Genomic DNA, 56,728 nt, shown 5'->3' with positions numbered 1-56,728 from the left:
GCGGGGCCGTAGAGGTCCACCGCCAGCAGGTCGATCTCCTGCCGCAGATTGGACGCCAGCAGCTTGGTCAGCGAGGTTTGCGGACCAGCCTTGCGGCCCTTGGCGATCTCCGAGATGATCTTCAGCTCGATCATCTCCAGCGCGTTGACCGAGAGACGGGCCTTCGCCACGCGGCGGCGCCAGTCGGTCTGGTCAGCGAGGATACCGCCCTTCCCATCGCTCTCGTCCTTCGCGGCGGCTTCGATCTGGTCGAGATCGTAGCCGAGCTTGGGCGCGTGGCAAGAACCACCGCGTTCATTTTCAAGCAGAAACTTCGCGATCGTCCAGCCATCACCCTCGCCGCCGACGAGGTTTTCGGCCGGGACCATGACGTCTTCAAGGAAGACCTGATTGACCTCGTGGTCGCCCGCATTGGTCAGGATCGGGCGCACCGAGACGCCGGGCGTGTCGAGGTCGATCAGCAGGAACGAGATGCCGGCCTGCTTCTTCACCTCGGTGTTGGTGCGGACCAGCGTGAACATGCGGTTGGCGTGGTGCGCGTGGGTGGTCCAGATCTTGGAACCGTTGACGCGGTAATGGTCGCCCTCTCGCACCGCGCGGGTCTTGAGGCTGGCGAGGTCTGACCCCGCGCCCGGCTCCGAAAAGCCCTGACACCAGTAGTCCTCGCCGGAGAGGATGCGCGGCAGAACCTCAGCCTTCTGCGCATCGGTGCCGAAGTTGTAGATCACCGGGGCGAGTAGCTTGAGGCCCAGCACCGTGAGATTGGGCGCGCCTGCGGCGGCGCATTCCTTTTCGAACAGGTAGCGCTGCAGCGGCGTCCAGCCGGTGCCGCCGTGTTCGGCGGGCCACTGGTAGCCCAGCCAGCCCTGCTTGTTCAGCACCGCGTTCCAGGCCTGCCCGATCTCCGGCTCTACGAAGACGGACGGGGTAGCCGCCGCGCCTGCCTTCACCTCGGCAGGCAGGTAGTCGCGCAGGAAGGTACGGACTTCGTCGCGAAAGGCAGCGTCTTGAGGGGAAAGTTCGATATCCATCAGCGTTCCAGAATGGTGACTGCAGAGACGCCCGGAGCGCCGTAGACATGGCTGTATGCCGTCTTCGGCGCATTCGGCACCTGACGGCCGCCGCCGTCTCCCCGCAGTTGCACGACGTTTTCGTAGACCTGGCGCAGACCCGATGCGCCGATCGGCTCGCCACAGGCGAGGCAGCCGCCATCCGTGTTGACCGGCAGCGCACCATTGATCTCGGTGCGGCCCTCGGCCAGCCACTGCTCCTGCTCGCCATCGGCGCAGAAGCCGTTCTCGGCCATGTGCATCAGCTCGGCGCCCGCTTCGGTGTCCTGAAGCTGGGCGACGTCGATGTCGCCCGGGCCGATCCCGGCGAGGCGATAGGCATCGGCCGAAGCGATGCGCGAGGCGGTGCCGCGCGGGCGGCTGTCATCCTCGACCACGTCCACGCTCGGCGCGAAGACTTCGAAACTGCTCGGCGGACGGGTGCGCATGGTCGCGGCCTTGAGCCGGATCAGCGGCTTGCCCAACTCGCGCGCCTTCTTCTCGCTCGCGAGGATCAGCGCCACGCCGCCCTCTGCGGGCGAGCAGAACATGTACTTGGTATAGGGATCGCTCACCAGCGGCGCTTCGAGGATTTCCTCCAGCGACACCGGCTGGCGACGCCAGGCATGCGGCGCGTGGACAGCGTTGCGGAATGCCTTTTCCGAAACCATGCCCAGCGTCTTCTGCGAAATGCCGAACAGGCTCATGTAGCGCATGATCTTGGCCGCAAAGAACTGCGTGGTGACCATCTGGCCGACTTCGCCGTACCAGTCCGGCAGGTTGTATTCGCTCGGCAGCGCGTTGAAGGCGCCACGCGGATGCTTGTCGAAACCGACCGCGAGGCCGAGATCGAACTCGCCCGACTTGATCGCCATCTGCGCCGAGAACAGCGCCGAACCGCCCGCCGCGCAGCCGTTGCGCACGTTGATGAACTGGACCCCGGTCAGGCCGAGGCGATCGACCATCGTGTCCGGGTTTCCGGCCGCATCCGAACTGCCATAGGCGAACTGGACCTGCGGCCATTCCACGCCCGCATCGGCCAGCGCCTCGCGCACGGCGTAGACACCTTGATCAACGCCCGAGAGGCCATCGGTCCGCCCGAAGCGGTGAATGCCGATGCCGACGATGCACACGTCGCCGCTCATGCTGCGCCTCCTGCGGGTACGTAGGCGGGGATATAGAGGCTGTCCAAGAGGTCCGGGTTCAGCGGCGACGGCGCGAAGCGCACCGGCATGCCAACCTTCACGTCCTCGAACGCGACATCGTTCAGCCGCGCCTCGACGATCACCTGCCCGGGCAGTTCGACATAAGCCACGACCCAGGGCGCGAACGCTTCGGGCCCGGCGTAAGGCGGGGTCTTCGGGCGGAAGCGCTGGACGGTGTAGGACCACAAGGTGCCTTCGCTCGACAACGGCACCGCCTCGAAAGTCGGCGACGCGGGGCACGGGAAGACGATCCGGCCGGTTTCCCGGTCCTTGCCGCCGATCAGACGCGGGGGCGTCTCTTCGGTGAACAGGCCATCGGCTATCGGTGTCATCATACTCCTAATCCTCTGGCCCAATCCTTGGCTCATCCAGCCCGTTGGTCAGGCCCGGCCATGGATTCGATTTAAGCGGGTCCTGCGCAGCATTGTGACTCACCAAAACGATAGGATAGCCATTGCGCTAGTTCGTGCGACTTCGAGAACGACTGGGACAACCCTGCGCCGGGAGAGACGGACTATGGCCAAGCAATGGGACTACATCATCGTCGGCGCAGGCAGCGCGGGCTGCGTCATGGCGGAGCGGCTAAGCGCCGACGGCCGCTCGCAAGTGCTGGTGCTGGAGGCGGGCGGCGAAAACGACAGCTTCTGGGTCACGCTGCCCAAGGGCGTCGCCAAGCTGGTCAAGAAGCCCGAGCACATGTGGGCCTACCACGTCGCCCAGCCCCGCGATCCCGGCGCCAATGACAAGGGCGCGGGCGAAGTCTGGATTCGCGGCAAGGGCCTTGGCGGCTCGTCCTCCATCAACGGCATGATCTGGAGCCGGGGCGAGCCCGCCGACTATGACGCCTGGGAGCGCGAGGCAGGTGCCACCGGCTGGAACGGCGCCAGCATGACCGAGGCGTTCAAGGAACTGGAAGACCACAAGGCAGGCCCCGGCCCCATGCGCGGCAGCGGCGGCCTCGTCCGGGTGGACCCGGCCTGCTACACGTATCCGCTGGCCGAACGCATGATCGAGGCGGGCGAATCGCAGGGCCTGCGCCGGGTGGACGATCTCAACGGCACCCCCGGCCCGCGCGTCGGCTACTACAGCCACAACATCCGCAACGGTAAGCGCGATTCCTCGGCGCGGACTTACCTGGCTGCGGCTCGCAAGCGGCCCAACGTCACCGTCGTCACCGGCGCGATGGCCGACCGCATCGTCTTCGACGGCACCCGCGCGGTGGGCCTCGATGCCACGGTGAACGGCAAGCCGCAGCGATTCGACTGCGCCGGAGAGATCGTCGTCAGCGCGGGCGCCATGGAAAGCCCCCTGCTGCTCCAGCGCTCCGGCATCGGCGATGCTGCAAGGCTTGCTGCGGCGGGCATTCCGCTGGTGGCACACTCACCCGATGTCGGCGAGAAGATGATCGAGCACCTCTCGCTCTCGATCCCCTTCCGGCTCGACCATGGCAAGGGCACCAACAAGAGCTTCTTCGGCATCGGCGCGGCCTTCGCCATGCTGCGTTACCTGCTGCGCGGCGACGGCGTGCTCGCGACCGGGCCTTTCGAGGTCGGCGCTTTCTGCAATGTTGCTCATCCGGATGGGCGCACCGATGCGCAGTTCTATCTCGGCGGTTACACCTTCAAGGTCGGCGACGACAAGGACCCCGTGCCGCTCGACAAGATCGACCCCAAGCCCGGCGTAACCATCTACGGCCAGCTCCTGCGCCTCACCAGCGAGAGCAGCGTGCGCGCAACCGGCCCTGGCTCCGGCGATGCACCTGAAATCCTGCACAACTTCCTGACGACCGAGCATGATCGCCAGTCCGTGATCGCCCTCGTCCGGGCCATGCGGAACTACGCCCACGCCGGGCCTCTGGCGAATATGGTCGGTGAAGAACTTGTCCCCGGCGCACAGGTTGAGAGCGACGAGGACATCCTCGCCATGTTCCGCCGCCTGTCTAGCTGCGGCCTCCATGCGATCCGCTCATGCCGGATGGGCGGTGATGCCGAGGCCGTCGTCGACCCCCGCCTCAGGGTGAACGGCGTTCAGGGCGTGCGGGTGGCCGATTGCTCGGTGATGCCATGGCACGTCACCGGCAATACGAACGCCCCCGCCATGGCTGTCGGCCTGCGCGGGGCGAAGTTGATGCTGGAGGATCGCTGACCCGTTGTAAGGTCAAAGGCGGCGACCAACGCACAAAGCGATGCGTCGCCCGATCCCTCGCGGCCTAGAAGCCTACCGAATTCAGTATCCAGGAGCGCAAGGGCGCGAAAAGCGCCGCGAAGGCGGCAAAAATGACCAGTAGCTTGAACAGCAATGCAGTATGCATCTTGCGTTCCATCGGCATCCCTCTCTTTATGTTGTAAGCCGAGTGTAACAAGAAAATCGGCTTGGGAAAGAGGGTAACGCAAAGCGTGCCGGCGATGCTTCGCCGGCACTTGCAAGCCACTGTTATTTCAAAATTTACGTCAGTTCTGGAGCGAGATATAACCTAGCTGAGCCGCCTTGAAGACGGTCTGGCTACGGTTGACCGCGTTCAGCTTGGTCGCCGCGTTATGGATGTGGAAGCGTACCGTCGCACGGCTGCGCGACATGATCATGCTGATTTCCAGATCCGTCTTGCCGATCGCCGCCCAGCGCAGGCACTCGACCTCGCGCTTGGAGAGGCGGGATTCGGGCGGCAGCGCCTGCGTCGAGCCCATGACCTGCACATACGTCGCGATGAACGTGCGCGCATAAAGACCCAGCGCATCCGAATAGCGCGCGAAGTCTTCCGAAAGATCGGTCTTGCCGCGATCGAGCGGGTTGAAGCTTACGGCCCCGATTTGGCCGAACGGCAGGTGGACCGGCACGCCGATCGCCGCGCGGGTCAGCGAGCGGGTTTCGAAATTGGCGATGTCGATGGAGGACAGGTAGGCGTTGCGCTCCAGCGTGCGGAAACCTTCCGCATTGGCCCAGAACGGCTGGCTTTCGAACCGGCACGCGGTGGTCAGCGGGCTGTCGAGGGCAATGCGCGAATTGCGCCACCAGACGCGGTCACCGTCTTCCCAACCGAAGACTTCGGTGGCGAGCAGGTTGCCATCGGCATCGACCGGCGTACGCTTGTCGGCAATGTCGTGCGCGGGCGCGGCCCGCATGCCGCATTCCATGGCGATGCGATGCAGGGCCTCGGCGGCGGGGCGGATGCCTTCCGGCGACGTCACGCGGACGGCGTCGATGTTTTCCTGTGACAGAAGTTGCATTGATGTCCTCTCGAGGCTCATTCTTAGCCCGCTGAATCCGGGGGCACAATCGCTTGAAGCGTGGAATTACCGCGTTTTTATGACTAGCCTTTTGCCCAGCGGTAACCGGAGCCCACCTGATGATAGAACCGCAGCTCAAGCGGGAACATCCCTGCGGGAGTGGACTGTGAATTTCGACCTCAGCGAAGACGAGGAAATGCTCAAGGCCCTGACCGAGCGCTTCGTTACCGACCATTACGATCATGACAGCCGCCGCGCCTTCCTGGCCCAGCCTAACGGTTTTTCCAACACCAATTGGGAACTGCTCGGCGAACTCGGGCTGATCGCGGCGCCCTTCCCCGAGGAAATGGGTGGGCTTGGCCTAGACGCCACGGGCATTGCGACGGTCTTCGAGGCGCTTGGGCGCGGCCTGGTGGTCGAACCCCTCGCCGAATCGGTGGTAATGGCGGGACGCCTATTCGCCGCGACCGCCCCGCAATCGCTTCAGGGCGAATGGCTCGACGGATTGCTGAGCGGCAGCAGGCGCCTCGCGCTGGGCCATGCCGAAGCGCGCGCGCGCGATGGCCTGAGTTGGGTGGAAACCACGGCGGCCGCCGAGGGCGACGGGTGGAAGCTGACGGGCGCCAAGCCCTACTGCGTCGCCGGAGGCGGGGCCGACGGTTATATCGTCTCGGCCCGGATTTCGGGCGAACCGGGCGATGCATCGGGAATCTCGCTGTTCCTCGTGCCCGCGGGAAGCCCCGGCGCCTCGACCCATGACTGGCACATGGCGGACGGCAGCGTCGCTTCGTCGCTGGAATTGAGCAGCGTCATCGTCTCTGCCGACCACAAGCTGAGCGACGACGGGCTTGCCGCCATCGCCGCCACCAGCGACCTAGCCGCCCTCGCCCGCAGCGCCGAAGCACTCGGGATCATGGAGCGAATCTTCGCGGAAACCATCGACTACCTGCGCACGCGCGACCAGTTCGGCGCCGCACTGGGCTCTTTCCAGGCGATCCAGCACCGCATGGTCGCCCAGTATGCCGCGATCGAACAGAGCCGCGCACTCCTCAACCTCGCACTCGTATCCTGGGGCAGTGACGAGTTCGCGAATGCCGTTCACGGCGCGCGGGCGTACATCGCCGACGCCTCGGTGACACTGGGGCACGAGATGATCCAGTTCCACGGCGGCATGGGCGTGACCGACGAACTAGCCATCGGCGGCGGGCACAAGCGCCTGCTGGTGCTGTCGCGCTGGCCGGAAGGGCCGCTGGCCGCGCTCGACCGCTATGCCGGGCTGCTGAACTGACCGTAACCACAACCTGACGAAAGGGGCGGCACCGGCAACGGCGTCGCCCCTTCTTTGTTCATGCCTTCATCCCACTGCGAGGCGGACGGGCTTTTCCATTTCCAGCCGGTTGCGGCCCTTCGCCCTGGCGACGAACAGCGCCATCTCGGCCCGTTCGAGCGTAGAATCGAGGCTGGTTCCGACGCGGGCGACGCTGGCGCTGGCAGTCATCGCGAAGCTGCCGTCGCCGATCGCCTGCTTGAGTTCGGCCAGCGTTGTCACCACGCGGCGGCAGATGCCTTCCGCCTCGGCCGCCGTGACGCGCGGCAGGATCACGGCGAAGCGCTCCGAACCGATCCGGGAAATGATGTCCTCGGTCCGCAGCAGTTCGCGCAGCAGATCGGCGAAGACGGTCAGGACCTCGTCACCCACGCTCTGGCCGTACTGCATGTTGATCGTGCGGAAGAAATCGATGCTGAACAGCGCAAGGCAACCCTCCATACGGGCATCGAGCATGTGTTCCAGCATCGAGATGAACGCGGTGCGGTTGGTGAGACCGGTCAGTGGATCGGTATAAGTCGCCGTGAACAGCCGTTCGCTGAGTGAGCGCAGTTCATCGACGTTGCGCATGACGCCAAGCACGCCGTACGGCGCGCCATCGTGACGCAGCAGTGCGCGAAGGCGAAGTTCGAACCAGCGCTTGCGATCGTCACGAGTCAGCGCGGGAAACTCTATCCAGTCCAAATCCTCGCCTGCCATCGCGCGGGCATGGGCCTTGGAAATCTGCTGCTTCGCCTCCGGCGCGACAAGGTCGAGGAGATGAGGGCCGACCAGCCCTCCCCCATCGATGCGCGCGGGATCGCGGTGCCCCAGTTCGGCGATGCCGGACGTCGCATGGACGATGAAGCCCTTGGGATCGGTCTTGAGGATCACGTCAGTCGAACTCTCGGCAAGCATCCCGTAGAGGACCGAGCTTTCCTGGAATGTGAAGTTCATGCCCATGCCGACTGCGTCCCGGTGCCTGCCTTGGCCTGTCCCTCAGCGGCCCGTGAGACCGCTTCGAATCCGACCATGGAGATTTGAGTAAAACACTACGCAGATAAAATTAACATCATTAACCATAGATATTTTATTAACCATCAATACAATTTAGTTTTGTTAACTAACTCAATTAATTCTGAGTATTTATTAAATCAACGTTTACCATCTAAAAAGGCAACAGGGAATACAAATTTCCCTGATAGCTAATTGGTTGCATCGATGCGCCAATATTGCACATGCCGCCGCGGATCGATTTTCCAGAAGAGACGATGGCCGCGTCAAAGCTCGATCATGATACGTACCTTGTCGGGCGTCGTTTCCACGGCCGCTGCGATCTGCTCCCGGCAACGGGAGATGAGATCGGTCAACCCGGGCACCGTTCGACTCGGTCGCAGTTCCGCCGCCTCGACGCCGAGCGCCTCGGCGATGGCGTCCAGCCGCTCCTCGATCGGACGGGCGCGGCCCTGCTCCCAAGCCCACACGGTTGGCTTGCTGACACCGAGGCGGTTGGCAAGTTCGCCTTGCGTCAGCCCCCGCAACTTGCGCAGGCGATGCAACCGCTCGCCAAGGCTTTCACCCCCGATCGCCCCCGGCCCTATCGGCGCCGGCGCGGCCCCGAGCCCAAGTTCGGTCTGCACGGCGCTGCGAAGCTGCGCCGCGCGCAAGGTGGCGCTGGGGATCGGCGAATCGAAGGCGCAGCCGTAGAGCTTGCCGCTCGCCCAGATGACACGCGCACGTGCGTGAGACGCCTCGGGCAGGTCGAGTTCGATGATCTCGCCGATCTCGAGGTCGAGCTTGCTTTCCAGCAGGACACCGGTTTCCGAGAAGTTGTGGAGCACGACCTGCGTGTGCTCGCCGGACTCCAGCGCCCCTTGCGTCTCCAGCAAGAGGCGGCGACGCTCCGCACGAGGGCGGCCGCTTGCTTCAGGCGCTTCAAAATGGGCCGCAATGGGCATCAGTCCACCTCCATGTGTGAGGCGAACGTCCACAAGTTAGGTTAAGATTCGGTTAGAGCCGGGACTAATGAAGCACCGAAGTCATGCGTAATTTTCTGTGAACTCCCTTGGAAACGCGGCAATCCGGCCAGCGTAAAGCTCCCCTTAGCCCCCTCAAAGCCATTATGGCTGGCATCCGGCGATCATCGCGCCCATTTGCGCCACACCATGACCGCGAATCCCTCCAAGATGCCCCGCGTGGGCAAGGTGTACCTTGTGGGTGCAGGCCCCGGCGATCCGGATCTGCTGACCCTACGTGCCGCACGCCTGCTGATGAGCGCATCGCTGGTGGTCCACGACGGTCTCGTCGATCCCGCGATCCTGGCGATGGCGCGGCCTACAGCAAAGCTGGTTTCGGTCGCCAAGGCCCGTTCGCGCCACACCATGAAGCAGGAGGATATCAACGCCCTGCTGGTGCGCGAGGCGCTGGCGGGGAACGACGTCGTGCGCCTCAAAGGCGGCGATCCCTTCGTGTTCGGACGCGGCGGCGAAGAGGCCGAGGCCTGCCACGCGTCGGGCGTCCCGGTCGAGGTCGTGCCCGGCATCTCCTCGGCGCTGGGCGCTTCGGCCGCTGCGCAGATCCCGCTCACTCACCGCGACCATGCCTCGATCGTCAGCTTCGTGGCGGGCCAGTGCAAGGGCCTATCCGAGCAGGACTGGTCCGGCCTTGCCGGCAAGGGCCGCACGCTGGTGATCTTCATGGGCATCGCCACGGCCGCGCAGATCTCCGAAAAGCTCATCGCCGATGGCCTCGCGCCCGACGTGCCCGTGGCAATTATCGAGAAGGCCACCCGCTCCGATATGCGTGTCCTGCGCTCTCCGCTGGCCGGTCTTGCGCATCTTGTCGAAAGTCAGAAGGTGCAAAGCCCCGCGCTTATCGTTATCGGCTCGGTCGCCGCCGACCATGACTCGGCGGACAACACCATTCGCGCCCTGGCGCTGGAGGCAATGCAGTGAAGATCCTGACGGGCAACGACCTGAAGAGCGGGGCCGTGGTCTGGTGGACCGGCCATGGCTGGTCGCTCGACGTGAACGACAGCGCCGATGTCGGCGACAACGGGGCTGCGATCATCGCACGGGAAGAAGGCGTGCAGAACGTTTTCGCGGCCTATGTCGTCGATGGCGAGAAGACCGATGAAGGCGTGCGCCCCGCGCACATCAAGGAGCGCATTCGCGCCTTTGGGCCGACCGTGCGCCTCGACCTGACGCTGAAGCCGTCCGACCCCGCCGCTTTGAACTGGGTGATCTGATGTACAAGTACGACGAATACGACCAGCAGATGGTCGATGTGCGGGTCGAGGAATTCCGCGACCAGGTGCGCCGCCGCGTCTCTGGGGAACTGACCGAGGACCAGTTCAAGCCGCTGCGCCTGCAGAACGGCCTGTACCTTCAGCTCCACGCCTACATGCTGCGCGTCGCGGTGCCCTACGGTACGCTGAGCGGCGCTCAGATGCACCTTCTGGGTGACATCGCGGACAAGTACGACCGCGGCTACGGCCACTTCACCACCCGCCAGAACATCCAGTACAACTGGATCAAGCTGGAAGAGACGCCCGACATCCTCGCCGAGCTGGCGAAGGTGGAAATGCACGCGATCCAGACCAGCGGCAACTGCATCCGCAACATCAGCTCGGACCAGTTCGCCGGTGCCGCCGCCGACGAGATCATCGATCCGCGTCCTTATGCGGAACTGCTGCGCCAGTGGTCCAGCTTCCACCCGGAATTCCTGGTACTGCCGCGCAAGTTCAAGATCTGCGTGATCGCCTCCGAGACCGACCGCGCGGCGATGCGCCTGCACGACATCGGCATCAAGATGGTGCGTAATGACGCCGGAGAGATCGGCGCGCAGTTCTATGCCGGTGGCGGCATGGGCCGCACCCCGATGATCGCGCCGCTGATCCGCGACTTCGTGCCGCTAGACCAGCTCATCACCTTCTCCGAAGCGTGCCTGCGCGTTTACAACCGCTACGGTCGCCGCGACAACAAGTACAAGGCGCGCATCAAGATCCTCGTCCACGAACTGGGCCGCGACGAATATGTCCGCCAGGTCGAGGAGGAGTTCGCGCACCTGCTGACCCAGCCGATCGAGCCGCCGCTCGCCGAACTGGAGCGGATCAAGGCACACTTCGTCGATCCCGCCTTCGAGACCGGCCTGTCCAACGATCTGGACCTCTCCGATCCCGACTTCCGCCTCTGGGTGGAGCGCAACACCACCGCGCACAAGGTTCCGGGCTACGTCATCGCGACGATCAGCCTCAAGCCTGTCGGCGGTATCCCCGGCGATGCCTCGGCCGACCAGATCCGCCTGATGGCGAAGCTGGGTACCGAGTATTCGTTCGATGAACTGCGCGTCACCCACGCCCAGAACATCGTGCTTCCGCACGTGAAGAAGGCCGACCTCTACACCGTCTGGCAGGCGCTCGACGAAGCGGGCCTCGCCACTGCCAACCTCGACACCGTGGGCGACATCATCGCCTGCCCCGGCCTCGACTACTGCAGCCTTGCCAACGCCCGTTCAATCCCGGTCGCGCAGAAGATTTCCGAGCGCTTCGGTTCGGCGCAGAAGCAGGCCGAGATCGGGGAGCTGAAGCTCAAGATTTCGGGCTGCATCAACGCCTGCGGCCACCATCACGCGGGCCACATCGGCATCCTCGGCGTCGACAAGAAGGGCCTGGAAAACTACCAGCTCCTGTTCGGCGGCAGCGAGGGCGCGGACACCTCGCTCGCCAAGATCATCGGCCCCGGCTTCACCGAGGACGGCGTGGTCGACGCGATCGAAAAGGCCACCGAAGTCTATCTCGCCAACAAGCAGGGCGAGGAGCGCTTCCTCGACACCTATCGCCGTATCGGCATGGACCCGTTCAAGGAGGCCATCTATGGTTGACGTCCAGTTCCGCTTCCGTGACGACGAGGCCGTCAACGACCCTGCCGTCACCGTGGATGCGTTCTCCGAACAGTCGAACGCCACCGCCGTGCGCATCGAGCCGGGCGAGGACGCCCGCGCGCTGCTGCCCTACCTCGACCGGATCGCGCTGGTGGAAGTCAACTTCCCGGCGTGGACCGACGGGCGCGGCTACTCCGCCGCCCGCATTCTGCGTGAAGCCGGTTATGCCGGCGAGCTGCGCGGCGTGGGCGATCTTGTGATCGACATGCTGCACCACATGCGCCGCTGCGGCTTCGATGCCTTCGCGCCCGACAAGGCGCTCAATACCACCGATGCGAAGAACGCCTTCGAGCGGTGGGACAACGTATACCAGGCCACCGCGATCGACGGCAGGCAGGCCATCTGGGCCAAGCGCCACCCGGCGTAAGCCCCGAAGGGCCAGAAGGGATATCCCTATGTTCCGTACCGAAGCTGAAAACGAAGACCGTATCAGGGACCGCATCGACACTTCCGCCCGGTTCACCGAGGCCGATGCGGTGCGTCTCAACCGCCTGTTCCGCGGCACCGACACGAGCGAGATGCTCGAGACGCTGCTGAAGGAGCGAATGGCGGGCGATGTGGGAATCGTTTCCAGCTTCGGCGCGGAAAGCGCGGTGCTGCTCCACCTCGTCGCGAGCGTGGACCCCAGCGTGCCGGTGCTGTTCCTCGAAACGGGCAAGCACTTCCCCGAGACGCTGGCCTATCGCGACACCCTGATCGCGCGCCTCGGCCTGACCAACCTGATCAACCTCGTCCCCGATGAGGCGGAAATCGCCAAGAAGGACGAGAACGGGTTGCGCTGGTCGTGGGACCCCGACGGCTGCTGCGAGATCCGCAAGGTCAAGCCGCTCGCCAAGGCGCTGGCGCATTACGATGCGTCTTTCACCGGCCGCAAGTCGTTCCAGAACTCGACCCGCTCGCACCTGCCGCGCTTCGAGATCGACACGACGGACGCACAGGGCCGCCTGAAGATCAACCCGCTGATCGACTGGTCGGCCGAGCGTCTCGCCTCCTACATCGCCGAGCATGAACTGCCCGCGCACCCGCTGGTGGCGGAAGGCTATCCCTCGATCGGCTGCATGCCCTGCACCAGCAAGGTCGCGCCGGGCGAAGACCCGCGCTCGGGTCGCTGGAAGGGCTGGGACAAGACCGAATGCGGCATCCATGTCCCCGGCAGCGAGGACAAGAGCGGCCCGGCCAGCGAACTGCCGCCGGGCTTCGATCCGGTGTTCTGAGGCGGCCGGGGTTGGCGTCGAAGCCCACCCCGTCCGGCTAGTTCGCTTCGCTCCCAAGCCTCCCGGCCCTCCCGCACACGGGAGGGCTGACGCGCCTTCCCCCTCCCGCTTGCGGGAGGGGCAGCGAGACTTGGGCCGAAGGCCTTAGTCGCAGCGGGGTGGGTAACAACGCCCCACCAACCGTCTCACCGCTGCTTCTTGGTGATCGCCGCGTTGAAATCGGGGTCTTTCTTCGCCACCCAGTCCACGAATTTGCGGATGTTCGGGTAAATCAACAGCGCGTCCACGTCCGTACCGAAGCGCTGGAGTTCGGAGTTCGTGAAGTTCGCGATGACCGTCTGCTGACAGATCGGATGCATCGGCACGACATCGCGCCCGCCGCGGCTCTTGGGCACCGGATGATGCCACACGATGGTCTCGCCCGTGGGCCGGCCGCAAAGCCAGCACGGCACGGCCTCGACCGGAGCTTCCTCCTCCTCCCGATGCAGGTCTTCGTAGGGTCCGTGCTTGGAATATTTGCGGGCCATGGCTCTGCCTGAATTGCCTGAAATCGCGAAGGCCACTACAGTGCCGGAGCGGTCCCGGCAAACGTCCGAATGCGGCCCCTGCAACTTGCGATGCAGCTTATTCACCGCGATGTTGCGGAATTTGCACCGCCAGGTAGCTAGCCTGACCGCGCCTTTGTTTCTATGTTGCAACGCAACATGACTCAGCCCCCTTCCGCCTCCACCCGCGCGACCCACCCCGCGCTCGTCATCCTTGCGCTTGCGATGGGTGCATTCGCCATCGGCACCACCGAGTTCGCGGCGATGAGCCTCGTACCCTTTTTCGCCCGCGATCTCGGCCTGACCGAGCCACAGGCCGGTCACGCGATCAGTGCCTATGCGCTGGGCGTAGTCGTCGGCGCACCGGTCATCGCCGTGCTCGCCGCCAAGATCGAGCGCCGCCGCCTGCTGATCGGCCTGATGGCGCTGTTCGCCATCGGCAATGGCATCTCGGCCATGGCCAAGACGTATGACTTGCTGCTGCTGTGCCGTTTCGTCAGCGGCCTGCCGCATGGCGCGTACTTTGGCATTGCCGCCCTCGTCGCCGCGTCGATGGTGCCCGCGAATAAGCGCGCGCAGTCGGTCGCCATGGTCATGTCGGGTCTGACGGTGGCAACGATCATCGGCGTACCCGCCGCCAACTGGCTGGGGCAGGCGATCGGCTGGCGCAGCGGCTTCGCGGTCGTTTCCGGTCTCGCGATCCTGACGATGGCGCTCGTCGCGCTCTACGCCCCGCACCAGCCCGCCGACGAGAGCGCGAGCCCCTTGCGCGAACTCGGCGCGCTTCGCCGTCCGCAAGTGCTGCTGACCCTGCTCACCGGCGCGATCGGCTTCGGCGGACTGTTCTGCGTCTACACTTACGTCGCCTCGACCATGATCGAGGTCACGCACGTTTCGGAAAAGCTCGTCCCCGCCGTACTGGCGATCTTCGGCGTCGGCATGACAGTGGGCAACCTGTTCTGGGCCTGGGTCGCCGACCGGGCGCAGACCAAGGCTGCCATCTGCGCCCTGCTGTTCAGCGCTGTGTCGCTTGCACTGTTCTCGCTGATGGCGGGCAATATCTGGACCCTGTGCATCGTAGTGCTGCTGATCGGCTTCAGCGGCGGGCTCGGCACGATCCTGCAGACGCGCCTGATGGACGTGGCGGGCGATGCGCAGGCGCTAGCGGCCGCCGCGCACCACAGCGCTTTCAATACGGCTAACGCCATTGGCCCGTGGCTGGGCGGCATGGCCATCTCGGCCGGTCTTGGACTGACCTCGACCGGCTGGATCGGCGCCTGCCTGGCGCTGGGCGGTCTTGCGGTATTCCTGGTCACCATCTCGCTGCACAAGCGCGAAACGCTGGAGCCCTGCCCCGCTTAACGGTCAGCCCCCCTGAAACTCAGGCCTCCAGCTTGCGCTCAAGATGCATGTGGACGGCATCCGCCGTGGTATCGAGTTCGGACACGAAGTAGTTCTCGACCGGGATGTCGTCCTCGAACAGCGCGGCGCCGTTACCCAGCGTGCGCGACATCATCCGCAGCCAGATTTCATCTGCATGGCCGGAACGTAGAGCGGCATTGACCGCACCGGCCTCTCCAACAACGAGAACCGCGCTGTCGCCCGCTGCATCCTGCGCGGCGGCGAAAGCTTCGGCATAAGTGGGGACGAAATGAAACTCCCCGAGCAAGGGAATTGCCAAGGGCGCATCAGTCACAACGAAGACTGGGGTTTTTCCTGAATAGGCATCCGCGATCCATCCGGTATCCTCGGACAGTTCGAAGGACCGGCGGCTCATGACCACCGCGCCGCAGACTTTGTCCAGTCTGCCGGACAAGCCAGAACCATGCAGTTCGGAGGTGCAAAACACGCTCCGTCCGCGAGCATCAGCCCAGAAGCCATCAAGGCTCGAGGCGGCATCGACGATCAGTCTGCCCATATGTCCTACTCCCGCCTGCATTGTAATCCAACGCGGTGTGGTCGCAACGAGACTAATCTCAGTCTTTGGTACAGGTTTCGCGGATTCCGGCGGATTGTTGCCCGTTTACGACAGCACGAGCCCCACCGCCGAAATGCGGCGGGGCATTACGTGTTTTCACAATAGTTTGCCGACCGAATCAGCCAATCATCATGAGGCTGGCGTTGCCTCCGGCAGCCGTGGTGTTGATGGAAGTGGATACTTCCTCCAGCAGCCACGCCCCGTTTGGTCCAGTGTCATGCCCGGTCCAGACGTGGACCGGCACGATCGGCCCCGGCAGTTTCGCCGCCGAGTCGCACGCCCCGCGCACCGCCTGAACGTCCCCTTCGACGAGGCACGCAGCGAAGAACTCGCCCGGATTGGCATGGAAGCGCGCGGCGATCTTCGCGGGCAGACCTTCAGGCAAGTCCATGCCTTCCACCGTCGCAGTGTTGCCTGTCGCCAGAACCGCCGCCATCTGGCCCAGCAGACCTTCGCGGGTGGCCGGTCGCAGGAGAATGCGGCCGCGCGGGTGGAGCGCATAGAGGTTACGCTCGCCGACCGGGCCGGGAAGCACGGCCTCGAAGCCCAGCGCCGAAGAGCGGCCGAGGTCACGCGCGCGACCGGCGGCAGAGGGCTCGCCATGCTTGTCCAGCCAGTCCGCAAAAACCGTCAGCAACATGGGCGCTTCTTCGGGTGGCGTCAGGACCTGCGGAGCCTGCCGGGTGAGCCTGCCTAGGTAGAGCGGCCCGCCCGCCTTCGGCCCGGTGCCGGAGAGACCGCACCCGCCGAAGGGCTGCACGCCGACGATGGCGCCGATGGTGTTGCGGTTGACGTAGAGGTTGCCCGCGCGGATCGCGCCGGTCACGCGCGCCATCGTCTCGTCGAGGCGCGTGTGGAGACCGAAGGTCAGGCCGTAGCCGGTCGCGTTGATGCTTTCGACCAGTTTGCCGAGATCATCGCGGCGGAAGCGCACGACGTGCAGGACCGGGCCGAAAACCTCGCACTCAAGCTGGTCGATCCCGGTGATCTCGATGATCGTAGGGGCTACGAAAGTGCCGTTTTCCGCGCCCTTCCCCAATGCAACCTGTTCGACGCGGCAGCCCTTGGCGCGCATCTTTTCCACGTGGCGTTCGATGTTGGCCTGGGCCTCGGCGGTGATGACCGGGCCGATGTCGATGGCGAGGCGGTCCGGGTTGCCCACCTTCAGTTCGGCCAACGCGCCCCGCAGCATCGCCAGTGTCCGGTCGGCAACGTCTTCCTGCAGACACAGCACCCGCAGTGCGGAGCAGCGCTGGCCCGCGCTGTCGAAGGCCGAGGCGATGACGTCGGCCACCACCTGCTCGGCCAGCGCGGAGCTGTCGACGATCATCGCATTCTGGCCGCCGGTCTCGGCAATCAGCGGAATTGGGCGGTTTTCCGGCGAAAGTCGGGTCGCCAACTGGCGCTGGATCAGGCGCGCGACTTCGGTGGAGCCGGTGAACATCACCGCCGCCGTCCCGGGTGCGGCGACCAGCGCGGCGCCGAGATCTCCGCCGCCCGGCATGAACTGCAGCGCGTCGGCGGGGACGCCCGCTTCGTGGAGGATGCGTACGGATTCCGCGGCGATCAGCGGGGTTTCCTCGGCCGGCTTGGCGAGGACCGGGTTGCCCGCGACCAGCGCCGCCGCGATCTGGCCGGTGAAAATGGCCAGCGGAAAGTTCCACGGCGAGATGCACACGGCGGCACCCAAAGGTGCCTTAACGGCACCTAAGGTATCCTTGGCCGCTTTGGCGTAGTACCGCAGGAAGTCGATCGCCTCGCGCACTTCGGCAATCGCATTGGGTGCGGATTTTCCCGCCTCGCGCATGGCCAGCCCCATGAGCACGGGCATGCGATCCTGCATCGCATCTGCCGCGCGTTCGAGCATGGCGGCGCGCTGATCGACCGGGACCATGCTCCAGTTCGAGGCGGCAGCGCGGGCGATCGCAGCGGCCGCCTCGCTGGGCGCGAGTTCGATCACGGTGCCGACCACGTCGCGATGGTCGGCCGGGTTGCGGACCGGACGGCCCTCTCCCTTCGCGCCTTCCGGTGCCGCGGTCCATTGCGCCGTTGCCGAAGCTGCCAGCGCCGTCGCCAGAGCTTCGAGGGCGATCTCATCGGTCAGGTCGATGCCGTCGGAGTTGCGGCGGTCCGGATAGAGGCCGCAAGGCGCGGCAATCAGATCATGGCGCGCACCGGGGCGAGGCATGGCGCGCACGACTTCGACCGGGTCCGCGACCATGGATTCCACCGGCACCGCAGGATCGGCGATGCGGTTGACGAACGAGGAGTTCGCGCCGTTCTCCAGCAGGCGCCGCACGAGGTAGGCGAGCAGCGTCTCATGCGTGCCGACCGGCGCGTAGATGCGGCAGGGGCGGTTCAGCTTGTCGGCCCCGACGACCTGCGAATAGAGCGGCTCGCCCATGCCGTGGAGGCACTGGAATTCGTACTGGCCGACAGCGAAGTCCGGGCCTGCGAGCCGATAGATCGTCGCCAGCGACTGCGCGTTGTGCGTTGCAAACTGCGGAAACACCGCGTCGGGCGCGGCGAGCAGCTTGCGGGCACAGGCGACGTAGGACACGTCGGTATGGACCTTGCGGGTATAGACCGGGAAGTCGGCAAGGCCGTCCACTTGCGCGCGCTTGATCTCGGCGTCCCAGTAGGCGCCCTTGACCAGCCGCACCATGATCCGGCGACCGGCGCGGCGGGCAAGATCGACGATCCAGTCGATCACGAAGGGGCAGCGCTTGCCATAAGCCTGAATCACGAAGCCCAGGCCGTCCCAGCCCGCCAGCTCCGGATCGAGCGCAAGGCTTTCCAGCAGGTCGAGCGAGAGTTCGAGGCGGTCGGCTTCCTCGGCATCGATGTTGAAGCCGATGTCGTAGCTCTTGGCCATCAGCGCCAGCGCCTTCACGTCGGGCAGCAGTTCGCCCATCACGCGTGCCGCCTGCGCGCGGGCATAGCGCGGATGCAGCGCCGAGAGCTTGATCGAGATGCCGGGGCCCTCGTAGATGCCCTTGCCCGCAGACGCCTTGCCGATGGCATGGATCGCGTTCTCGTAGTCGGCATAGTAGCGACGTGCATCGGCGGCGGTCGTGGCCGCCTCGCCCAGCATGTCGTAGCTGTAGCGGAAGCCCTTCGCTTCCAGTTCCCTCGCGCGCTTGACCGCTTCGTCGATCGTTTCGCCGGTGACGAACTGCTCGCCCATCATGCGCATGGCAAGGTCCACGCCGCGCCGGATCACCGGCTCGCCCGCGCGCGCGACGAGGCGGGTCAGCGCCGCGCCGAGGCCCTTGTCGTCCACCGAGCCGACCAGCTTGCCGGTCACCACCAGTCCCCATGTGGCCGCGTTGACGAACAGCGACTTGCCGCCGCCGAGGTGCCCGCTCCAGTCGCCGTCGGCGATCTTGTCGCGGATGAGCGCGTCGCGGGTGGCGTGGTCGGGAATGCGCAGCAGCGCTTCGGCAAGGCACATCAGCGCCACGCCCTCCTGGCTGGAGAGCGCATATTCCTGCACCAGTCCCTCGACCCCGGTGCCCTTGTGATTGGCACGCAGCGTGGTGACGAGCGCGGTGGCCGTCTCGCGCACCTTGGCCTTCAGGTCCGCATCCAGCGTCGCGGCGCCCAGCAGCGGGGCAAGGCACTCGGCCTCATCCCGGCGGCGCGCATCGGCGATGGCGCGGCGCAGCGGGGTCATCGGGCGAACAGCAGGAGCGAACTGGCCAAAAGGCGAGAGGGCGGGCGTGGTCATGCAAGCGATGCTAGCCGATTCGCGCTTGTCGTTCTGCCTTTTCAACGGCACGGAAATATCCGGTTTGACTTTTTTGACTCCCCATTGAAGGCATATCGCATGGCAAAGAGCTCTCAACCGGTCGAACTGGACGAACTGGACCGCAAGATCATCGCGGTCCTGCGCTCCGATGGCCGGATCACCGTGACCGACCTTGCCAAGGCGGTCGGCATGTCGAAAACTCCGTGCCAGGTACGCTTGCGGCGGCTGACGGAAAGCGGCGTGATCCGGGGGTTTCGCGCGGTGGTCGATCCCGCCAGCCTCGGGCTCGATCACGTCGCCTTCGCCGAAGTGAAGCTGTCCGACACCCGCGAAAGCGCGCTGACCGAGTTCAACCGCGCCGTGCGACGCATTCCCGAAGTGGAGGAATGCCACATGATCGCCAGCAGCTTCGACTACCTGCTCAAGGTGCGCACGGCCGACATCCGCCGCTACCGGGTGGTGCTGGGGGAAAAGATCTCCAGCCTGCCGCACGTCGCCAGCACGTCCACGTTCGTGGCGATGGAGACGGTGAAGGATGCCAGCAGCTGATCGTTATGGCGGTGTGAACGCCGGATGGAACGCCTTGGCGATGACCTGCAACGCCGCCCTGTCGCGCGCCCGGCCGCCGGGCTAGCACCTTGCGCAAACAGACCCCGCCGAGGAGAGAGCATGACCACCGGAACCGTCGTCATCACCGGAGCCGCAGGCGGCATGGGCCGTCCCGCGGCGCAGCGCTTCGCCGCGCAGGGCCGCCCGCTCCTGCTGTGCGACCTCGACCCTGTGAGGCTGGAGGCGCTGGCCGAGGAACTGCGCCCCGCCGCCGGGAAAGTGGACATTCTCGCCGCCGACATCGCCGCCGGGGACTTTCCCGCGCGGATCGTCGCCGCGCTGGGCGGCGCCCCGATCTCGGCGCTGGTCCACACTGCCGGGCTCTCGCCGACAATGAGCGACGGGCCGCGCATCTTCGCGGTCAACTACGACGCCACCGAGCGACTGGTTGCGGGGCTGCTGCCGCACTTCGAGGTGGGGGGCTGCGCGGTGCTGATCTCCTCGGTCTCCGCTTACATGCTGGGCGACCCGGCGCTGTTGGACGCGATCCGCGCGTTCGTGACCACCGGCGAGCGCAGCGGCATCGCCGGTTACATGGACCATCCGGGCATGGCCTATGCGATCTCCAAGCGCGCCGTGATCGGCATCGTCGAGCGCGACGCCCCCGCCTTCGGCGCGAAGGGCCTGCGCATCGCCTCGATCGCACCGGGCTTCATCGCCACACCCATGGGCAATGCCGAGGCGGAGGCGAACGAACAGCTCCGCGCCATGATCGGCATGGTCCCGCAGCAGCGCATGGGTCAGGGCGACGAAATCGCCTCTGTCGCGGAATTCCTGTGCTCGCCCGCCGCGTCCTACGTCAGCGGCGTGGACATTCGCGTGGATGGGGGGATCATCGGCCTGCTCAATACCAGGGGCAACGCGCAGTGACGGGAGGCTGGGAGCGACATTGCCACGACCGTCGCGTACCTCAAGGACCGGCAGGACGTGGAAGCCGAAGGAAGAGGGGTTGCGGTGGTAGAGCCCACCCCCAGCCCCTCCCGCGAGCGGGAGGGGAGCGAGACTTGGCAGCTTGCTGCCTAGTCGCAACGGGGTGGGCCTAGCCCTTCACCCGAAATCCGTCTCCCGCTCCACGACCGTGGCGATGCGGAAGGAGGCGCGGTCGAACAGGTTCTTCTCGTCCTCGACGATGTCGTCCGGCATCAGGCTGGTGGTGATGTAGGCCAGCGTCGCGCGGTAGATGGCCTCATCCGCGAACCACAGTTCGGTGATCACGTCCGGGCCATCGATGAACGCGCCGGTTTCCGGATGCGGCTGCGGATCGACGTAACGGCGGATATAGCGTGTCACCCCGCGAGAATATTTCGCGGCCAGCGGCGCATGGCGCGTCTCGTAATAGTCGCGGAATGCCTCGACCGAAATGTCCGGCCGACGCTTCATGAACAGCAGGATCTTGTGCATCCGGGTCCGATAGCACGGCCCTTGACCCGGCGCGCGCCGCCCCCGCGATCACTCCTTGTCGAGGTACTTCACTTCGAGGAACCGTCCGCGCGTGGCCAGCGCATCGACGTCATTGCGGGACAAATCCTCGCTCATCGCCTCGATCTGGTCGGCGATCACGCACAGGCCGTCGACCAGCTGCTCAGACGGAGAGGTGCCGCCAGAGCCGGTCTTCCCACGTAGCTGCGCGGGGATGCGGGTGTAGCTGTTGACCATCTCAGGCAAGTGCTCGGTCAGCAGCTTGCGAACCTCGCGCGCCGCGGGACCGCGTTCGTCGAGCATCGCCAGCTGCGGGGCCAGCTGTTCGAGGCGCACGCCGATCATGTCCACCGCATCGACGGCGGCGGTCGGCAGCGCCTTGCGCTTGCCTTCCAGCCATAGCTCGGTGGAACCCGCCAGTTCCGGCAGGCTGGCGGCGTTCAAATCCTCGACATGCGTGCGCGGGGTGGCCGGGAAGATCGACAGCACCACGAAGACCGCCACTCCCAGCAGGAACGTCAGCAGCCCGGCGGTGAACGACACCCCGCCCAGCACCAGGGCCGCGACCAGCCCGGCGATGTAGATGCCCGCCATCGCCAGGAATGCCCGGCGCAACCGGCGCATGCGAAAGCGCCACTGCTCCTTGCGCGCGTTGTAGATGCGCGCGGCCCGCTGGCGCCGCGCGGCGCGCACGATGTCCTGCGATACGCGCTGCGAGGTCTTGGCTGGAAGCTGAGCCATCGTCGGTTAGTCCAGAGCCTCCAGCAAAGTCTTCGCGGCGGCATCGTCGCCCGCCGCCAGACCTTCGGACTGCCCTTGCGCGCGGGCGATGTAGGCCTTGGACTTGCTGATCTCGCCCTCCAGCGAGGTCACCGTCTGCTTCATCGAATCGAGCGCCTTCAGCTTGAAAGTGTCGATCGAATCCATCGTGTCGTAGATGTTCTGGAAGGCGCGGCTGAGCGTCTCCAAGGGAATCGTCGAGTTCGCCGCCTGCTCGTGGATGCGCGCGGTGTTGTCCTTGAGCATCTGGCCGGTGCCGTCGATGATGTTCGCGGTCGTCGTGTTGAGCGCGGTGATCTGGTCGAGCACCAGCTTCTGGTTCGCCATCGCCTGCGCCACCGTCACCGCCGTGCGCAGCGCGCCGACCGTGGTGGTCGAAGCGCGGTCCACGCCCTTCACCAGTTCGACGTTGTTCTTCTTCACCAGATCCAGCGCCAGATAGCCCTGCACCGAGACGGCCATCTGCGTCATCAGGTCCTGCGTACGCTGGCGCACGTAGAACAGAGCCGATTCGCGCACCGCCTTCGCCTTGGCCGGGTCGGTGTGGTCGAGGTCGTTGGCCTTGTCCTCCAGCGCCTGGTCCAGCGTGCGCGCCATGTAGATCATCTGTTCGAGCTTGCCCATGGCGGCCCACAGGTTCTGGCGCTCGACGTCGATGGCGGCGTTGTCCATCAGCAGTTCGTCCTTGCCGCCCTGCAGGCGGGCGAGGATCGCGCTGATATGACCCTGCGCGCTCTGGTAGCCGTCGAAGTAGTTCTTCAGCTTGTTGCCGAAGGGGATCACCCCGAAGATCTTGCGCGGCTCCAGCAGCTTGCCCTTGCGGCTGGGGTCGAGGTCCTCGACCGTGCGGCGCAGTTCGGCAAGATCGGCACCCACGCCCGCATCCTTGTCCATCGCCCGCACCGGGCGATCGAGGAAGCGGTTGGAATGGCTGGAGGCGTCGGAAATTTCCTTGCGCCCCATGTTGGTGATCTGGTCCACCTTGCGCCCGAAATCGGGCGAGGCGGCGTCCTGCGAGACGAGGTCGTCGACGAACTCGTCCACGCGCACCTGCAGCTTGGACTTCGCCTCGTCCCCGATGGCCACGAGACCCGCCGCACGCTCAGGCGCGACGGTCGGCACCGGATCGGGGGGAGTGAGCTTGAGTTCGCCAGCAGTTTCAGTGGCCGTAGCCATGTGTAGTCCTCGTGAAAAACCCGGTTGTCCGCGAACCTATGTGCGCTCAGGCCTGTCTGCAAGGATAACCGGGGTTCAGCCTTCGACGAACCGCTTACCGGGATCGACCATGAGCATGGAATCCTCGCGCGCCACCACCGCGAGCCGCAGCCCCGCCGCCTGCGCCCGGCGTACCGCGAGGTCGGTAGGCGCCGAGATCGTCACCAGCAGCGGACACCCGGCCCGCACGGTCTTCTCGACCAGTTCGTAGGAACAGCGCGAGGTCATGACGATGAATCCGTGCGCCGGATCGATCGCGGCACGGGCGAGCGCGCCCACCAGTTTGTCCAGCGCATTGTGCCGCCCGACATCCTCGCGCAGCGCCAGCACTTCGCCCGCCTCGCTGCAAAACGCCGCGGCGTGCGTGGCGCGGGTCCGCTTGCCCAGCACCTGACCCTCGCGCATGGCGTCGAGACCGCGCCGGATCGCCTGCGGGCTCGCTTCGGAAGTCCGGGCCAGCGGCAGCAGCGGGCGCAGTGCGGCTTCCACCCCCTCGATCCCGCATATACCGCAGGAACTGTCGCCCACCCGCCGCCGCGCGCGTTCGAGGATGGGCCCAAGCCGCTCGGGCGGCAGGTTCACCCGCGCGACATAACCGCTGCCCCATTCGGCCTCGTCGGTCGCATGAACGGCGACTTCCCCGACCTCGCCAGCCAGCGCCAGCCCCTCGGCCATCAGGAAGCCGGTGACGAAATCCTCCAGCGCCAGCGGGGTCGCCATCATCACCGCATAGGCAATACCGTTGGTTTCGATCGCCACGGGCGCCTCGACGGGAATGGATAAGTCGAAGGCGTCACCCGGCGCGTTGCCATAAGTGCTGCGGCGCACGGCGCTGGAGGTGGAGCCAGGAGTGTGCATGAGGAGGCATTCCCTTCGTCATCCCGGACTTGATCCGGGACCGCTGGCCGTGAACGACCCACGTGGCGGCGAGGCGCATCACACAATGTCGCTTCTAAAGACCGCCGCCGGTCCCGGATCAAGTCCGGGACGACGAAAACTCGCCCTTTCCCCTTAGGGAAAGCGTATGAATACGATTGCATAGAATGCGTGCAGTCAGCGCCGATTACTCCCGGTTTTCGTATCCAATCGAGCCCATCATATCGCCGCTCCGTTACGCCCCGGCGATGCCTGCGCCACGCAGTTGCCCACAGGCTGGGGCGAATTGGCTTGCGACCATCACGCGGATTCCTCTAATGGGCGCGCCTCGTACGGCTCCGGCGCGTTTCCCGGGTCGCCGCCGTACGCGCACGAGACGCGCCGAAACACAGGGGGGAAGAAGGCCAGTCTCGAAGGCCCTTTTTCCGCAGGATTGGTACGAAATCGAATGAGTTGGCTCGACAAAGTCCGAAATTCCATATCGAGCCTCGCCAAGCGCGATACGCCCGACGAACTCTGGATGAAGTGCGCCAGCTGCGGCGAGATGCTCTTCATCAAGGAATTTGAGGCCAATCTTTCGGTCTGCCCGAAGTGCGAGCACCATGGCCGCATCGGCGCCAAGGCCCGCTTCGACCTGCTGCTGGACACCGGCTATACCGTCCTGCCGACCCCCAAGGTTCCCGAGAACCCTCTGAATTTCCGCGATACCAAGAAGTATCCCGACCGCCTCAAGGCCGCCCGCGCCGCCAACCCCTACCCCGATGCGCTGACCAACGCCTTCGGTGCCGTCAACGGCGCCAAGGCCGTGCTGGGCGTGCAGGACTTCAAATTCATGGGCGGCTCGATGGGCATGGCCGTGGGCGAAGCCTTCGTCGCCGGTGCCGAGAAGGCGATCGCCGAAAACTGCGCCTACGTCATCGTCACCGCAGCGGGCGGCGCGCGCATGCAAGAGGGCATCCTGTCCCTCATGCAGATGCCCAAGACCACCGTGGCCACCCGCCGCCTTGCCGCCGCGGGCCTGCCCTATATCGTCGTCCTGACCGATCCGACCACCGGCGGCGTCACCGCCAGCTACGCCATGCTCGGCGATGTGCAGATCGCCGAACCCGGCGCGCTCATCGGCTTTGCCGGCCAGCGCGTGATCCAGGACACGATCCGAGAAAAACTCCCCGACGGCTTCCAGCGCGCCGAGTACCTCCATGCCCACGGCATGGTCGACATGGTGGTCCACCGCAAGGACCTGAAAGACACACTGGCAACGCTGCTCGGTTATCTTGCACGAAAGGAAGTCGCGTGAATATCGATAGCGCCCTGGTACGCGAGCTCGCAGAGCTGCTGGCCGACACCGGCCTGACCGAGATCGAGGTCGAGGACGGCGATCGCAAGATCCGCGTCTCGCGCCAGATGGTCCAGCAGATGGCCGCCAGCCTGCCGCCGATGGGCTATGCTCCGGCGCCTGCCGCTGCCGCCGCGCCGGTTGCCGCCGCCGCAGAGGCCGCGCCCGTCGCTGCCGCCGCGCCGGTCGATGCCGTGAAGTCGCCGATGGTCGGCACCGTCTACCTCGCCGCAGAGCCGGGCGCGCCCGACTTCATCTCGGTCGGCAAGACCGTGAAGCAGGGCGACGTGCTCCTCATCGTCGAGGCCATGAAGGTCATGAACCAGATCGTCGCGCCCAAGGCGGGCACCGTCACCGCGATCCTCGTCGACAACCAGCAGCCGGTCGAATACGACCAGCCGCTCGTCGTGATCGGCTGAGAGCGGGACTGACATGGCCATCAAGCGCCTCCTGATTGCCAACCGCGGCGAAATCGCGCTGCGCATCCACCGTGCCGCGCACGAGATGGGCATCGAGACCGTCGCGGTCCACTCCACCGCCGACGCCGACGCGATGCACGTGCGCCTGGCAGACCACGCGGTCTGCATCGGTCCGCCCGCCGCCAAGGACAGCTACCTCAACGTCGCGGCCATCATCTCGGCCGCCGAGATCACGCAGGCCGACGCGGTGCATCCCGGCTACGGCTTCCTCTCCGAGAACGCCCGCTTCGCCGAGATCGTCGAGGCGCACGGCCTGAAGTGGGTCGGCCCCAAGCCCGAGCACATACGCACGATGGGCGACAAGGTCGAGGCCAAGCGCACCGCCGGTGCCCTCGGCCTGCCGCTGGTCCCCGGTTCGGACGGCGCGATCGAGGACTTCGACGAGGCACGCGCGCTGGCCGAGACGATCGGCTACCCGGTCATCATCAAGGCCGCTTCGGGCGGCGGTGGTCGCGGCATGAAGGTCGTGAACTCGGCCGACGAGCTTGAGAGCCAGATGGGCCAGGCCCGTTCGGAGGCCAAGGCGGCCTTCGGCGACGCCACGGTCTACATGGAAAAGTACCTCGGCAACCCCCGCCATATCGAATTCCAGGTGTTCGGCGACGGCAACGGCGAAGCGGTGCACCTCGGCGAGCGCGACTGCTCGCTGCAGCGCCGCCACCAGAAGGTGCTCGAAGAGGCCCCCTCGCCCGTCATCACGCCGGAAGAGCGCGACCGCATGGGCGGCATCGTCTCGAAGGCGATGGCCGACATGGCCTATCGCGGCGCGGGCACGATCGAGTTCCTCTGGGAAAACGGCGAGTTCTACTTCATCGAGATGAACACCCGCCTGCAGGTGGAGCATCCGGTGACCGAGGCCATCACCGGCGTCGATCTGGTGCGCGAACAGATCCGCATCGCCGACGGCCAGCCGCTGTCGTTCAAGCAACACGAGATCGAGTTCAAGGGCCACGCCATCGAGTGCCGCATCAACGCGGAAGACCCGTGGAACTTCACACCCTCGCCGGGTCAGGTCACGGGCTACCACGCGGCAGGCGGCATGAACGTGCGCGTCGATTCCGGGCTCTACGCCGGCTATCGCATCCCGCCGTACTACGATTCGATGATCGGCAAGCTGATCGTCTCCGGCCGCAGCCGCAACGGCGCGATCATGCGCCTGAAGCGTGCGCTGGGCGAGATGGTGATCGACGGTGTGAAGACCTCGATTCCCTTGCATCAGGCACTGCTGGAGGACCCCGAGTTCAACTCAGGCGACTACACGATCAAGTGGCTGGAAGACTGGCTGGCGAAACGCGCCGCCGACTGAACCCTTCGCTCGTCATTGCGAGCGAAGCGAAGCAATCCAGGGCAGCTTAGGCGGCTCTGGATTGCCGCGGGGCTATCGCCCCTCGCAATGACGAATGTAGGGTAATGGCCGGCTTCAAGACCAAGCCGAGCGTATTTGAGAGACTGACATGATTTCGTTCTTCGATTTTGAAAAGCCGATCGCCGAGCTGGAAGCGCGCATCGCCGAACTGCGCGCCACCGCCGACGGCAGCGACCTCGACATCGAGAGCGAGATCGACAAGCTCGCCAAGAAAAGCTCCGGCATGCTGGAGGCGACTTACGCCAAGCTGACCCCCTGGCAGAAGACGCAAGTGGCGCGCCATCCGCAGCGCCCGCACTTCGTCGATTACCTGCGCCTGATCTTCACCGATTTCGTCGCGCTGGGCGGTGACCGCCTCTACGGTGAAGACGCCGCGATCATCGGCGGCCTCGCCACGCTGGACGGCCGCAAGGTCATGGTCATCGGCCACGAAAAGGGCCACGACACGACCACCCGCATCAAGCACAACTTCGGCATGGCCAAGCCCGAAGGCTACCGCAAGGCGATCCGCCTGATGGAGATGGCCAGCAAGTTCGGCCTGCCGGTCGTCACGCTGGTCGATACCGCAGGCGCCTTCCCCGGCGTCGAGGCCGAGGAACGCGGCCAGGCCGAAGCCATCGCCCGCTCGACCGAGGCTTGCCTTGCCCTCGGCGTGCCGATGGTGGCGGTGATCGTAGGCGAAGGCGGCTCGGGCGGCGCGGTGGCGATCGCCGCCGCCAACACCGTGCTGATGCTGGAGCACTCGGTCTACTCGGTGATCTCGCCCGAGGGTGCGTCCTCGATCCTGTGGCGCACGCCCGACAAGGCTGCGGATGCGGCGACCGCGATGAAGGTGACGGCGCAGGACCTGCTGGGCCTCAAGGTCATCGACGGCATCGTCCCCGAACCCACCGGCGGCGCTCACCGCGACCCCGCCGCGACGGCACGCGCGCTGGCCGATGCGGTCGGCCGCGAACTCGATGCGCTGAGCCGCCGTTCGAGCGCTGAGCTAGTCCGCCAGCGCGAAGACCGCTTCCTGGCGATCGGTTCGCTCTGATCATCCGTTGTCCCGGACTTGATCCGGGACCGCTGGCCGTGAACGGCACGGCTGTTGGCTTGGGCTGCGGGGGCTTCGACAAGCTCAGGGTGAGCGGAGGTAGCGCAGTATCTCAATCCCGCTCAGGCTGAGCTTGTCGAAGCCCCCCGCGTGTCCCCGAACGCCCCCGCTCCAATTTCTCGCACGCCATGTCCGATTAATGCTGTTGGACCGCAACACCCCCAACCGATAACCCGTCCGCCCAACAGGACCCGTTTCGGCGGGACAGGGCGTGCCGGAAACCCGCGAAAACGCGGGCCCGGCCATGGGGTCGGAAACATCGATGAGCCTTCTCGGGCGACACAACCTCGGCAGGACGACGCTCGCGCTCAGCGCACTCGTCACCGCCGCCACCGTCTACGCCGCAACTCAGGACGCCGCGCCAGACCAGACACCCGGCTTCGCCGCGATGACCCCGCAGCAGGCCGCGAACTTCGTCGAGCCGATGCTGGGCGAATACTGCTCACGCTGCCACAACGACATCGACAACATCGCCGACCTCTCGGTGGAAGACCTGCGCGCCGACGACATCCGCACCGGCAAACACGCCGACGAATGGGAGAAAATCCTGCGCCGCGTCGCCGCCGGAGAAATGCCGCCCCACGGCAAGACGCAGCCCTCGGCGCAGATGCGCGCCGCCTTCGTGAACTGGCTCGACACCTCTCGCGCGGGCTACCTCGCCGCCAATCCCGATCCCGGCCGCCCGGCGCTGCGCCGCCTCAACCGCATGGAATACGCCAATGCGGTGCGCGACCTGCTTGCGCTCGACGTCGATTTCAGCCGCGAACTGCCTGCCGACAACTCCGGCTTCGGCTTCGACAACATCGCCGATGTGCTCTCCGTCTCGCCCACGCTGATGGAACGCTACGTCGCGGTGGCAGGCAAGGTCGGCCGCATGGCCACCGGCCTCACCTCAAGACGCGAGGTGGTGACGACATGGCAGGTGCCCAAGGACGGGTCGGTCCAGAACTCGGGCGTGCCGGCGTATAACGAGCGCGCGGGCGCGATGCTGCCGCTGGCCTCGCGCGGCGGCTATGCCCAGCGCTACTATGCCCGTTACGACGGCCAGTACGACGTTTCGGCCTGGCTCAACGCCAACACCAACAACGAAACCGACCGTCTGGCCGAGGACAAAGTCACCGCCCGCGTGCCGATGCAGGCGGGCTCGCACCTCGTGGCGCTGTCGTTCCGCCGCACCATCGCCCCGTCCGAGGCGGTGCAGGTGCTGCGCAACGATACGGACAAGGTGCCGCTGCCCCTCGACAAGCCGAAGATGCTCCCCCTCGACGTGTGGGTGGACGGCAAGCTGGCCAAGACGCTGAGCGTACCCAGCTACCGCATGCACCAGCGCTATTCGCAGCAGAACTTCCCGCGCGACGTGCTGCAGGTCGATGTGGCGGGGCCGTTCGATGCCGCAGACGTGCCCGACACCGCAAGCCGCCGCGCCGTGTTCCTCTGCCGCCCGAAGAAGGCCAGCGAGGAAGATGCCTGCGCGACGAAGATCATCACCACCCTCGCCCGCCGCGCCTGGCGCCGCCCGGTCGCCGGCTTCGACGTCGCTCCTCTGCTGCGCATCTACGCCGAGGAGCGCAAGGCATCGGACTTCGAGCACGGCATCGAGGCGGCGCTGGAAGCCGTGCTGGTCTCGCCTGAATTCCTCTTCGTGGTGGAGCGCGATCCGCAAGGCGCGATGCCCGGGAGCGTCAACCGCGTCTCCGACCTCGAACTGGCGACGCGCCTGTCGCTGTTCCTGTGGAGTTCGATCCCCGATGATCGGCTTCTGACCATCGCCGAGCAGGGTAAGCTCAGCCAGCCCGCCGTACTGAACGCCGAGATCGCCCGCATGCTCGCCGATCCGCGCGCGAAGGCGCTGACGACGAACTTCGCCGGGCAATGGCTCTACTTGCGCAACCTCGACCAGCAGCGCCCCGACACCGAGGTGTTCCCGAAGTTCGACGTACGCCTCAAGTCAGCCATGGCGACCGAGACGGAGATGTTCTTCGCCGACGTGCTGCGAAGCGACCGCCCGGTGCTGGACTTCATCAGCGCCGACTACACCTTCCTCAACCAACGCCTTGCCGAGCACTATGGTATCCCCGGCGTCTCCGGCCCCGCGTTCCGCCGCGTGGCGCTGCGTCCCGAATGGCATCGTGGCGGGTTGCTGGGGCAGGCCAGCGTGCTGACCGTTACCTCCTACGGAAACCACACCAGCGTGGTGAAACGCGGCAAGTGGATCCTGGAGAACATGCTCGCCGCCGCGCCGCCCCCGCCGCCCCCGGACGTGCCCGCGCTCAAGACCAGCCACGACGGCCGCCTGCTCACCGCGCGCCAGCAACTCGAACTGCACCGCGCCAACCCGACTTGCGCCGCCTGCCACGTGAAGATGGATCCGATGGGCTTCTCCCTCGAGAATTTCGATGCGGTCGGCCAGTGGCGGACGGTGGATGCGGGCCAGCCGATCGACACGATCGCGACGATGCCCGACGGGTTCAAATTCGACGGTCTCACCGGGCTCCAGCAGGTTCTCATGGACCGCAAGGACGAGTTCACCCGCGCCTTCACCGAACGGCTGATGACCTATGCGGTGGCGCGCGGGCTTTCGGCCAACGACATGCCCACGGTGCGCGCGATCGCCTCTGCGGCGGCGGCGGACCAGTACCGCATCCAGACCATCGTGCGCGGGATCGCGCAAAGCCCCGCCTTCGCCCTGCGCCGCGTGCCGCAGCCGTTCAAGGCGGCCTATGGCCAGACCCCGCGCCTGCCCCTTCGACAAGCTCAGGGTGAGCGGGGTTGGGGTTATGTCTCTGGCAAAAGCGCTCTCAATTCCGCTCAGGCTGAGCTTGTCGAAGCCCCGTCGGCAAGGCCCGCCGCCCTGTCTCTGATCGCCATTCCCCGGAAGGCCCTGAAATGAGAGTGATCCGCCCCGCCCTCTCGCGCCGCACCGTGCTGCGCGGTGCCGGTGCCGCCATGGCGCTGCCCTTCCTCGAAGCCATGATGCCGAGCGCCAAGGCCGCCGACTTGTCCTCGCGGCCCAAGCGGCTTCAGGTATTCTACTCACCCAACGGCATGACGATGCCGGACTTCCTGCCCACCGCGACAGGGGCCGATTACGTCCTGCCCTCCTCACTCCAGCCCCTCGCGCCTCACCGCGAGCAGATCGCCGTCATCAGCGGCCTCGGCCATCCGCAGGCCGCTGCCATGGGCGACCGACCGGCAGGCCACGGACGCTCGTGCCCCGCTTTCCTCACCGGGGCGCACGCCAAGCAGACCGAAGGGCCGGACATCCGCGCGGGCGTGTCGATGGACCAGGTCTTCGCGCAGCATCTGGGCGATGCCACCCCGCTCGCCTCGCTGGAGCTGGGGATCGACACCGCCAGCCTGCTCGGATCGTGCGACATCAACTATTCGTGCGCCTATACCAACGGCATCTCGTGGCTCACCCCCACGGTGCCGCTGCCGGTCGAGGCGAACCCGCGCGCCGTGTTCGAGCGGCTGTTCGGCGATGGCGACACCGATGAAGCGGGCCGCCTCGCCCAGTTGCGGCGCCAGTCCTCGATCCTCGACTTCGTGATGGACGACACCCGCCGCCTCTCGGGCCAGCTGGGCATGGAGGACAAGCGCAAGCTCGACGAATACCTCGACGCCACCCGCGCCATCGAGAAGCGCATCCAGCGCAGCGCCGCTTCGCCCGCCACCACGCAGGCCGCCAACCTGCAGCAACCCGCAGGCATTCCCGACGACTTCGCCGAGCACGTCAAGCTGATGATCGACCTGCAGGTGCTCGCCATGCAGGCCGACGTAACCCGCGTCGGCACGTTCATGATCGGGCGCGAACTGTCGAACCGCACCTATCCGGAGATCGGGGTGCCGGATTCGCACCACATGCTCAGCCACCACGGCAACAACCCGGACAAGATGGCGCAGTTGGCGAAGATCAACCGCTATCACATGGAATTCTTCGCCTATTACCTCCAGAAGATGAAGGACACGCGCGATGGCGAGGCCTCGCTGCTGGACCGCACGCTGGTGATCCGGGGCTCGGCCTTCGGCGATTCCAACGAGCACGACTACATGGACCTGCCGGTGATCGTCGCGGGCGGGCTGGTGAAGGGCGGGCGCCACAGCCGGGTCGAGAAGGGCACCACCATGTCCAACCTGATGCTGGCGGGCCTGCAGACGCTGGGCGTGCCCGCCGCGAAGTTCGGCGACAGTACGGCGCCCTTGCGGGAACTGACCGATGCGTGAGCCTCCTCGTCGTCCCGAACTTGCTCCGGGACCGCCGGCCGTGAACGGCCCACGCCCCGGCAAGGCGCATCACGCGACGCCGCGCCTAAAGATCGCCACCGGTCCCGGAGCAAGTCCGGGACGGCGAGCATTGACCGCCCTGGCTTGCCTTATCGCCACGCCCGCGCAGGCCGATACCTTGGCCGATGCCCTCGCCACCGCCGATCCGATCACCGTCGAGGGCGCGCTGAAGGCGGGTGCGGATGCGAACGCGCCGTTGCTCTATGGCGAAAGCCCGCTCGCGCACGCCATCGAGACGCAGGATCCCGCGCTCGTCGCCGTCCTGCTGAAGCATGGCGCGAAGCCGAATGTCATCGATGCCGAAGGCCTCACTCCCCTCTCCCTCGCCTGTGAGCGCGGCAGCACGGCCATTGTCGTGCAACTGCTCGACGCTCGCGCCGATGTACGCAAGCCCGGGCCTGACGGCGTCACCCCGCTCGCGGTCTGCGCGCGCTACTCGGGCGCAGAGACCGTCACGCAGATGCTGGCGAAGGGCGCGAAGGCCGACAGCCTCGATGCGCGCGGACAGACGCCGCTGATGTGGGCCGCCTCCGCCGGGAACCTCGGCGCGATCGCCGCGCTTCTCAAGGCGGGAGCGAAGGTGAACCGGGCCACCGGGGAAGGCTTCACTCCGTTGTTCTTCGCCATCACCAGCGGCTCGGGCGAGGCGACCCGCGCCCTGCTCGATGCCGGAGCCGATACAACCCATCGCGGGCCGGAGAACACCAGCGCCCTGCAACTGGCGCTCTACCAGAAGAACTGGCGCGCCGCCGAAATGCTGGCGCCGCTGGACTTCGACCTCGCCGAGCGCGACCGCAACGGCGAACAGCCGCTCCACGTCGCGGCGAAGGGCGGCGACACGGCGCTGATCGACCTGCTGCTGGCGAAAGGCGCGGATGTGAACGGCCTCACCGGCCCTTCGCGGATCAAGTGGGTGACGGAGGCGAACTTCGGCATGCCGCCCGCCCCCGTACCGCCCACACCGCCCCTGCTGCTGGCCGCGCAGGCCGGGCAGGTCAAGGCGATGAAGCGTCTTGTCGCAGGCGGAGCGAACCGCACTTTCGTCGCCGAGAACGGCGTCAACGTCGTCCTCGCCGCCGCTTCGGGCCACAGTGCGGCGGCGCTGGAGGAGGCGCTGGCATTGGCCCCCAATGCCAATGTCGCCGACGCGAAAGGCACCACGCCGCTGCACCTGGTAATCGGTGGCGGCATGCACGACCAACTCGGCGCGATGCTCAAGGTGCTGGCCGCGCACGGCGCGAAACCTACCCTCGCCAATGCGCGCGGCACAACGCCCGCGCAGATGGCCGAAGGCGGACTTGCGACGGTAAAAGCGGTCTACGATCAAGTCTTTGGCCAAACGGCCGCGCCTGTGTTAGCCACCAATCGTCCTTGAATCCCAACAAACCGATCAGGATCGAAAAACCATGACGCTTTCCAACAAGCTCTCGCTTGCCGTACTCGGCGTGTCCGCCGCCGTTCTGACGGTGAGCGCGACCGTCGCCATCGCCGCCTCGCCCGCCGAGACCGCCATCGCCACCCGCCACGCCAACTTCAAGAAGATGGGTGGCGCCATGAAGGTCCTCAAGGACCAGCTCGCCAGCGGCTCGATCGACAAGGTCCAGGCCGTCGCCGCCGCCAAGACGCTGGCTGCCACCGGCCGCGCGCAGGTTGGCCTGTTCCCTAACGGCTCGGGCCCGTCTTCCGGGGTGAAGACCGAAGCCCTGCCCGCGATCTGGACCAACCGCGCCGCCTTCGACGGCGCCATGAAGACCTATATCGCCCAAGCCGACAAGCTGGTCGCCGTCGCGGGCACCGGCAATGCCGCGGCCATCGGCGCGCAGTTCAAGGCCGTCGGCGGCGCCTGCGGCTCGTGCCACAAGCAGTTCCGCGCCGACGACTGAGGATACGCATGACCCGCTCCACTACCCCCGTCTGGGACCCGACCATCCGCCTGTTCCACTGGCTGCTGGTCGCGCTCATCGCCTTTTCGTGGTGGAGCGGGGAACAGCATGACCTCGAACGCCATCGCCTGTCGGGCTATGGCATCCTCGCGCTGCTGGTGTTCCGCGTCTACTGGGGATTCTTCGGCCCCCGTACCGCGCGGTTCTCCAGCTTCGTACGCGGGCCGGGTGCGGTCGCGGCCTATTTCAAGGGCCTTGGCCACCGGACCGCGAGCCATGCCGACGGGCACAATCCGCTTGGCGGGTGGAGCGTGGTCGCCATGCTGCTGGCCGTCGGCGCGATGGTGACGGCGGGGCTGTTCGCCAGCGACATCGACATGCTCTACGACGGGCCGCTGGCGACGTACGTGTCGTTCGACCAGTCCTCGGCCGCGTCGGACCTGCATTCGACGATCTTCAACGTGATCCTTGCGCTGGTGGCGCTGCACGTGGTGGCGGTGGTGTTCTACCTTGCGTGGAAGCGCCAGAACCTCGTGCGGCCGATGGTGACCGGCAAGCGCCCGGTTGCTGCGGGAGAAGACGTGACGGACCTGCGCTGGTCGCCGGTCAAGGCGCTGATCGGCATCGTCATCGCCGTGGCCTTCGCATGGGTAGTCTCGACCGGCTTCCAGTTCGGCAACGCGCCCGCCTATTGAGAACTCCCACCCCAATGAATTACATCGTCGTCATCCCCGCGAAGGCGGGGACCCATCTGATGTCCTGGCAACGGGCACCGTCAGGAGATGGGTTCCCGCCTTCGCGGGAATGACGACGAAAGTTTCAATACAGGATTGATCGCGCCTCAGGGCGTCGCGTCCTTATAGCGGTCCCAGTTGCCGAGCAGTTCGTCGACCACCTTCGAGCCCACGGTGTAGAGGTTCTCCACAGCCGCCTCGAGCCCCGCATAGCCCTCGTTTTCGCGCAGCAGGTAGGTCGCCGCATCGACGCCCGGCGGCGGCATCGTGAAGTTGGAACCGGCGCGCACCACCAGCACGCGGTCACGGTCGGCGCGGCCCACGGCGTCGAGGTAAGTCATCGCCTGCATGACGCCGGTGTCCTCCATCGCCGAAGTCACGAACTCGCCCTGCCCGCCGCTCCAGTAGCGAACCCAGTCGTTGGCCCAGTCGGTCAGCTTCTCACCGTGCCAGAAGGTCATGGCGGAGAGCGTATCGCCCTCAAGGACGAAGGGCGCTTCCTGCGCGTGCGGGTAATCGACGAACTTCGCGCGTTCCGCGGCGATCGCCGGAGAGTCGGGAAGCTCGATGTTCTTCGTCAGCTCATAAGCCCACTTCTCGAGGCTGGGATTGACCTGGAACATCTCGCCGCCGGACGGATCGGGCTTCGTGGTCTTGTCGTTCGGCCCCTTGGTGTGACGGGCAAAGTAGCCGGTCTTCCAGTCGGCCGGGATTTCGCGTGCGTCGATCTCGTGCGCGAGGTCACCATCGACGACGTAGCGCGCCCAGGCGACCGAGCCGATCGAAGCATCCTCGGGGTCGATTCCCGCGATGCCCGCGACGAGCCAGTAGGCCTGGCTCAGATCGAAACGCGGATCGAGGCCGAGCGCCATCGTCGCCGCCGTCGAGCGCGCGGTGCCGATCCCGGTCACCATGCCGAGCACCTGCGTCTCGGGATTGTAGTAGAGGTCGTGGAACGACTGCGGGAAGGGAATACGCTGGGTCAGGCCGCGGCGCGCCTTCCACAGCTGGAACTCGCCCGCGACGTCGCCCTCGTCCTTGCCGATCTCGAAGAGCGAGACGATCACCACCTTGACCGGCAGCGGATGGTCGCAAGGCGCGCCGGGATCGCAGTCGGCGACGGCGGAAGTCGTGGGTGGCGATGCCGTGGCATCGGCGGCGAACGCCGGGGTGGCCGCAGCGAGCACGGCGCCCGCCATGAGAGTCGCGAGCGTCTGGGAGCGCATGGGTAACCTTTCGATTCAAACCGCAAGAAGGGAGCGCCGGCGATCGCCGACGCTCCCTCTCGGGGGATCAGAACTTGTACGTCAACGAGGCCTGGAAGCTGCGCGGCAGCTCCGGCAGGACGATCGTGGAGCCGAACAGTTCGGTAAAGTTGGCACGGAAGTACTTCTTGTCGGTGACGTTCTTCACGACCAGACGGGCGAGCCACGGGCCGGTCTCGTACGAGATGGCCGCGTCGATCTTGGTGTAAGCGGGCAGCTTCACCGCCTGCGACTGGCCCGAGTAGACCGAGTCCACCTTCACCCCGCTGGCGCTCAGCGCGAGGCCGTTGTCGAAGGCATACGTCGCTGTCAGCGAGTAGAGGTTGGTCGGGATACCGGCACGGCGCGAGTCGCTCTTGCTGGTGATCGGCACGAGGCCGATCGGCTGGCCGCCGAGGTAGAGCGACGGATCGCTGACGTTGACCAGATCCTCGATGCCGAAGAAGCTGAACAGCGTGCCATTGGTCAGCGCGGTCAGGTTGTAGACCTTGGTGCGCGTGTAGCCACCGGTGATCAGCAGGTGCTTGTCCACCGACCAGCGGAACTCGGCTTCGAGGCCCTTGGTCTCGACCGACTGGTTCACCGTGACCGACTGGATGTTGTAGTCGGTGCGCTTCTGCTTGTAGATCGACACCGCCGCATAGAGGCGATCGTCGAGCCAGCTTCCCTTCAGGCCGCCTTCGTAGAGCTTGGAGGCCGAAACGAAGGTCTGTCCGGCGATGTCGCCCGGATAGAGTTCAGCGCCCTGCCCGGCGATCACGGTCGACTGGCGCGCGATCGTGGCATAGGGGATCAGGCCGTAGGGCAGCTTGTAGTTGGCGCTGGCCGACCACGACCATGCGCCCTTGTTACCGCTGGCGCTGTCGGGAATGCCGTCCGCCCGATTGGATGCGACCTGCGCCGCTTCCATCTTGCCGATGTTGTAGGCCGACTTCGCCTTGAGGTAGTCGTAACGGGCACCCACCGTCACATCGAGACCGAAACTGAAGTCGAAGTCCGCAAGCGCGGCGATCGAGTAATCGGTGTAGTGGCCGGTGACATAGTTGGTGTAATCGCAGTCGCACTCGGTCGAGAGCAGGCGATCCGACGCCGGGGTGTAGCCGACGGTCAGGTCGACGCGGTGGAAGTATTCGTAGTTGAAATCGTCACCGTGCTTGAAATTGGTGTAGCGGATCGACGGCGATACCTGGAACGCGAATTTGCCGATGTCGTTCTCGAACTTGTCCGAGATGACGACCTTGTTCTCGATCGCGTAGGAATCGTGGAACTGCGAGAAGCCGTAGGAATTCTCGTTGATGTTGTCGTACGAGTCGAAGAAGAACTGGTTCTTGATCTCGAGATCGCCGGCACCCTTCCAGATCAGGTCGGCGTAAAGCGTACTGCCCTTGTTATCGAGGCGATCGTTCTTCCCGGTCAGCGTCTTGCGGCGGCTGAGCTTGGCGGTGCCCACGTTGGTCAGGTTGAGCGCGCTGTTCGGCGAGCTAGTAAAGCATGCGTCCGTGATCGACGATGCAAACACCCCGCCACCGCAGGCGAAGCCGCCGAAGATCGACATGCCGCCGGGAACCGCCGCGTTGATCTCGCCCTGCGAAATCTGGCCGTCGCCGTTGGTGTCGAGCGGCTTTGCCGAGCCGGTAATGTACGTGCCGTTGTCGACGAGGTCCTGCGTCAGGCGGTTCCAGCCGCCGTTCTGCTGGCCCTTGTAGTTCTGGTACATGCCGCCGAATTCGAGGCGCAGGTTGGGCGTCAGGTCGGTGTCGAACGAACCCTGCAGGATCGTCTGACGGGTCGACATGTTGTCGTAGTAGCTGCCCGAATCCTCGACTTCCGCGAACAGGCTGTAGCCGAATTCCTGCGTGCCGATCTTGCCGGGGCCGCGCATTTCGGCCTTGATATCGGCCTTGCGCCAGCTGCCGCCGGTCATGGTGACTTCACCCTCGGGGCTGGCGAGGTAGGAACCGCCCTGAACGCGCGCCGACTTCGGCACGAAGTTCATGTAGCCGCCGGTCTTCGACGGACCGTAGATCGGCGAGGCCGGGCCGCGCACGATGTCGATGCGCTCGGAGGCGCCGATCGGGGTTGGATAGTTGCCGGGGTTGTCGAGACGGCGCATGCCGCGGAAGTAGATTTCGCCCGGAGTACCGCGAATGTCGAGCGCGCCGCCGACGCCGAAGAACGAGTTGGTGAACGTGCCCGGCGACTGCGCGACGAGGTCGTAGATGTCGGTAATGCCGAAGCGTTCCATCTGCTCGGCGCTGATGGTGGAGACCGAACGCGGCGTCTCGGTCACGGTCTTGTCGAAGCCGAAGACGGTGCCGACACCCTCGATCGGCAGAGCGCCGAGCGAACCGGTGACGACGATGTCCTTGCCGTCCTCGGTGGTTTCATCGGCGGCCGCCTGAGCCAAAGCCGGTGTCGTCAGCGCAGTGCAACAAAGCAGCGCGCTCGCGGCCAATACCGTCTTGCGCGCAGTGAAACGGATCATATCCCTCATGGTATGCCCCCTTGATACGGCGGGAACGGTCCTTGCCGCCCGCCGCGTGCTGTTGTGTCCCTCCTCTCCCGCACTTCTCTGTGCAGTTCCCTGTTTACGGTGCGCCGTTGCTTTGACGGCAAGCATCCGCGATCGCGGCGGGGAATTCAGTCCCCCGCCGCTCCCTGTCTGGCCTTGAACCGGTCGAGCGAGCGCTCGAACCGGTCGAAGTTCATTTCCAGCCGTGCCTGCAGCGTGGCCTTCTCGTTCTTTGCGAGAAATGCCTTGCAGGACCCGGCCGTGAAATCCGTCGCGCACGGCGCCACCACTGCTCCGTAGCGGCGGTCCGCCCACAGGCTCGCGCCCGGTGCGAAGGAATATTCCAGGCTGTTGCGCGCCAGTTCCTTGAGGTCGGTGTAGTGCAGCCCCTGTTGCTGCACCGCGCGGACATGCTCGTTGGTCATGTCGGAACGCAGCACGCCCTCGTCGTCGGTGGAGAGCATCACCGGCACGCCCATCGAGCGGTAGAGGTGCAGCGGATGGACGCCGCCCTCCACGCCCAAGATTACAGCGTTGCTGGTGAGATTGATCTCCACCCCGATCCCGTCCCGCGCCATGCGGGCGAGGGTTTCGGGGGCGTTGACTTCATAGGCAATGTCGACGCCGTGGCCGATGCGCTTGGCACCCGAGGCGACGGCCTTGCCGATATGGTCCTCGAGATCCTTGGGCGGCACCAGACCGAGCGCGAGTTCGCCCGCGTGCATGGTGACGTTGACCTTGGGATACTTCGCTTCGAGGAAGCGGAACATCGCCATGTGCAGGTCGTAGTCGCGCAAGGCGACCGGATCGTCCTCGGGCATGACGATGTTGACGCCGACGAAGCGCGGGTCCTTGTCCGCCAGCACGAAGCCCGCGAGCATCGAGCGCCACACGACCTGCGGCGGCAACCCGCGCATGGCCGAGTAGATGTAGTGCATCGCCACGCCGCAGCCCGGATCGGCCGCCTTCGTGCCGCAGCCGAGGCGCTTCTTCGCGAAGGCTTCCTCCTCGTCCACTTCCGCGATAGCCGGCGCGACCAGCGCCTGAGCCGCCGGAAGGTCGCGCTTGTAGGCGGCGGCAATACCATCGACGCCCAGCGGAGCATCGGGCGCGGACAGCATGAATGGCGTCGTGCTGTCCGGATTGTGCATCAGTTCGACGTAGACGAGGTTGTTGCGGCCCGCGCTGGCGAAAGCGTCGGCCAGCCAGCGCGCGTCCTCTCCGTCCGCCGCAGGACCGAACTTGCGGAAGCTGGAGAAGAACTGGTTGTGGCCGGAGACCAGAGCCGGGCCGATGCCCTTCTGGAAGCCCCGCGTAGAGATCGCGTCGATCAGCTTCGCGTAAGTGAACGGGTCCTTCTCGGCCATCGGACCGATCTGGAGTTCGGCGGGACACGGCCCCGGCACGATGCGGGTGATCCCGGCGTCCGCGCACATGCCCTTGGCGGCGGCGACCTTGAGGAAGTCCTCCGCATAGACCGAACCGCCGAGGTGGTTGTGCAGATCGCCGCCCTTGGGCATCGCCTGCAGGAACACGCGCAGCCGCCCGGCATTGCCCGCCATTTCGTCGAGCATGGCAGACGCCGCCGCCTCGTCCGCATGCGCGGCCGGAGCCGCGAGCGGCAAGGCCAGCGTCGTCAGCAGGGTGGAAACGAGGCGCCTCACGGTACGGGGGCCTCCGGTACGGCGTTCTCGTATTTGTCCCAGTGCTTGAGCAGTTCGTGCACGACCGGCGCGCCGACGAGGTAATTCGCCTCGAACGCGGCCTTCTGGCCCGCGCCTTCGTTGGCGACGCTCTCAACCGCCGAGATGCCCGGAGGCGGCATCGAAGGGTTGGAGCCCGTGCGCAGCACCATGACACGGTTCGCATCGACCAGACCGTTCTTGGCCGCGATCAGGATCGAGCCCTGCTGGATCTGGCTTTCCATGTTGGTCATGGCGAAGCGGCCCTTGCCGCCGGTCCACAGTTTGACCCAATCGCGCGCCCACTGCGTGCGGCTCGGACCATGCCAGTAGCGCAGGCCGCCCAAGGTCTCGCCCATCAGCACGAACGGCGGCTTCTGCGCATTGGGCCAGCCCTTCCAGCGCGCGCGGTCGGCCTTAAGCTCCGGCGAATCGGGGATTTTCACGTCCTTGCTGAGACCATAGGCCCAGTAAGCGAGCCCCTGATTCAGCTCGGCCGACATCGACAGCTTGCGGGTGTCCGTGAAGCCGGCGAAGTCCTGGGTGGCTCCGGGCAGAGTGTTCGGCTTGTCGGCGCCGATCGCGAACAAGCCATAAGGCCAGTCCTTCGGTACTTCGCGGTCGTCGAACTCGCGCAGCTTGTCGCCGTCGACCACCCAGCGCGACCACGCTGCGCTGCCGACCGAGGCCAGCTGCGGATCGACGCCGGAGATGCCGGTGAACAGCCAGTACGTCTTCGTGAAATCGAAGCGCGGGTCCATCAGCAGCGCGGTCAGCTGGTCGGACACGCTGCCGATCATCGTGTCCGGGCTGCCCCAGACCATGCCATAAAGCCCGTCAGCATTGCGGCGCAGCGGGTGGAGCGTGCCCTTGACCGGGATCACCTCGTCGAGATGCTCGCGCTCGGCCCAGGCCTGGAATTCACCTGGGGCATCGCCCTTGTCCTCGCCCGGCTCGAACGTGGCGACGACGATGACCTTCACCGGAATCGGCGTGACCTTGGGAATTTCCGGCAAGGCAGGCTCCGCCGCTGCCGCAGCGACGGGCGCAAGCAGGCCCGCTGCTGCGGCAAGCGCCAGCGCACGCAAGGAAGCCCTCAAGGGGCGGCCGGATCGATAAGCAATCATTGTAACTAGAACCCCGAGAACGGGGGGCGCACCCGCGCAGGTTCGGTGGATTCACCCGGCACCGGCGCGCCCCCTTACCAAAAGTGCGGCTCCGGCGACCGACGATCCCCCTGTAGGGAGAGGATCGGGAAATCGCGTTCGTCGGATCGCACCTTCCGGTATTGCTAGCGGTGGTACGGCACAGGAGATAGTGCTAGCAAACGCAATGAATCCCACGGTCCGTTGCAAAAATTAGAGCAGGTCTAAAGTCGCCATGCCCGCCTTTTCCCGTTTTCTGCGCTATTTCATGGTCGTCGGCCGCCACGGTTCGATCCGCAAGGCCGCCGACGAACTCAATGTCTCGGCCTCCGCCATCGCCCGCCAGATCCTCAACGTCGAGGCGGAGATCGGCACACCCCTGTTCGAGCGTCTGCCCACCGGCCTGCGCCTGACGGCGGCGGGAGAGATCATGATGGCGGCGGGCAACCGCTGGCAGAAGAACATGCAGGACATCCGCGCGCAGATAGAGGACTTGCGCGGGCTCAAACGCGGTCACGTGGACTTCGCCATCATCGACGCGCTGGCCAAGGGCTACATTCCCTCGGTCGTCCGCTCGGTGCAGGAACGGTATCCGGGCATTACCGTCGGCGTGAAGGTTCAGGCCAACGACGAGGTGCGCAAAGCCGTCGCCAGCGGCGAGGTCGATTTCGGCATCCTGTTCGAACCGCACAGCTACCGCGACCTGACGGTACGCGCCTTCGTGGAAGTGGTTCTGGGCTTCATCACGCTGCCGGGGCACCCGCTGGGCGAACTGTCCGAGGCCCGCTTCTCCGCCGCCATCGGCGAGCCGCTGATCGTCCCGGCCGAAGTTCTGGCGATCAGCCAGCAGATCGCCGTCCTCGAAGGCACGACAGGCATGGACATGAGCCGGATCGCGACCTCCGACAACATCCAGATGATCGCCTCGCTGGTGCAGGCCGGGGCGGGCGTGGGTATCCTGTCCTCCCTCGACGTGATCACCGAAGTGCAAGCGGGCCAGGTGTCCTTCACCCGCATCTCCGACGCGCTGCTGCGGCCGATGACGCTGGCGCTCTGTACCAACTCCGCGCGCACCCCTTCCTATGCGGCCAGTCTCGTTCTGTCGGAGATCGAGAACGGGTTCGCGGGCCTCAGCTATGTGGAATCGATGCTCTCGACGGAAGAGAACGACGCATGATGCTGCTCACCCGGTTGCCCTTGCGCCATAGTGTCCCTATCGGCACACCTTTCCCGACATCGCCGGACAGGATTCGCTCCGCATGAGCCAGACCGAAGAACCGCAACTGCATTACCTCGAATACTACGAGGACTTCCTCGCCAAAGTCCGCGTGCTCTCGCGCAAGATCCGCGAAGGCGAATGGCAGCCCGAATTCATCATCGGCGTCGGCCGCGGCGGCCTCGTGCCGGCGGTCTACATCTCGCACCAGCTCGAAGTGCCGATGCTGTCGATCGACCACTCGGCCAAGGTTCCCGGCTTTGCCGACGAACTGCTCGGCAAGGTCGCAGGGATGACCGCCGAGGGCAAGCGCCTGCTCTTCGTCGACGACATCAACGACAGCGGCGGCACCATCGAGTACATCCGCAATCTGCTGGGCGACAACGGCTGCGATGCCGAAAACCTGCGCTTCGCGGTGCTGATCAACAACACCCGTTCCAAGGCCGTGGCCGAACTCTACGTCGACGCCATCGACCGTGACGAGGACAAGCGCTGGTTCGTGTTCCCGTGGGAATCGGTCGGCACCAAGGACGCCATCGTCGAGGAAGCGCGCTCGGTCCCCGAGAGGCTTGGCTGATCATGCGGATCTGCGTCTATCTCGGCTCCTCTGCGGGCGTTAATCCCCTGTATCGCGAAGCTGCGCACCAGTTCGGTACGCTGCTGGCCAAGCGCGGCATCGGCCTCGTCTACGGCGGCGGCATGGTCGGCCTGATGGGCGTGGTCGCGGACGCGGCCTGCGCGGCGGGCGGCGAAGTCATCGGCGTCATCCCCGAGGCCCTTCGCGCGCGCGAGCACGACCACCAGGGCATCACCGAGCTTCACGTCGTCAAGACCATGCACGAGCGCAAGGCGATGATGGCCAACCTCTCGGACGGTTTCGTCACCCTGCCCGGCGGCATCGGCACGTTCGAGGAAATGTTCGAGGCGTGGTGCTGGACGCAGCTCGGCTATCACAACAAGCCGGTGGGCCTGCTTGACGTGAACGGGTTCTACTCGGGGCTGGGCCAGTTCATCGACAACGTGGTGGAGGAAGGCTTCCTCCAGCCGCGCCACCGCGCGATGCTGATCGTCGAGAAGGACCCCGAGGCGATGATCGATCGGATCGTCAACTTCGTCCCGCCCGAAAACGAGCACTGGCTCGGCGCTCAGGACGTTTAGAGCCCGATTTACAACAACCCGGACAGGTCATCCCATATCGGATTGACCTGTTCTATCAATTCCAGTTTCCACTCTCGCCGCCAGGCCTTCAGCTGCTTTTCGCGCGCGATGGCCTCCTGAATGGAGCCATGCGGCTCGACCAGCACCAGCCGGTCGATACCGTAGCGCTGGCAAAAACGCGATCCGCGCCCTTCGTAATGCTGGTGCATCCGAACATGAATGTCGTTAGTGACGCCGACATAGAGCACGCCGAAGGGCCGGTTCGCCATGATGTAGCTGAAGCCGCCTTTTTCCATAGCGCGAAGCATGGCCAGGCTGGCGAGTGAGGATCAACCCGGTGGCGAAAGTTTAATCCTCGTCGTCCCGGACTTGATCCGGGACCGCTGGCCATCAACAGCCCACTTCGCTGCACGCGCTGCAAGCTCTCACCTAAAGACAGCCACCGGTCCCGGATCAAGTCCGGGACGACGGCAGGTTACCCTGCGGCGTAAGCCTCCAGCCGCTCGACATGCCGTGCGACCATCTCCTGCGGCAGGAAAGAGCCGGTGAAGCTGTTGCGCGCCAGCGTCACCAGGTCATCGCGCGAAAGCCCCCTCGCCTCGGCGACGGCCCGGTAGTTGTCCGCCACGTAGCCGCCGAAATAAGCCGGATCGTCGGAATTCACCGTAGCCTTCAAGCCCTCCGCCAGCATCCGGTCCAGCGGGTGATCGGCAAGGTCCTTCACCACGCAGAGCTTGAGGTTCGACAGCGGGCAGACCGTCAGCGTCATTCCCTCGGCTGCGAGGCGCGCAACCAGCGCTTCGTCCTCCAGCGCGCGGTTGCCGTGGTCGATGCGGTCGACGCCAAGCAGGTCCAGCGCCTCGTGGACGTAGGCGGGCGGGCCTTCCTCCCCGGCATGGGCGGTGATCTTCAGGCCCTTTTCGCGCGCCGCCGCGAAGACGCGGGCGAACTTGGCGGGCGGGTGGCCGACTTCCGAACTGTCGAGCCCCACCGCCGTGATCCTGCCCAGCCAGGGCTCGGCCATCTTCAGAGTGGCGAAGGCGGCCTCTTCCGGCAAATGGCGCAGGAACGAGAGAATAAGCTGCGACGTCAGGCCGAATTCGGCCTCGGCCGCCGCCATTGCCGACAACAGGCCCTCGATCACTTCGGCAAAGGGAATGCCGCGATCGGTGTGGGTCTGCGGATCGAACATGATCTCCGCATGGACAACGCCGTCCGCCGCAGCGCGCGTGAAGTACGCCATCGCGAGGTCATGGAAATCCGCGCGGGTGCGCAACACGTCGGCGCCCGCGTAATAGATGTCGAGAAAATCCTGCAGGTTCGAGAAGTCGTAGGCGGCGCGCACCTCCTCCACCGAGGCGTAAGGAATGGCGACATTGTTGCGCTGCGCCAGCGCGAACATCAGTTCGGGCTCGAGGCTGCCTTCGATGTGGAGGTGCAATTCGGCCTTGGGAAGGCCGGCGATGAACTGGGCAAGATCGGTCATGGTGTCCTTTTGTACGCGCATTCGCCCAGCAGGTAAGTACGGGAAATGGCGCGCTCGTCGCCGAGGATCTGGAGTGCGAAGAGCCGCGTGGCAAGGTCCGCGCCTTCTGTCCGTCGCTCCATCAGCGGCGTGGCGGCGCTGTCGAGCACGACGAAGTCGGCTTCCTGCCCCACTTCCAGCGCCCCCACGCGGTCGGCGATGTGCAGCAGCGAGGCGCTTCCCGCCGTGGCGAGATAGAGCGCGCGGAACGGATCGAGCCGGTCCTCGCGGGCCAGCGCGGCCTGGTAGGCGAGCCCGGCGGTGCGCAGCATCGAGAACGACGTGCCCGCCCCGACGTCGGTGCCCAGGCCCAGCCGCAGCGCGTGCCGGTCCGCCTGTCCGAAGTTGAAGTGTCCGGACCCAAGGAACAGGTTGGACGAAGGACAGACTGCCACGCCCGCGCCGCTCTCGTGCAGGCGCGTGCAGGCCCGGTCGGACAAGTGGATGCCGTGCGCGAAGACCGAGCGCGGCGTGACCAGTCCGAAGCGGTCGTAAGCATCGAGGTAGTCGGCGCTGTCCGGGAACCGCGCGGCGACGGCGGCGACTTCGTGGACGTTCTCCGACAAGTGCGTGTGCATCAGCACGTCGGGATGCTTGGCCAGAAGCGCGCCTGCGTCGGCCAGTTGCGCATCGCTGGAGGCGAGCGCGAAACGCGGGGTCACCGCGTAGCCCAGTCTGCCCCGCCCGCGCCAGCGCCGGATCAGCGCCTCGGTTTCGGCCCGTCCCGAAGCGACGGTATCCTGCAGGCCTTCGGGGCCGAGGTCCATCAGCACCTTGCCGGAAACGATGCGCATTCGCCGCTCCAGCGCGGCCTCGAACAGGGCATCGACCGACTGTTCGTGGACGGTGGGATAGACCAGCGCGCTGGTGGTTCCGTTGCGCAGCAGTTCGTCGAGGAAGAACGCCGCCACGGCATCGGCGTGGGCCTTGTCCGCGAACGCCTTTTCCGCCGGGAAGATGTGCTTGTCGAGCCAGTCGAGAAGCTGTTCCCCGTAGGAGGCGATGCGGTCGGTCTGGGGGTAATGGACGTGCGCGTCGATGAAGCCGGGCACGACGAGGCCGGGCAGCATTTCGACATCGGGATACTTGTCCGCGAGGTCCGGGTAAGCGCCGCGCGCGATGACCACGCCATCCTCGACGACGAGCAGGCCGTCGGGTTCATGGCGCACGGCATCGGGCGCGTCATGCGGGACCGAGAGCAGTTCGGCGCGATAAGCGCGGATCATGCCCGCGTCGTCCCGGACGTGATCCGGGACCGCTGGCCGTGAACAGCCCACTTTTCGGCCTGGCGCCTTGCCGATGCTTCGCGCTCAAGGACTACCACCGGTCCCGGATCACGTCCGGGACGACGATCGATATTCATCATTTTCCTCTCAATTGCAGCAGCTGCGCGCAGACCGCGATGGCGATCACGTCCGGCTCCTTGCCGGAGACGCCGGGCACGCCGATCGGCGCGGTGAGGCGGTCCAGTGCCTCCGGTGAAATGCCGTCCGCCGCCAGTCGCGACCGGAAACGGGAGATCTTGGTGGATGAGCCGATGAGGCCGACGAACGCCGCCAACTCGGCACGCCCCAGCGCCGCCAGCGTCAGGTGATAGTCCAGCGGATGGTCGTGCGTCAGGATCAGCATGGCCGCGTCGGCTGGAGCCTCGGCGACGCAGTGCGCGATGTCTTCCTCGGCCACCAGCGTCACACCGTCGATATGCGCCTGCTCGGGCCGGGTGTCGAACCACGCGAGTTGCAGCGGCAACCCGGTCATGTGACGAGCGATGGCCTGCCCGACATGGCCCGCACCGAACAGATAGACCGGGCGCGGCCGCTCGCCGACCGGCTCGACGATGCGGGCGCCGACCTCGGGCCTATCGCCGCGCGCGGATTGGCGGGTCGCGGTCTCGCGCTCGAACACGCGGCGGTCCAATGCATCTTGCGCAAAGCGGGTCGCCAGCATCCGGCCGGGCTCGGCATCATGCAGCCAGTCGAGCGCCCCGGTGTCGAGATGTTCTACCAGTACCCGCACCCGGCCACCGCAACATTGCCCCAACAGCGGGCCGAGCGGATAGTCCTGCACCCGCCACGAACCCGGCGCATGATCGAGGATCGCGCGCGCCTGCTCGACCGCGCGGTATTCCAGCTGGCCGCCGCCGATAGTCCCTTCCTGCCCCTGCGCAGTAACGAGCATCCGCGTACCCGCCCCGCGCGGAGCAGAGCCCTCACTGGCGAGCACGGACACCATCGCGGTCGGGACCGTCCGGTCCAGCCGCCGCAGCCAGCCGATCCACTGCGTCATGCCGAAAACGCCGCGATCGCCTTGAGGATACGCTCAGGCGTACAGGGCGCATCGAGCTGCGGCAACGCGCGCTTGCCGGGCACCGTCGCGGCAACGGCGCGGTTCAGCGCCGAGAAAACCGAGATCGCCAGCATGAACGGCGGCTCGCCCACCGCCTTGGAGCGGTTGATGGTCGGCTCGACGTTCTCGCCATCCCACAAGGTCACGGTGAAATGCGCGGGCCGGTCGGAGGCGGTGGGGATCTTGTACGTCGCGGGGCTGTGCGTCAGCAAGCGCCCCTTGGCATCCCACACGAGTTCCTCGGTCGTCAGCCAGCCCTGCCCCTGGATGAAGCCGCCCTCGATCTGGCCCTTGTCGATCACCGGGTTCAGCGAGCGGCCGACGTCGTGGATGATGTCGACGGCCAGCACCTTATGCTCGCCGGTCAGGGTATCGATCACGACCTCGCTCACTGCCGCGCCATAGGCGAAATAATAGAACGGACGCCCCCTGAAGACCGAGCGGTCGTATTCGATCCCCGGCGTCGCATAGTAGCCGGTCGAGGACAGCGACACGCGCCCGATATGCGCCTTGCGCGCGACTTGCGCGAAATCCAGCGTCTCCGCGCCGACGATCACGCCGCCGGGGGTGAAGTGCACCTCGCTTTCCTCCAAGCTGTAAGTGCGGGCGAGAAAATCCGTCAGCCGGTCGCGGATCGTCATCGCCGCGTTGTGTGCCGCCATGCCGTTGAGGTCCGCGCCGGAACTCGCCGCCGTGGCCGAGGTGTTGGGCACCTTGTCGGTGCGGGTCGCGGTGATGCGGATGATCTCCATCGGCACCGCGAAGACGTCCGCCACCACGCGCGCGACCTTGGTGTAGAGCCCCTGCCCCATCTCGGTGCCGCCGTGGTTCACCTGAATCGAACCGTCGGCATAGACGTGGATCAGCGCGCCGGCCTGATTGAGATGGGTCGTGGTGAAGCTGATGCCGAACTTCACCGGCGTCAGCGCGATGCCCTTCTTGAGCACGGGATTGGCGGCATTGAAAGCCTCGATCGCCTTCGCTCGCTCATCGTAGCGCGAAGTCGTTCGCAGCCGGGCGATGATCTGCGGGGCGACGTTGTCGGCGACGGTCATCGCGTAAGGGGTCGTCTCGCGCCCCGGACCGTAGAGGTTCAGCACCCGCACATCGAGCGGGTCGCGGCCCAGCGCCATCGCCACGTCGTCGATCACGCGCTCGATCGCCAGCATGCCCTGCGGCCCACCGAAGCCGCGGAAGGCGGTTGCCGAGACGGTGTTGGTCTTGAGGCGCTCCGAAATGACCTCGACGTCGGGAAGGAAGTAGCAGTTGTCCGAATGGAACATCGCGCGGTCGTTGATCGCCGGGGACAAGTCCACCGTCGCCCCGCACGCCGAGGCGAGGTGCAGCGACAGCCCCAGCAAGCGGCCCGCGTCGTCGAAGCCGACCTCGTAGGCGACATCGAAGGGATGGCGCTTGCCGGTCATGACCATGTCGTCGTCGCGATCGACGCGGAACTTGGCGGGGCGACCGGTCTTGCTGGCGACGAGCGCGGCGGCGGCGGCGAACAGCGCGGCCTGCGTCTCCTTGCCGCCGAACGCACCGCCCATGCGCCGCACCTCCACCGTCACGTCGGCGGACGATACGTGCAACATGTGCGCGACGAGGTGCTGGACCTCGCTCGGGTGCTGGGTGGAGCACAGGACGTGGACCTGCCCGTCCTCGCCCGGTGTCGCGACGGAGACTTGGCCCTCAAGGTAGAAATGGTCCTGTCCGCCCATGGCGAAGCGGCCCGAGAGGCGGTGAGGCGCGGCGTCCAGCGCGGCAGGAGCATCGCCCCGGGCCATGCGCTGCGCGGGCTCGATGTGCGATCCGGCAGCCTGCGCCTCGGCGACCGTGAGCGCGGCTGGGAGCGGTTCGTACGCGATGCGGCCGAGACGCGCGGCGATGCGGGCCGCGCGCTGGCTGGTCGCGGCCACGAGGAACACCGCCTGTCCGTGGGTGATGACTTCCCCATCGGCGAGCAACCGGTCGTCGCCAGCGACCGGGCTGACGTCGTTCGCGCCGGGAATGTCGGCGGCAGTATAGACCGCGACGACGCCGGGAGACGCGCGCACCTCGGACAAGTCCATCGAGACGATCCGCGCGCGCGCCTCGCTCGACTGGCCGAAGGCGAGGTGCAGCATGTCCGCAGGTTCGGTCAGATCGTCCGCATAGCGCGCCTCGCCCGCGACATGGAGCCGCGCGCTGTCGTGCGGGTGCGAGGGCTTGGGCAGCACCTTCCAGGCGGGATCGCGCTCAGCCATCGACAGCCTCCAGCACGGAAGTCGCGACACCCTGAGAGCGCAGCCAGAGACGGCGCAGCAAGTTCGCAGCGGCCTCGACGCGGTAGGCGGAAGAGCCGCGCACGTCGGTCAGCGGTTCGAAGTCCGCTTTCAGCGCTTCGGCAGCGGCGGTGAACGTGGCTTCGGCAAAAGGCTGGCCGATCAGCGCGGCCTCGCACGTGCCGGCCCGCTTTGGAGTCGCCGCCATGCCGCCGAACGCGGCGCGCGCCTCTTCGATCACGCCGTCCTCTACACGCAGCGCGAAGGCGCCGCAGACCGCCGAGATGTCGCTGTCGAACCGGCGCGAGAGCTTGGAAATCAGGATCACCGCATCCGCCGGAGGGCGCGGGATACGCACGGATTCGACGAACTCGCCAGGCTGCCGATCCTGCTTGCCGTAAGCGAGGAAGTAGTCCTCCAGCGCCATCGTCCGCCGCCCCGCCATGCTGCGCAGCGTAAGTTCGGCACCAAGCGCAATGAGCGCCGGAGGGCCATCGCCGATCGGCGAACCGTTGGCGATATTGCCCCCTATGGTCCCCGCGTTGCGTACCTGAAGCCCCCCGATGCGGCGCACGAGTTCGCCGAGGTCCGGGTGCAATCGAGCCATCGCCGCATGCGCATCGGCGTAACGCACGCCCGCACCGAGGGTCAGCGCATCGTCGCTTTCTTCGATCGCCGCGAGTTCGGCGATGCCGCCGAGGAAGATCACGGTGCCCAGATCGCGCAGGCCCTTGGTTACCCACAGGCCCACGTCGGTAGCCCCGGCCACCAAACGCGCGTCGGGATGTTCGGCCAGCAATACAGCGAGTTCATCGCAGGTGCGCGGCGCGAACCAGCGGCGGCCCCGCCACTCGCCCGAAGCGCTGCCCTCCAGCGCCTTGAGCGCGGCGATCACCCTCGTATCGTCCTGCTCGCAAGATCCGGCACCTTCCCCCGCCTCGATGATCGGACCATAGCCGGTGCAGCGGCACAAGTTGCCCGCGATCACTTCCTCTACCGGCAGATCGCAGCCGCGCGCGCCGATGGTGCGGCCGTGCAGCGACATGACGAAGCCCGGCGTGCAGAAGCCGCACTGCGAACTCCCGTTGCAGGCCATCGTCTCCTGCAAGGCATTGAGCGTGCCGGTATCGTTCTTGAGGCTTTCGACGGTCATAACCGCCTTGCCGTCCAGCATCGGCAGGAACTGGATGCAGGAATTGACCGCGCGCCATGCCACGCCCTCGCCTTCCAGCGCGCCGACCAGCACCGTGCAGGCGCCGCAGTCACCCTCGGCGCAGCCTTCCTTGGTCCCGGTGCGTCGCATCGTGTAGCGCAGGTGATCGAGCACCGTCGCGGTCGGATCGACCGCGTCCAGTTCGACCACTTCGCCATCAAGAAGGAAGCGCACCGGCACGTCAGCTGCCCCGGTAGGTGGAGTAGCCGAAAGGCGAGACCAGCAGCGGTACGTGGTAATGCGCATCGGGGTCGGCAATGCCGAAATCGATCGAGACATGGTCGAGGAACGGCGGCTCGGGCAGCTTGATCCCCTTGCCCCGGAAATAGGCGGCCACCGCGAAAGTCAGGCGATACGTGCCGGTCGGCAGCGCCGGGAGACCCGGGCAGCGGCCGTCGGCATTGGTCTCGCCGGTGAACAGGATCGTGCCCGACCCGGTTTCGAGACACAGGGAAATCCCCGTCGCGGGAGCGCCGTGTGTCGTATCGAGGACGTGCGTGGACAGACTGCTCATGCGACCGTCTCCTCCTCACGCGGCCACTGGCCGAGGAATTCGTGCTCGTCATAGTCGAGAAAGTCGGCCACCAGAGCCTCCCGGTCGTCGAGGAAGAGTTGGTCGGCCACGCCCTTGACCAGCCGGGGCAGCGCATTGTGCAGGCCCGACAGTGCCGAGGCGGAGAGCCCCAGGCTCACCAGCGCCGAATAGTTGAACGCGAACAATCCGTGCAGCGGCGCGCCGTCCACTCCATCGCGCGGCAGGAATTCGAAAGCGGTGCCGAGATAGGGGTGAGCATCGATGAGCGCATTGGGCTTGCCCGGAGGCGTCACGCGATCGGACCAGCGGGCGATGAGGTCGGCCACGTCCGCCAGTTCTGGACGCAGGCCGGGATCGCTGAGGAGGCCGGTGGAGACGACGACGAAGTCGAAGTCGTGATGCCCGTGCGGCGTCGTGACGCGCACCAACCCGTCATGTTCCTTCACGTCCAGCCAAGGCGCGCCGAGGTGCAGGGCAAAGCCGGGCCATGCCGCCGCACGCTCGAAGGTGTCGTTCGTCGGCGGCTGGTTGTGACCGAGGAAAGCGTCCATTGCCGCGTATTTGGTCTGATCGTCCAGCGCCGGGTAGCGAGCGGTGAAGCCGACGCGCTCCATGAAGCGGATCGGGTTGATGCGGGGCAGTTCCTTGCGGCGCATGAACACTTCCGCCGCCGCCACGCCCTGCGTCAGGGCGAAGTTGGCGTTGTCGAAGGCCGAGGCGCCGCCGCCCAGCACGCCGATGCGTTTGCCGTGCAGTGCCGCGAAGTCGATCGGCTCGCTGGTGTGCGCCCACAAGTGCCGGGGCAGGTTGTCGCGCACCATCGCCGGGGTGTGCCATTCGCCGCCGCCCTGGATGCCGGTGGCCAGCACCACCTTGCGCGCCAGCGCCACGCTGCCGTCAGAGAAGTGCAGGCAATGCACGCCATGCGCCGTGACCGGCTCGATCCGCTGGAGCTTCGCGCCGTTCTCCACCGGCAGGTCGAGCACGCGGCGATACCAGCGCAGATACTCCATCCAGTCGCCGCGCGCGATCTTGTCGACCGCCTGCCAGCCCGCCGCGCCGTGCTGCGCTTCCCACCATGCGCGGTAGGTCAGCGAGGGCACGCCGAAATCGATCGGGTTCAGATGCTTGGGCGTGCGCAGCGTGACCATGCGCGCATACGTTTCCCAGGGCCCTTCGAACCCGGCTTCGTTTTCGTCGAAGACGCGCACGTTGGTCACGCCTTCGCGCCTCAGGCCCAATGCGGCGGAGAGGCCGCACTGCCCCCCACCGATCACCGCGACATCGAGCACCGGCGCGCCCTCGACCGCGCGCCTACGCACCCATTCGGGGCGAGCGAAGCCGATCAACTCCAGCTCGCGGGCAAGCTGCGCCTCGAGCGCAGGAAGGCCGATCTTGTCAGTCATGTCATGTCTTCCAGGCGCAGGCGCACGATTTCGCCGATCTGCTCCAGCGCGGTCGCCACTTCGGTCTCGCGGTCGTTCGCGAGGCGGCGGTCCATCGCGGCGAGGATACCAGCCTTGTCGGTCAGGCGCACGCAGATGATGAAAGGGAAGTCGAACGCTGCGCGGTAAGCGGCGTTCAGGCGGTGGAACTCGGCATATTCCTCAGGGGTCAGGCGGTCGAGCCCGGCGCTGGCCTGCTCGGCGGTGCTGGCCTCGGTCAGGGTGCGGTCGATCGCGGCCTTGCCCGCCAGTTCCGGGTGGGCGCGGATCAGCGCGAGTTGCTCGTCCGGGCTGGCGGCATACAGGACCGCCATCAGATCGGCATGACGATCGCCGGAAGACGGCCGTGCGTCGGCGCGCTCTTCCACCCAGGGGCTGTGTTCGAACAGCGCGGTCACGATGTGCTCCCCTCAAGGCTGACGTGAGCGGAAACGACCTTCCAGCCGTCCGCAAAGCGCACCCACGATTGCGTCTGGCGCCCCCGGCGGCCAGCAGCTTCAGGGGCGGAGCCTTCGCGGAAGAATTCGGCATCGGCGGTGGCGAAAGTATCGCCGTAAACGGTGATCGCGACCTTCCCCAGCTTGCGCTGCGGAGACCCGCCGCGTCCCTTTCGGAACGCGCGGATTGCCTCGATGCCATAGAGCACTTCGCCCACGCCGTAGCGGTTGGTGGTGGGCGCATCGTGGAACAGCGCGTCCATCGCCGGGATATCGTCCGCCATCAGCGCCGTCTCGTAGGCGTGGAAGGCGTGACTGACTTCGGCGAGGCGCACGGGGTCATTGATCCGCATGAGGATGCACCTCCATCCAGTGCCGGGCGATATCGATACGCCGCGCCACCCAGGCGTCGCCGCTGGCGGTGACATGGTCGAGGAACCGCGCCAGCCACCGCGCGCGGCCAGGCTTGCCGGCGATGCGAGCGTGAAGGCCGATCGACATCATCCGCCCGCCCTCCTCGCGCAGCTGGTCGAAAGTGTCGCGCATGTGGCGGAAGAACTGCTCGCCCTCGGTGAAGCCGTTGAGCGCGACGATCTTCATGTCGTTGACGTCGAGGGTGTAGGGTACGATCAGCTGCGGTTTGCCGTATCGAGTGTCCCAGTAGGGCAGGTCGTCGGCGTAGCTGTCGGCATCGTAGAGGAACCCGCCCTCTTCGGCCACCAGCCGCGCGGTATTGGGCGAGGTCCGGCCCTGATACCAGCCGAGCGGGCGCTGGCCGGTGAGCTTTTCGTGGAGCGCGATGGCCTCGGCAATATGGGCGCGTTCGACTTCCTCGGGCTGGTACTGGTAATCGATCCAGCGCAGGCCGTGGCTGGCGATCTCCCAGTCGGCCGCAAGCATCGCCGCGACCGCCTCGGGGTTCATTTCCATGGCCTTGGCTACGCCGAACACGGTGACGGGCAGGCCGCGCTCGGTGAACAGGCGGTGGAGGCGCCAGAACCCGGCGCGGCTGCCGTATTCGTAGAGGCTCTCCATCGCCATCGCCCGGTCCGGGTGACTGCCCGCGCCGACCATTTCGGACAGGAACGCCTCTGAGCCCTTGTCGCCGTTCAGCACCGAGTTCTCGGCGCCTTCCTCGTAATTGACGACGAACTGCACTGCCACGCGCGCGCCGCCGGGCCACTGCGGGTCGGGCGGGTTCTGACCATAGCCGATGAGGTCGCGCGTCATGGATGCACCGTGGCACTGTGGTCCTTCGACAAGCTCAGGACGAGCGGAGAAAGGGTAAGCGGCATTGAGAAATTCCGCTCAGGCTGAGCTTGTCGAAGCCCATGCTGCACGCCCATCCTCATGCCTCCCACGCCGCGATGGCCGCCGGAACCGCCGCGCCCATCGGCAGCGCGAAGCCCTGCATCACCAGGCACGATTCCAGCGCCGCCAGCGTCAGCAGCACCTTGTGCTTCATCGCGTTGTAACCCATCGCACCGATGCGCCAGATCTTGCCCTGCAAGGGACCGAAAGCGGTGCCTATCTCGATCTCGAACAGCTCGCGCATGGCCCCGCGCACGGCCTCGCCATCGACGCCCGCGGGGATGTACACGCCAGTCACGTTGGTCATGCGATAGCGGTCGTCGCCGAACACCGTCAGGCCCATCGCGCGCAGGCCCGCCGTCATCGCCCGGCCCGCCGAGGCATGGCGGGCATAGCGCGCCTCAAGCCCCTCGCCCAGCGCGATGCGCGCGCATTCGCGGGCGGCGTAGAGCATCGAAGTCGCCTCGGTGTGATGGTTCAAGCGCTTCTCGGACCAGTAGTCCATGATCATCGCGAGGTCGAAGTAGTTCGAGCCGATGCGCGGCCCGGCACCATCGACCGTTCCGGCGACGCGGATGCCCTGCTCGACATGACGGCGCTTGCCGATGTGCTCGGCGGCGCGGTCGGAGATCGTGATCGGGGCCGATCCCGAGGGGCCGCCGAGGCACTTCTGCAGGCCGCCGGTGACCACATCGACATCCCAGCGATCCGCCGCCAGTTCCATGCCGCCGATCGTTGCGGTGGCATCGACGTAGGACAGCGCGCCCGCCCGGCGGCACAGTTCTCCGAAGCCTTCCAGCGGCTGCGCCATCGTCGTCGAGGTGTCGCCGTGGATGGTCGCCACGATCTTGGGATGGCAACGCGCGATGGCCTCGGCGATGCGCTCCATCGGCACGACTTCGCCCCAGGGCGCCTCGACCGTCTCGATGATCGCGCCGATGCGCTGGAGGATTTCCGTCAGCAGCAGGCCGAAGCGGCCGAAGTTGACCACCAGCACCACGTCGCCCGGCGCGACGAGGCTGACCAGCGCCGCCTCGATCCCGGCGCGGGCGGTGCCGTCGACCAGCATCGTCCACTTGTTCTGCGTCCCGAAGATCTGGCGGTAGAGCGCCATGACCTGATTCATGAACCCGGTCATCTCGGGATCGAACTGGCCGAGCAGGTCGGCGCTCATCGCCCGCAGCACGCGCGGGTGGGCATTGATCGGCCCCGGACCCATCAGCAGGCGCTGGGGCGGGTCGATTTCTCCAAAGAGCTGCGGATCAAGCGACAAAGGAATCTCCAAGGCGGTCTATGAAACCGAGCATTACCCGCAACGCGATCTCCGCATCGGCAGGCTCGACATGCTCGGCCGGATTGTGGCTGATGCCTTCGCGGCACCGGATGA

General features: G+C 66.1%; 52 protein-coding genes (2 of these 52 running past the window's edge). 22 read left to right on the top strand and 30 right to left on the bottom strand.

Features of this window, described 5'->3' with window-relative positions; genetic code table 11:
- The 3 genes in view from BES08_RS00885 to BES08_RS00875 are tightly spaced (each overlapping or abutting the next) and all read right to left on the bottom strand, a layout consistent with a single transcriptional unit that may run on beyond the window.
- Positions 1–1,031, bottom strand: the 5' portion of a protein-coding gene (locus BES08_RS00885; protein ID WP_069707439.1) for an acyl-CoA dehydrogenase family protein. Its footprint begins 178 nt before the window's first position; only the first 1,031 of its 1,209 coding nucleotides appear in the window; its start codon is at positions 1,029–1,031; its stop codon lies beyond the left edge, outside the window.
- On the bottom strand, positions 1,031–2,194 hold the full coding sequence (locus tag BES08_RS00880) for a thiolase family protein (protein WP_069707438.1): 1,164 nt from the start codon (positions 2,192–2,194) through the stop codon (positions 1,031–1,033). The genes BES08_RS00885 and BES08_RS00880 overlap by 1 nt, the downstream gene beginning before the upstream one ends.
- Positions 2,191–2,586: a Zn-ribbon domain-containing OB-fold protein gene (locus BES08_RS00875; protein WP_069709102.1), complete on the bottom strand. Its 396-nt coding sequence runs from the start codon at positions 2,584–2,586 to the stop codon at positions 2,191–2,193. Before BES08_RS00875 ends, BES08_RS00880 begins: the two co-directional genes overlap by 4 nt.
- 184 nt (positions 2,587–2,770) lie before the next feature.
- On the opposite strand from BES08_RS00875, the gene BES08_RS00870 reads away from it, so the two are divergent.
- Complete coding sequence (locus BES08_RS00870; RefSeq protein WP_069707437.1) at positions 2,771–4,399, top strand: GMC family oxidoreductase; 1,629 nt, start codon at positions 2,771–2,773, stop codon at positions 4,397–4,399.
- 305 nt (positions 4,400–4,704) lie between these two features.
- Here BES08_RS00870 and BES08_RS00865 read toward each other — a convergent pair whose 3' ends face one another.
- The gene (locus tag BES08_RS00865; RefSeq protein WP_069707436.1) at positions 4,705–5,478 is read right to left on the bottom strand and encodes a helix-turn-helix transcriptional regulator; all 774 of its coding nucleotides are present in this window, start codon (positions 5,476–5,478) and stop codon (positions 4,705–4,707) included.
- Between the two features lie 166 nt (positions 5,479–5,644).
- Between BES08_RS00865 and BES08_RS00860 the strand changes: the two genes are divergently transcribed.
- On the top strand, positions 5,645–6,766 hold the full coding sequence (locus BES08_RS00860; protein ID WP_069707435.1) for an acyl-CoA dehydrogenase family protein: 1,122 nt from the start codon (positions 5,645–5,647) through the stop codon (positions 6,764–6,766).
- A 66-nt stretch (positions 6,767–6,832) separates the two neighbouring features.
- Here BES08_RS00860 and BES08_RS00855 read toward each other — a convergent pair whose 3' ends face one another.
- Complete coding sequence (locus BES08_RS00855) at positions 6,833–7,741, bottom strand: GGDEF domain-containing protein (protein ID WP_231958113.1); 909 nt, start codon at positions 7,739–7,741, stop codon at positions 6,833–6,835.
- Between the two features lie 323 nt (positions 7,742–8,064).
- The gene (locus BES08_RS00850) at positions 8,065–8,742 is read right to left on the bottom strand and encodes a type II toxin-antitoxin system RelB family anti-toxin (protein WP_008829547.1); all 678 of its coding nucleotides are present in this window, start codon (positions 8,740–8,742) and stop codon (positions 8,065–8,067) included.
- 207 nt (positions 8,743–8,949) lie between these two features.
- Here BES08_RS00850 and cobA point away from each other — a divergent pair, with 207 nt between their 5' ends.
- Genes cobA through BES08_RS00825 form a run of 5 tightly spaced genes read left to right on the top strand, consistent with a single transcriptional unit; the run spans position 8,950 to position 12,939 of the window.
- The gene (cobA, locus tag BES08_RS00845) at positions 8,950–9,738 is read left to right on the top strand and encodes a uroporphyrinogen-III C-methyltransferase (RefSeq protein ID WP_008829548.1); all 789 of its coding nucleotides are present in this window, start codon (positions 8,950–8,952) and stop codon (positions 9,736–9,738) included.
- The gene (locus BES08_RS00840; protein ID WP_069707433.1) at positions 9,735–10,031 is read left to right on the top strand and encodes a DUF2849 domain-containing protein; all 297 of its coding nucleotides are present in this window, start codon (positions 9,735–9,737) and stop codon (positions 10,029–10,031) included. Before cobA ends, BES08_RS00840 begins: the two co-directional genes overlap by 4 nt.
- Complete coding sequence (locus BES08_RS00835) at positions 10,031–11,665, top strand: nitrite/sulfite reductase (RefSeq protein WP_069707432.1); 1,635 nt, start codon at positions 10,031–10,033, stop codon at positions 11,663–11,665. Before BES08_RS00840 ends, BES08_RS00835 begins: the two co-directional genes overlap by 1 nt.
- Complete coding sequence (locus BES08_RS00830) at positions 11,658–12,092, top strand: DUF934 domain-containing protein (RefSeq protein ID WP_008829551.1); 435 nt, start codon at positions 11,658–11,660, stop codon at positions 12,090–12,092. The genes BES08_RS00835 and BES08_RS00830 overlap by 8 nt, the downstream gene beginning before the upstream one ends.
- Positions 12,093–12,120: 28 nt before the next feature.
- Positions 12,121–12,939: a phosphoadenylyl-sulfate reductase gene (locus BES08_RS00825; RefSeq protein WP_069707431.1), complete on the top strand. Its 819-nt coding sequence runs from the start codon at positions 12,121–12,123 to the stop codon at positions 12,937–12,939.
- Between the two features lie 185 nt (positions 12,940–13,124).
- Here BES08_RS00825 and BES08_RS00820 read toward each other — a convergent pair whose 3' ends face one another.
- The gene (locus BES08_RS00820; RefSeq protein WP_069707430.1) at positions 13,125–13,466 is read right to left on the bottom strand and encodes a hypothetical protein; all 342 of its coding nucleotides are present in this window, start codon (positions 13,464–13,466) and stop codon (positions 13,125–13,127) included.
- Positions 13,467–13,643: 177 nt separating this feature from the next.
- On the opposite strand from BES08_RS00820, the gene BES08_RS00815 reads away from it, so the two are divergent.
- Complete coding sequence (locus tag BES08_RS00815; protein WP_051586694.1) at positions 13,644–14,846, top strand: MFS transporter; 1,203 nt, start codon at positions 13,644–13,646, stop codon at positions 14,844–14,846.
- A gap of 19 nt (positions 14,847–14,865) precedes the next feature.
- On the opposite strand, the gene BES08_RS00810 is transcribed toward BES08_RS00815, so the two are convergent.
- Complete coding sequence (locus BES08_RS00810; protein WP_069707429.1) at positions 14,866–15,402, bottom strand: dihydrofolate reductase family protein; 537 nt, start codon at positions 15,400–15,402, stop codon at positions 14,866–14,868.
- A gap of 178 nt (positions 15,403–15,580) precedes the next feature.
- Positions 15,581–19,192: a trifunctional transcriptional regulator/proline dehydrogenase/L-glutamate gamma-semialdehyde dehydrogenase gene (putA, locus tag BES08_RS00805; protein WP_069707428.1), complete on the bottom strand. Its 3,612-nt coding sequence runs from the start codon at positions 19,190–19,192 to the stop codon at positions 15,581–15,583.
- Between the two features lie 99 nt (positions 19,193–19,291).
- Here putA and BES08_RS00800 point away from each other — a divergent pair, with 99 nt between their 5' ends.
- Entirely contained in the window at positions 19,292–19,762 is a 471-nt protein-coding gene (locus BES08_RS00800) for an Lrp/AsnC family transcriptional regulator (RefSeq protein ID WP_069707427.1), read from the top strand.
- A 120-nt stretch (positions 19,763–19,882) separates the two neighbouring features.
- Positions 19,883–20,692 (top strand): SDR family NAD(P)-dependent oxidoreductase, encoded by an 810-nt coding sequence (locus BES08_RS00795; RefSeq protein ID WP_036522505.1) that lies wholly within the window; start codon positions 19,883–19,885, stop codon positions 20,690–20,692.
- A 177-nt stretch (positions 20,693–20,869) separates the two neighbouring features.
- On the opposite strand, the gene BES08_RS00790 is transcribed toward BES08_RS00795, so the two are convergent.
- The 4 genes from BES08_RS00790 to fdhD form a co-directional block, all read right to left on the bottom strand.
- The gene (locus tag BES08_RS00790; protein ID WP_008832218.1) at positions 20,870–21,223 is read right to left on the bottom strand and encodes an EthD domain-containing protein; all 354 of its coding nucleotides are present in this window, start codon (positions 21,221–21,223) and stop codon (positions 20,870–20,872) included.
- A gap of 48 nt (positions 21,224–21,271) precedes the next feature.
- Positions 21,272–21,982, bottom strand: a complete 711-nt coding sequence (locus tag BES08_RS00785; RefSeq protein WP_069707426.1) for a hypothetical protein — start codon at positions 21,980–21,982, stop codon at positions 21,272–21,274.
- 6 nt (positions 21,983–21,988) lie between these two features.
- Positions 21,989–23,197: a toxic anion resistance protein gene (locus BES08_RS00780; protein WP_008832220.1), complete on the bottom strand. Its 1,209-nt coding sequence runs from the start codon at positions 23,195–23,197 to the stop codon at positions 21,989–21,991.
- Between the two features lie 75 nt (positions 23,198–23,272).
- Positions 23,273–24,094 (bottom strand): formate dehydrogenase accessory sulfurtransferase FdhD, encoded by an 822-nt coding sequence (gene fdhD / locus BES08_RS00775; protein ID WP_069707425.1) that lies wholly within the window; start codon positions 24,092–24,094, stop codon positions 23,273–23,275.
- Between the two features lie 466 nt (positions 24,095–24,560).
- Between fdhD and accD the strand changes: the two genes are divergently transcribed.
- The 9 genes from accD (at position 24,561) to BES08_RS00730 (ending at position 35,251) form a co-directional block, all read left to right on the top strand.
- Positions 24,561–25,409: an acetyl-CoA carboxylase, carboxyltransferase subunit beta gene (gene accD / locus BES08_RS00770; protein WP_008832222.1), complete on the top strand. Its 849-nt coding sequence runs from the start codon at positions 24,561–24,563 to the stop codon at positions 25,407–25,409.
- Complete coding sequence (gene accB / locus BES08_RS00765) at positions 25,406–25,867, top strand: acetyl-CoA carboxylase biotin carboxyl carrier protein (protein ID WP_069707424.1); 462 nt, start codon at positions 25,406–25,408, stop codon at positions 25,865–25,867. Before accD ends, accB begins: the two co-directional genes overlap by 4 nt.
- Before the next feature lie 13 nt (positions 25,868–25,880).
- Complete coding sequence (gene accC, locus BES08_RS00760; RefSeq protein ID WP_008832224.1) at positions 25,881–27,233, top strand: acetyl-CoA carboxylase biotin carboxylase subunit; 1,353 nt, start codon at positions 25,881–25,883, stop codon at positions 27,231–27,233.
- 148 nt (positions 27,234–27,381) lie between these two features.
- A complete protein-coding gene (locus BES08_RS00755) occupies positions 27,382–28,329 on the top strand; it encodes an acetyl-CoA carboxylase carboxyltransferase subunit alpha (protein WP_069707423.1) in 948 nt (315 codons plus the stop codon).
- Between the two features lie 322 nt (positions 28,330–28,651).
- Complete coding sequence (locus BES08_RS00750; RefSeq protein ID WP_069709101.1) at positions 28,652–31,279, top strand: DUF1592 domain-containing protein; 2,628 nt, start codon at positions 28,652–28,654, stop codon at positions 31,277–31,279.
- Entirely contained in the window at positions 31,276–32,613 is a 1,338-nt protein-coding gene (locus BES08_RS00745) for a DUF1552 domain-containing protein (protein WP_069707422.1), read from the top strand. The genes BES08_RS00750 and BES08_RS00745 overlap by 4 nt, the downstream gene beginning before the upstream one ends.
- Positions 32,614–32,743: 130 nt before the next feature.
- The gene (locus BES08_RS00740; RefSeq protein WP_069707421.1) at positions 32,744–34,048 is read left to right on the top strand and encodes an ankyrin repeat domain-containing protein; all 1,305 of its coding nucleotides are present in this window, start codon (positions 32,744–32,746) and stop codon (positions 34,046–34,048) included.
- Positions 34,049–34,079: 31 nt separating this feature from the next.
- A complete protein-coding gene (locus BES08_RS00735) occupies positions 34,080–34,556 on the top strand; it encodes a c-type cytochrome (RefSeq protein WP_069707420.1) in 477 nt (158 codons plus the stop codon).
- Between the two features lie 8 nt (positions 34,557–34,564).
- Positions 34,565–35,251 carry a cytochrome b/b6 domain-containing protein gene (locus tag BES08_RS00730; protein WP_051586665.1) on the top strand — a complete coding sequence of 229 codons (687 nt, stop codon included), beginning with the start codon at positions 34,565–34,567 and terminating at the stop codon, positions 35,249–35,251.
- Between the two features lie 146 nt (positions 35,252–35,397).
- Here the strand turns inward: BES08_RS00730 and BES08_RS00725 are convergent, their stop codons facing one another.
- From BES08_RS00725 to BES08_RS00710, 4 genes are all read right to left on the bottom strand, one after another.
- On the bottom strand, positions 35,398–36,516 hold the full coding sequence (locus tag BES08_RS00725) for a purine nucleoside permease (protein WP_083274555.1): 1,119 nt from the start codon (positions 36,514–36,516) through the stop codon (positions 35,398–35,400).
- Positions 36,517–36,583: 67 nt separating this feature from the next.
- Positions 36,584–39,049: a TonB-dependent siderophore receptor gene (locus BES08_RS00720; RefSeq protein WP_231958109.1), complete on the bottom strand. Its 2,466-nt coding sequence runs from the start codon at positions 39,047–39,049 to the stop codon at positions 36,584–36,586.
- Positions 39,050–39,195: 146 nt separating this feature from the next.
- Positions 39,196–40,731: an adenosine deaminase family protein gene (locus tag BES08_RS00715; protein WP_069707418.1), complete on the bottom strand. Its 1,536-nt coding sequence runs from the start codon at positions 40,729–40,731 to the stop codon at positions 39,196–39,198.
- Positions 40,728–41,837 carry a purine nucleoside permease gene (locus tag BES08_RS00710; protein ID WP_197524411.1) on the bottom strand — a complete coding sequence of 370 codons (1,110 nt, stop codon included), beginning with the start codon at positions 41,835–41,837 and terminating at the stop codon, positions 40,728–40,730. The genes BES08_RS00715 and BES08_RS00710 overlap by 4 nt, the downstream gene beginning before the upstream one ends.
- Positions 41,838–42,129: 292 nt before the next feature.
- On the opposite strand from BES08_RS00710, the gene BES08_RS00705 reads away from it, so the two are divergent.
- The 3 genes from BES08_RS00705 (at position 42,130) to BES08_RS00695 (ending at position 44,268) form a co-directional block, all read left to right on the top strand.
- Positions 42,130–43,071, top strand: a complete 942-nt coding sequence (locus tag BES08_RS00705) for a LysR family transcriptional regulator (protein WP_069707416.1) — start codon at positions 42,130–42,132, stop codon at positions 43,069–43,071.
- Positions 43,072–43,153: 82 nt separating this feature from the next.
- Positions 43,154–43,687, top strand: coding sequence for a phosphoribosyltransferase (locus BES08_RS00700; protein ID WP_036522491.1), 534 nt, complete (start codon positions 43,154–43,156; stop codon positions 43,685–43,687).
- A 2-nt stretch (positions 43,688–43,689) separates the two neighbouring features.
- Positions 43,690–44,268, top strand: coding sequence for an LOG family protein (locus tag BES08_RS00695; RefSeq protein ID WP_008832237.1), 579 nt, complete (start codon positions 43,690–43,692; stop codon positions 44,266–44,268).
- 8 nt (positions 44,269–44,276) lie between these two features.
- Here BES08_RS00695 and BES08_RS00690 read toward each other — a convergent pair whose 3' ends face one another.
- The 13 genes from BES08_RS00690 to BES08_RS00630 all read right to left on the bottom strand — a co-directional run.
- Positions 44,277–44,564 carry a GIY-YIG nuclease family protein gene (locus tag BES08_RS00690; RefSeq protein WP_008832238.1) on the bottom strand — a complete coding sequence of 96 codons (288 nt, stop codon included), beginning with the start codon at positions 44,562–44,564 and terminating at the stop codon, positions 44,277–44,279.
- Between the two features lie 179 nt (positions 44,565–44,743).
- Entirely contained in the window at positions 44,744–45,754 is a 1,011-nt protein-coding gene (locus tag BES08_RS00685) for an adenosine deaminase (RefSeq protein WP_069709099.1), read from the bottom strand.
- Positions 45,751–47,019, bottom strand: coding sequence for a guanine deaminase (gene guaD, locus BES08_RS00680; protein WP_008832240.1), 1,269 nt, complete (start codon positions 47,017–47,019; stop codon positions 45,751–45,753). The genes BES08_RS00685 and guaD overlap by 4 nt, the downstream gene beginning before the upstream one ends.
- A 136-nt stretch (positions 47,020–47,155) precedes the next feature.
- The gene (gene xdhC, locus BES08_RS00675) at positions 47,156–48,079 is read right to left on the bottom strand and encodes a xanthine dehydrogenase accessory protein XdhC (protein WP_069707415.1); all 924 of its coding nucleotides are present in this window, start codon (positions 48,077–48,079) and stop codon (positions 47,156–47,158) included.
- On the bottom strand, positions 48,076–50,382 hold the full coding sequence (gene xdhB, locus BES08_RS00670; RefSeq protein WP_069707414.1) for a xanthine dehydrogenase molybdopterin binding subunit: 2,307 nt from the start codon (positions 50,380–50,382) through the stop codon (positions 48,076–48,078). The genes xdhC and xdhB overlap by 4 nt, the downstream gene beginning before the upstream one ends.
- Positions 50,375–51,787 (bottom strand): xanthine dehydrogenase small subunit, encoded by a 1,413-nt coding sequence (gene xdhA, locus BES08_RS00665; protein WP_231958107.1) that lies wholly within the window; start codon positions 51,785–51,787, stop codon positions 50,375–50,377. The genes xdhB and xdhA overlap by 8 nt, the downstream gene beginning before the upstream one ends.
- 7 nt (positions 51,788–51,794) lie before the next feature.
- A complete protein-coding gene (gene uraH / locus BES08_RS00660) occupies positions 51,795–52,127 on the bottom strand; it encodes a hydroxyisourate hydrolase (protein ID WP_008832244.1) in 333 nt (110 codons plus the stop codon).
- Positions 52,124–53,554: an FAD/NAD(P)-binding protein gene (locus BES08_RS00655; RefSeq protein WP_008832245.1), complete on the bottom strand. Its 1,431-nt coding sequence runs from the start codon at positions 53,552–53,554 to the stop codon at positions 52,124–52,126. The genes uraH and BES08_RS00655 overlap by 4 nt, the downstream gene beginning before the upstream one ends.
- On the bottom strand, positions 53,551–53,991 hold the full coding sequence (gene uraD / locus BES08_RS00650) for a 2-oxo-4-hydroxy-4-carboxy-5-ureidoimidazoline decarboxylase (RefSeq protein WP_069707412.1): 441 nt from the start codon (positions 53,989–53,991) through the stop codon (positions 53,551–53,553). Before uraD ends, BES08_RS00655 begins: the two co-directional genes overlap by 4 nt.
- Positions 53,988–54,383 (bottom strand): oxalurate catabolism protein HpxZ, encoded by a 396-nt coding sequence (hpxZ, locus tag BES08_RS00645; protein ID WP_008832247.1) that lies wholly within the window; start codon positions 54,381–54,383, stop codon positions 53,988–53,990. Before hpxZ ends, uraD begins: the two co-directional genes overlap by 4 nt.
- Positions 54,370–55,260, bottom strand: a complete 891-nt coding sequence (gene puuE, locus BES08_RS00640) for an allantoinase PuuE (protein WP_069707411.1) — start codon at positions 55,258–55,260, stop codon at positions 54,370–54,372. The genes hpxZ and puuE overlap by 14 nt, the downstream gene beginning before the upstream one ends.
- Positions 55,261–55,378: 118 nt before the next feature.
- Complete coding sequence (locus BES08_RS00635; protein WP_197524443.1) at positions 55,379–56,560, bottom strand: pyridoxal-phosphate-dependent aminotransferase family protein; 1,182 nt, start codon at positions 56,558–56,560, stop codon at positions 55,379–55,381.
- A gap of 43 nt (positions 56,561–56,603) precedes the next feature.
- On the bottom strand, positions 56,604–56,728 hold the final stretch of the coding sequence (locus BES08_RS00630) for an allantoate amidohydrolase (protein WP_069707409.1). It continues 1,120 nt past the right edge of the window; only the last 125 of its 1,245 coding nucleotides appear in the window; its start codon lies beyond the right edge, outside the window; its stop codon occupies positions 56,604–56,606.

It is taken from the genome of Novosphingobium resinovorum (assembly GCF_001742225.1).
In the GTDB taxonomy this organism is placed as follows: Bacteria; Pseudomonadota; Alphaproteobacteria; order Sphingomonadales; family Sphingomonadaceae; genus Novosphingobium; species Novosphingobium resinovorum_A.
This window is presented reverse-complemented; position numbering and strand designations above follow the sequence as displayed.

Bases quoted from the DNA above. Each gene is read 5' to 3' on its own strand.
- BES08_RS00730 (WP_051586665.1), top strand. From the start codon at position 34,565: ATGACCCGCTCCACTACCCCCGTCTGGGACCCGACCATCCGCCTGTTC.
- BES08_RS00695 (WP_008832237.1), top strand. From the start codon at position 43,690: ATGCGGATCTGCGTCTATCTCGGCTCCTCTGCGGGCGTTAATCCCCTG.
- BES08_RS00825 (WP_069707431.1), top strand. From the start codon at position 12,121: ATGTTCCGTACCGAAGCTGAAAACGAAGACCGTATCAGGGACCGCATC.
- BES08_RS00835 (WP_069707432.1), top strand. From the start codon at position 10,031: ATGTACAAGTACGACGAATACGACCAGCAGATGGTCGATGTGCGGGTC.
- BES08_RS00795 (WP_036522505.1), top strand. From the start codon at position 19,883: ATGACCACCGGAACCGTCGTCATCACCGGAGCCGCAGGCGGCATGGGC.
- accD (WP_008832222.1), top strand. From the start codon at position 24,561: ATGAGTTGGCTCGACAAAGTCCGAAATTCCATATCGAGCCTCGCCAAG.
- xdhB (WP_069707414.1), bottom strand. From the start codon at position 50,382: ATGGCTGAGCGCGATCCCGCCTGGAAGGTGCTGCCCAAGCCCTCGCAC.
- cobA (WP_008829548.1), top strand. From the start codon at position 8,950: ATGACCGCGAATCCCTCCAAGATGCCCCGCGTGGGCAAGGTGTACCTT.
- fdhD (WP_069707425.1), bottom strand. From the start codon at position 24,094: ATGCACACTCCTGGCTCCACCTCCAGCGCCGTGCGCCGCAGCACTTAT.
- BES08_RS00720 (WP_231958109.1), bottom strand. From the start codon at position 39,049: ATGAGGGATATGATCCGTTTCACTGCGCGCAAGACGGTATTGGCCGCG.
- uraH (WP_008832244.1), bottom strand. From the start codon at position 52,127: ATGAGCAGTCTGTCCACGCACGTCCTCGATACGACACACGGCGCTCCC.
- BES08_RS00750 (WP_069709101.1), top strand. From the start codon at position 28,652: ATGAGCCTTCTCGGGCGACACAACCTCGGCAGGACGACGCTCGCGCTC.
- BES08_RS00865 (WP_069707436.1), bottom strand. From the start codon at position 5,478: ATGCAACTTCTGTCACAGGAAAACATCGACGCCGTCCGCGTGACGTCG.
- guaD (WP_008832240.1), bottom strand. From the start codon at position 47,019: ATGATCCGCGCTTATCGCGCCGAACTGCTCTCGGTCCCGCATGACGCG.
- xdhC (WP_069707415.1), bottom strand. From the start codon at position 48,079: ATGACGCAGTGGATCGGCTGGCTGCGGCGGCTGGACCGGACGGTCCCG.
- BES08_RS00800 (WP_069707427.1), top strand. From the start codon at position 19,292: ATGGCAAAGAGCTCTCAACCGGTCGAACTGGACGAACTGGACCGCAAG.
- BES08_RS00810 (WP_069707429.1), bottom strand. From the start codon at position 15,402: ATGGGCAGACTGATCGTCGATGCCGCCTCGAGCCTTGATGGCTTCTGG.
- putA (WP_069707428.1), bottom strand. From the start codon at position 19,192: ATGACCACGCCCGCCCTCTCGCCTTTTGGCCAGTTCGCTCCTGCTGTT.
- BES08_RS00655 (WP_008832245.1), bottom strand. From the start codon at position 53,554: ATGACTGACAAGATCGGCCTTCCTGCGCTCGAGGCGCAGCTTGCCCGC.
- BES08_RS00870 (WP_069707437.1), top strand. From the start codon at position 2,771: ATGGCCAAGCAATGGGACTACATCATCGTCGGCGCAGGCAGCGCGGGC.
- BES08_RS00880 (WP_069707438.1), bottom strand. From the start codon at position 2,194: ATGAGCGGCGACGTGTGCATCGTCGGCATCGGCATTCACCGCTTCGGG.
- BES08_RS00850 (WP_008829547.1), bottom strand. From the start codon at position 8,742: ATGCCCATTGCGGCCCATTTTGAAGCGCCTGAAGCAAGCGGCCGCCCT.
- BES08_RS00830 (WP_008829551.1), top strand. From the start codon at position 11,658: ATGGTTGACGTCCAGTTCCGCTTCCGTGACGACGAGGCCGTCAACGAC.
- BES08_RS00745 (WP_069707422.1), top strand. From the start codon at position 31,276: ATGAGAGTGATCCGCCCCGCCCTCTCGCGCCGCACCGTGCTGCGCGGT.
- BES08_RS00785 (WP_069707426.1), bottom strand. From the start codon at position 21,982: ATGGCTCAGCTTCCAGCCAAGACCTCGCAGCGCGTATCGCAGGACATC.
- BES08_RS00635 (WP_197524443.1), bottom strand. From the start codon at position 56,560: ATGGGTCCGGGGCCGATCAATGCCCACCCGCGCGTGCTGCGGGCGATG.
- BES08_RS00790 (WP_008832218.1), bottom strand. From the start codon at position 21,223: ATGCACAAGATCCTGCTGTTCATGAAGCGTCGGCCGGACATTTCGGTC.
- accC (WP_008832224.1), top strand. From the start codon at position 25,881: ATGGCCATCAAGCGCCTCCTGATTGCCAACCGCGGCGAAATCGCGCTG.
- BES08_RS00700 (WP_036522491.1), top strand. From the start codon at position 43,154: ATGAGCCAGACCGAAGAACCGCAACTGCATTACCTCGAATACTACGAG.
- hpxZ (WP_008832247.1), bottom strand. From the start codon at position 54,383: ATGCGGATCAATGACCCCGTGCGCCTCGCCGAAGTCAGTCACGCCTTC.
- BES08_RS00725 (WP_083274555.1), bottom strand. From the start codon at position 36,516: ATGCGCTCCCAGACGCTCGCGACTCTCATGGCGGGCGCCGTGCTCGCT.
- BES08_RS00685 (WP_069709099.1), bottom strand. From the start codon at position 45,754: ATGACCGATCTTGCCCAGTTCATCGCCGGCCTTCCCAAGGCCGAATTG.
- BES08_RS00705 (WP_069707416.1), top strand. From the start codon at position 42,130: ATGCCCGCCTTTTCCCGTTTTCTGCGCTATTTCATGGTCGTCGGCCGC.
- BES08_RS00735 (WP_069707420.1), top strand. From the start codon at position 34,080: ATGACGCTTTCCAACAAGCTCTCGCTTGCCGTACTCGGCGTGTCCGCC.
- BES08_RS00690 (WP_008832238.1), bottom strand. From the start codon at position 44,564: ATGGAAAAAGGCGGCTTCAGCTACATCATGGCGAACCGGCCCTTCGGC.
- BES08_RS00855 (WP_231958113.1), bottom strand. From the start codon at position 7,741: ATGAACTTCACATTCCAGGAAAGCTCGGTCCTCTACGGGATGCTTGCC.
- BES08_RS00815 (WP_051586694.1), top strand. From the start codon at position 13,644: ATGACTCAGCCCCCTTCCGCCTCCACCCGCGCGACCCACCCCGCGCTC.
- puuE (WP_069707411.1), bottom strand. From the start codon at position 55,260: ATGACGCGCGACCTCATCGGCTATGGTCAGAACCCGCCCGACCCGCAG.
- BES08_RS00755 (WP_069707423.1), top strand. From the start codon at position 27,382: ATGATTTCGTTCTTCGATTTTGAAAAGCCGATCGCCGAGCTGGAAGCG.
- BES08_RS00780 (WP_008832220.1), bottom strand. From the start codon at position 23,197: ATGGCTACGGCCACTGAAACTGCTGGCGAACTCAAGCTCACTCCCCCC.
- BES08_RS00875 (WP_069709102.1), bottom strand. From the start codon at position 2,586: ATGACACCGATAGCCGATGGCCTGTTCACCGAAGAGACGCCCCCGCGT.
- BES08_RS00820 (WP_069707430.1), bottom strand. From the start codon at position 13,466: ATGGCCCGCAAATATTCCAAGCACGGACCCTACGAAGACCTGCATCGG.